Origin of the sequence: Streptomyces sp. NPDC051569, from assembly GCF_044454085.1 — a bacterium.
GTDB lineage: Bacteria > Actinomycetota > Actinomycetes > Streptomycetales > Streptomycetaceae > Streptomyces.
Genome location: NZ_JBITDJ010000007.1, coordinates 1 through 55,821 on the forward strand (window position 1 = coordinate 1; position 55,821 = coordinate 55,821).

At 70.6% G+C, this 55,821-nt stretch carries 55 protein-coding genes, 1 pseudogene and 1 CRISPR repeat array (1 of these 57 only partly in view); of the genes and pseudogenes, 24 read left to right on the plus strand and 32 right to left on the minus strand.

The annotated features are described in order from the left end of the window. On the plus strand, positions 1–171 hold a 171-nt coding region (locus tag ACIBAE_RS13530), incomplete at its 5' end, for an integrase core domain-containing protein (protein WP_399285028.1). Between the two features lie 5 nt (positions 172–176). On the opposite strand, the gene ACIBAE_RS13535 is transcribed toward ACIBAE_RS13530, so the two are convergent. The 13 genes from ACIBAE_RS13535 to ACIBAE_RS13595 form a co-directional block, all read right to left on the minus strand. Beyond that, positions 177–1,043, minus strand: coding sequence for an NAD-dependent epimerase/dehydratase family protein (locus ACIBAE_RS13535; RefSeq protein WP_399284694.1), 867 nt, complete (start codon positions 1,041–1,043; stop codon positions 177–179). Between the two features lie 82 nt (positions 1,044–1,125). Next, complete coding sequence (locus ACIBAE_RS13540) at positions 1,126–1,875, minus strand: phosphotransferase (RefSeq protein ID WP_399284695.1); 750 nt, start codon at positions 1,873–1,875, stop codon at positions 1,126–1,128. Continuing rightward, the gene (locus ACIBAE_RS13545; protein ID WP_399284696.1) at positions 1,872–2,717 is read right to left on the minus strand and encodes a class I SAM-dependent methyltransferase; all 846 of its coding nucleotides are present in this window, start codon (positions 2,715–2,717) and stop codon (positions 1,872–1,874) included. The genes ACIBAE_RS13540 and ACIBAE_RS13545 overlap by 4 nt, the downstream gene beginning before the upstream one ends. A 31-nt stretch (positions 2,718–2,748) precedes the next feature. Next, the gene (locus ACIBAE_RS13550; RefSeq protein ID WP_399284698.1) at positions 2,749–3,258 is read right to left on the minus strand and encodes a topology modulation protein; all 510 of its coding nucleotides are present in this window, start codon (positions 3,256–3,258) and stop codon (positions 2,749–2,751) included. A 96-nt stretch (positions 3,259–3,354) separates the two neighbouring features. Beyond that, positions 3,355–4,407: a hypothetical protein gene (locus tag ACIBAE_RS13555; RefSeq protein WP_399284699.1), complete on the minus strand. Its 1,053-nt coding sequence runs from the start codon at positions 4,405–4,407 to the stop codon at positions 3,355–3,357. Further along, entirely contained in the window at positions 4,404–6,131 is a 1,728-nt protein-coding gene (locus ACIBAE_RS13560) for a carbamoyltransferase (RefSeq protein ID WP_399284700.1), read from the minus strand. The genes ACIBAE_RS13555 and ACIBAE_RS13560 overlap by 4 nt, the downstream gene beginning before the upstream one ends. Beyond that, positions 6,131–7,099 (minus strand): thymidylate synthase, encoded by a 969-nt coding sequence (locus ACIBAE_RS13565; protein WP_399284701.1) that lies wholly within the window; start codon positions 7,097–7,099, stop codon positions 6,131–6,133. Before ACIBAE_RS13565 ends, ACIBAE_RS13560 begins: the two co-directional genes overlap by 1 nt. Continuing rightward, positions 7,096–8,949, minus strand: a complete 1,854-nt coding sequence (locus tag ACIBAE_RS13570; protein ID WP_399284702.1) for a hypothetical protein — start codon at positions 8,947–8,949, stop codon at positions 7,096–7,098. The genes ACIBAE_RS13565 and ACIBAE_RS13570 overlap by 4 nt, the downstream gene beginning before the upstream one ends. A gap of 217 nt (positions 8,950–9,166) precedes the next feature. After that, a complete protein-coding gene (locus tag ACIBAE_RS13575) occupies positions 9,167–9,706 on the minus strand; it encodes a hypothetical protein (protein ID WP_399284703.1) in 540 nt (179 codons plus the stop codon). Positions 9,707–9,886: 180 nt separating this feature from the next. Continuing rightward, the gene (locus tag ACIBAE_RS13580) at positions 9,887–10,087 is read right to left on the minus strand and encodes a DUF5999 family protein (RefSeq protein ID WP_399284704.1); all 201 of its coding nucleotides are present in this window, start codon (positions 10,085–10,087) and stop codon (positions 9,887–9,889) included. Then, the gene (locus ACIBAE_RS13585; protein WP_399284706.1) at positions 10,053–10,604 is read right to left on the minus strand and encodes a DUF6302 family protein; all 552 of its coding nucleotides are present in this window, start codon (positions 10,602–10,604) and stop codon (positions 10,053–10,055) included. The genes ACIBAE_RS13580 and ACIBAE_RS13585 overlap by 35 nt, the downstream gene beginning before the upstream one ends. Then, positions 10,601–11,044, minus strand: coding sequence for a DUF6415 family natural product biosynthesis protein (locus ACIBAE_RS13590; RefSeq protein WP_399284707.1), 444 nt, complete (start codon positions 11,042–11,044; stop codon positions 10,601–10,603). The genes ACIBAE_RS13585 and ACIBAE_RS13590 overlap by 4 nt, the downstream gene beginning before the upstream one ends. Beyond that, positions 11,041–11,481 (minus strand): ATP-binding protein, encoded by a 441-nt coding sequence (locus ACIBAE_RS13595; protein WP_399284708.1) that lies wholly within the window; start codon positions 11,479–11,481, stop codon positions 11,041–11,043. The genes ACIBAE_RS13590 and ACIBAE_RS13595 overlap by 4 nt, the downstream gene beginning before the upstream one ends. A 541-nt stretch (positions 11,482–12,022) precedes the next feature. Between ACIBAE_RS13595 and ACIBAE_RS13600 the strand changes: the two genes are divergently transcribed. Then, positions 12,023–13,372 (plus strand): hypothetical protein, encoded by a 1,350-nt coding sequence (locus ACIBAE_RS13600; protein ID WP_399284710.1) that lies wholly within the window; start codon positions 12,023–12,025, stop codon positions 13,370–13,372. 25 nt (positions 13,373–13,397) lie between these two features. Continuing rightward, positions 13,398–13,955 (plus strand): GNAT family N-acetyltransferase, encoded by a 558-nt coding sequence (locus tag ACIBAE_RS13605; protein WP_399284711.1) that lies wholly within the window; start codon positions 13,398–13,400, stop codon positions 13,953–13,955. Positions 13,956–14,326: 371 nt separating this feature from the next. Beyond that, a CRISPR array of direct repeats spans positions 14,327–15,514; the repeat unit is 29 nt; unit sequence GTCCTCCCCGCCCGCGCGGGGGTGTTCCG. A 299-nt stretch (positions 15,515–15,813) separates the two neighbouring features. On the opposite strand, the gene ACIBAE_RS13610 is transcribed toward ACIBAE_RS13605, so the two are convergent. Further along, positions 15,814–16,779: a pirin family protein gene (locus ACIBAE_RS13610; RefSeq protein WP_399284713.1), complete on the minus strand. Its 966-nt coding sequence runs from the start codon at positions 16,777–16,779 to the stop codon at positions 15,814–15,816. A gap of 139 nt (positions 16,780–16,918) precedes the next feature. On the opposite strand from ACIBAE_RS13610, the gene ACIBAE_RS13615 reads away from it, so the two are divergent. Further along, positions 16,919–17,290: a tetratricopeptide repeat protein gene (locus ACIBAE_RS13615; protein WP_399284714.1), complete on the plus strand. Its 372-nt coding sequence runs from the start codon at positions 16,919–16,921 to the stop codon at positions 17,288–17,290. Between the two features lie 172 nt (positions 17,291–17,462). Here ACIBAE_RS13615 and ACIBAE_RS13620 read toward each other — a convergent pair whose 3' ends face one another. From ACIBAE_RS13620 to ACIBAE_RS13640, 5 genes are all read right to left on the minus strand, one after another. Beyond that, a complete protein-coding gene (locus ACIBAE_RS13620; protein WP_399284716.1) occupies positions 17,463–18,854 on the minus strand; it encodes an NADP-dependent succinic semialdehyde dehydrogenase in 1,392 nt (463 codons plus the stop codon). 112 nt (positions 18,855–18,966) lie between these two features. Next, entirely contained in the window at positions 18,967–19,293 is a 327-nt protein-coding gene (locus ACIBAE_RS13625; protein WP_399285030.1) for a WhiB family transcriptional regulator, read from the minus strand. Positions 19,294–19,327: 34 nt separating this feature from the next. Next, positions 19,328–19,507, minus strand: coding sequence for a hypothetical protein (locus ACIBAE_RS13630; RefSeq protein WP_399284718.1), 180 nt, complete (start codon positions 19,505–19,507; stop codon positions 19,328–19,330). A 180-nt stretch (positions 19,508–19,687) separates the two neighbouring features. Further along, entirely contained in the window at positions 19,688–21,583 is a 1,896-nt protein-coding gene (locus ACIBAE_RS13635; protein ID WP_399284719.1) for a transketolase, read from the minus strand. A 1-nt stretch (position 21,584) separates the two neighbouring features. Further along, entirely contained in the window at positions 21,585–22,943 is a 1,359-nt protein-coding gene (locus tag ACIBAE_RS13640) for an NAD(P)/FAD-dependent oxidoreductase (RefSeq protein ID WP_399284721.1), read from the minus strand. Between the two features lie 350 nt (positions 22,944–23,293). Here ACIBAE_RS13640 and ACIBAE_RS13645 point away from each other — a divergent pair, with 350 nt between their 5' ends. Continuing rightward, on the plus strand, positions 23,294–24,439 hold the full coding sequence (locus tag ACIBAE_RS13645; RefSeq protein WP_399284722.1) for a glutathione-independent formaldehyde dehydrogenase: 1,146 nt from the start codon (positions 23,294–23,296) through the stop codon (positions 24,437–24,439). Between the two features lie 57 nt (positions 24,440–24,496). After that, positions 24,497–24,970, plus strand: a complete 474-nt coding sequence (locus ACIBAE_RS13650; protein ID WP_399285032.1) for a DUF5709 domain-containing protein — start codon at positions 24,497–24,499, stop codon at positions 24,968–24,970. A gap of 127 nt (positions 24,971–25,097) precedes the next feature. Here the strand turns inward: ACIBAE_RS13650 and ACIBAE_RS13655 are convergent, their stop codons facing one another. The 3 genes from ACIBAE_RS13655 to ACIBAE_RS13665 form a co-directional block, all read right to left on the minus strand. Further along, a complete protein-coding gene (locus tag ACIBAE_RS13655; RefSeq protein WP_399284724.1) occupies positions 25,098–25,589 on the minus strand; it encodes an ATP-binding protein in 492 nt (163 codons plus the stop codon). 227 nt (positions 25,590–25,816) lie between these two features. Beyond that, positions 25,817–26,152: a hypothetical protein gene (locus ACIBAE_RS13660; RefSeq protein ID WP_399285034.1), complete on the minus strand. Its 336-nt coding sequence runs from the start codon at positions 26,150–26,152 to the stop codon at positions 25,817–25,819. Between the two features lie 160 nt (positions 26,153–26,312). Continuing rightward, on the minus strand, positions 26,313–26,606 hold the full coding sequence (locus ACIBAE_RS13665; RefSeq protein ID WP_399284725.1) for a hypothetical protein: 294 nt from the start codon (positions 26,604–26,606) through the stop codon (positions 26,313–26,315). A gap of 244 nt (positions 26,607–26,850) precedes the next feature. On the opposite strand from ACIBAE_RS13665, the gene ACIBAE_RS13670 reads away from it, so the two are divergent. Next, on the plus strand, positions 26,851–27,231 hold the full coding sequence (locus ACIBAE_RS13670; protein WP_399284727.1) for a VOC family protein: 381 nt from the start codon (positions 26,851–26,853) through the stop codon (positions 27,229–27,231). 53 nt (positions 27,232–27,284) lie between these two features. Here ACIBAE_RS13670 and ACIBAE_RS13675 read toward each other — a convergent pair whose 3' ends face one another. Beyond that, positions 27,285–27,818, minus strand: coding sequence for a type 1 glutamine amidotransferase domain-containing protein (locus ACIBAE_RS13675; RefSeq protein WP_399285036.1), 534 nt, complete (start codon positions 27,816–27,818; stop codon positions 27,285–27,287). 356 nt (positions 27,819–28,174) lie between these two features. Here ACIBAE_RS13675 and ACIBAE_RS13680 point away from each other — a divergent pair, with 356 nt between their 5' ends. The 5 genes from ACIBAE_RS13680 (at position 28,175) to ACIBAE_RS13700 (ending at position 33,602) form a co-directional block, all read left to right on the plus strand. Then, positions 28,175–30,421 carry an APC family permease gene (locus tag ACIBAE_RS13680; RefSeq protein ID WP_399285038.1) on the plus strand — a complete coding sequence of 749 codons (2,247 nt, stop codon included), beginning with the start codon at positions 28,175–28,177 and terminating at the stop codon, positions 30,419–30,421. A 128-nt stretch (positions 30,422–30,549) separates the two neighbouring features. After that, entirely contained in the window at positions 30,550–30,735 is a 186-nt protein-coding gene (locus tag ACIBAE_RS13685) for a hypothetical protein (RefSeq protein WP_399284728.1), read from the plus strand. A 92-nt stretch (positions 30,736–30,827) separates the two neighbouring features. Next, the gene (locus ACIBAE_RS13690; protein WP_399284730.1) at positions 30,828–31,472 is read left to right on the plus strand and encodes a hypothetical protein; all 645 of its coding nucleotides are present in this window, start codon (positions 30,828–30,830) and stop codon (positions 31,470–31,472) included. A 76-nt stretch (positions 31,473–31,548) separates the two neighbouring features. Next, entirely contained in the window at positions 31,549–32,472 is a 924-nt protein-coding gene (locus ACIBAE_RS13695) for a DUF6895 family protein (RefSeq protein ID WP_399284731.1), read from the plus strand. After that, entirely contained in the window at positions 32,469–33,602 is a 1,134-nt protein-coding gene (locus tag ACIBAE_RS13700; protein ID WP_399284732.1) for a serine hydrolase domain-containing protein, read from the plus strand. The genes ACIBAE_RS13695 and ACIBAE_RS13700 overlap by 4 nt, the downstream gene beginning before the upstream one ends. Here ACIBAE_RS13700 and ACIBAE_RS13705 read toward each other — a convergent pair. Continuing rightward, on the minus strand, positions 33,592–35,028 hold the full coding sequence (locus ACIBAE_RS13705; protein WP_399285040.1) for an LCP family protein: 1,437 nt from the start codon (positions 35,026–35,028) through the stop codon (positions 33,592–33,594). The genes ACIBAE_RS13700 and ACIBAE_RS13705 overlap by 11 nt on opposite strands. 213 nt (positions 35,029–35,241) lie before the next feature. Between ACIBAE_RS13705 and ACIBAE_RS13710 the strand changes: the two genes are divergently transcribed. Next, positions 35,242–36,090, plus strand: a complete 849-nt coding sequence (locus ACIBAE_RS13710) for a cupredoxin domain-containing protein (protein ID WP_399284734.1) — start codon at positions 35,242–35,244, stop codon at positions 36,088–36,090. A gap of 30 nt (positions 36,091–36,120) precedes the next feature. After that, positions 36,121–36,594, plus strand: a complete 474-nt coding sequence (locus ACIBAE_RS13715) for a hypothetical protein (protein WP_399284736.1) — start codon at positions 36,121–36,123, stop codon at positions 36,592–36,594. Positions 36,595–36,637: 43 nt separating this feature from the next. Here the strand turns inward: ACIBAE_RS13715 and ACIBAE_RS13720 are convergent, their stop codons facing one another. The 4 genes from ACIBAE_RS13720 to ACIBAE_RS13735 form a co-directional block, all read right to left on the minus strand. After that, entirely contained in the window at positions 36,638–37,429 is a 792-nt protein-coding gene (locus tag ACIBAE_RS13720) for an SDR family NAD(P)-dependent oxidoreductase (RefSeq protein ID WP_399284738.1), read from the minus strand. Between the two features lie 257 nt (positions 37,430–37,686). Further along, positions 37,687–37,839: a hypothetical protein gene (locus ACIBAE_RS13725; RefSeq protein WP_399284740.1), complete on the minus strand. Its 153-nt coding sequence runs from the start codon at positions 37,837–37,839 to the stop codon at positions 37,687–37,689. Between the two features lie 24 nt (positions 37,840–37,863). Next, on the minus strand, positions 37,864–38,103 hold the full coding sequence (locus ACIBAE_RS13730; protein ID WP_399284741.1) for a DUF5133 domain-containing protein: 240 nt from the start codon (positions 38,101–38,103) through the stop codon (positions 37,864–37,866). A gap of 127 nt (positions 38,104–38,230) precedes the next feature. After that, a complete protein-coding gene (locus ACIBAE_RS13735; protein ID WP_399284742.1) occupies positions 38,231–38,641 on the minus strand; it encodes an arsenate reductase ArsC in 411 nt (136 codons plus the stop codon). Positions 38,642–38,717: 76 nt separating this feature from the next. On the opposite strand from ACIBAE_RS13735, the gene ACIBAE_RS13740 reads away from it, so the two are divergent. Then, entirely contained in the window at positions 38,718–39,029 is a 312-nt protein-coding gene (locus ACIBAE_RS13740) for an ArsR/SmtB family transcription factor (RefSeq protein ID WP_399284744.1), read from the plus strand. Next, on the plus strand, positions 39,029–40,141 hold the full coding sequence (gene arsB / locus ACIBAE_RS13745) for an ACR3 family arsenite efflux transporter (RefSeq protein WP_399284746.1): 1,113 nt from the start codon (positions 39,029–39,031) through the stop codon (positions 40,139–40,141). The genes ACIBAE_RS13740 and arsB overlap by 1 nt, the downstream gene beginning before the upstream one ends. A 7-nt stretch (positions 40,142–40,148) precedes the next feature. Here arsB and ACIBAE_RS13750 read toward each other — a convergent pair whose 3' ends face one another. After that, a complete protein-coding gene (locus ACIBAE_RS13750) occupies positions 40,149–42,443 on the minus strand; it encodes an AbfB domain-containing protein (protein ID WP_399285042.1) in 2,295 nt (764 codons plus the stop codon). Positions 42,444–42,912: 469 nt separating this feature from the next. Between ACIBAE_RS13750 and ACIBAE_RS13755 the strand changes: the two genes are divergently transcribed. The 5 genes from ACIBAE_RS13755 to ACIBAE_RS13775 all read left to right on the plus strand — a co-directional run bounded on the left by ACIBAE_RS13755 (position 42,913) and on the right by ACIBAE_RS13775 (position 49,005). Then, entirely contained in the window at positions 42,913–43,323 is a 411-nt protein-coding gene (locus ACIBAE_RS13755; RefSeq protein ID WP_399284748.1) for an ester cyclase, read from the plus strand. 291 nt (positions 43,324–43,614) lie between these two features. Beyond that, positions 43,615–44,514: an alkaline phosphatase family protein gene (locus ACIBAE_RS13760; protein ID WP_399284749.1), complete on the plus strand. Its 900-nt coding sequence runs from the start codon at positions 43,615–43,617 to the stop codon at positions 44,512–44,514. A gap of 1 nt (position 44,515) precedes the next feature. Then, positions 44,516–45,802 carry an MFS transporter gene (locus tag ACIBAE_RS13765; protein ID WP_399284751.1) on the plus strand — a complete coding sequence of 429 codons (1,287 nt, stop codon included), beginning with the start codon at positions 44,516–44,518 and terminating at the stop codon, positions 45,800–45,802. 31 nt (positions 45,803–45,833) lie between these two features. Beyond that, positions 45,834–46,871, plus strand: a complete 1,038-nt coding sequence (locus ACIBAE_RS13770; RefSeq protein ID WP_399284752.1) for a TolB family protein — start codon at positions 45,834–45,836, stop codon at positions 46,869–46,871. Positions 46,872–47,484: 613 nt separating this feature from the next. Further along, positions 47,485–49,005 carry an MFS transporter gene (locus ACIBAE_RS13775; protein ID WP_399284754.1) on the plus strand — a complete coding sequence of 507 codons (1,521 nt, stop codon included), beginning with the start codon at positions 47,485–47,487 and terminating at the stop codon, positions 49,003–49,005. A gap of 112 nt (positions 49,006–49,117) precedes the next feature. Here the strand turns inward: ACIBAE_RS13775 and rph are convergent, their stop codons facing one another. Further along, entirely contained in the window at positions 49,118–51,715 is a 2,598-nt protein-coding gene (rph, locus tag ACIBAE_RS13780; protein ID WP_399285044.1) for a rifamycin-inactivating phosphotransferase, read from the minus strand. 296 nt (positions 51,716–52,011) lie between these two features. Here rph and ACIBAE_RS13785 point away from each other — a divergent pair, with 296 nt between their 5' ends. Together ACIBAE_RS13785 and ACIBAE_RS13790 are read left to right on the plus strand one after the other, a co-directional pair. Next, on the plus strand, positions 52,012–52,866 hold the full coding sequence (locus tag ACIBAE_RS13785) for a hypothetical protein (RefSeq protein WP_399284756.1): 855 nt from the start codon (positions 52,012–52,014) through the stop codon (positions 52,864–52,866). A 266-nt stretch (positions 52,867–53,132) separates the two neighbouring features. After that, positions 53,133–53,555, plus strand: a pseudogene (locus ACIBAE_RS13790) (hypothetical protein); the annotation flags it as partial. Positions 53,556–53,732: 177 nt separating this feature from the next. Here ACIBAE_RS13790 and ACIBAE_RS13795 read toward each other — a convergent pair. Together ACIBAE_RS13795 and ACIBAE_RS13800 are read right to left on the minus strand one after the other, a co-directional pair. Continuing rightward, positions 53,733–54,362 carry an SMI1/KNR4 family protein gene (locus ACIBAE_RS13795; protein WP_399284757.1) on the minus strand — a complete coding sequence of 210 codons (630 nt, stop codon included), beginning with the start codon at positions 54,360–54,362 and terminating at the stop codon, positions 53,733–53,735. Between the two features lie 167 nt (positions 54,363–54,529). Next, positions 54,530–54,946 carry a hypothetical protein gene (locus tag ACIBAE_RS13800; protein ID WP_399284759.1) on the minus strand — a complete coding sequence of 139 codons (417 nt, stop codon included), beginning with the start codon at positions 54,944–54,946 and terminating at the stop codon, positions 54,530–54,532. A gap of 548 nt (positions 54,947–55,494) precedes the next feature. On the opposite strand from ACIBAE_RS13800, the gene ACIBAE_RS13805 reads away from it, so the two are divergent. Further along, a protein-coding gene (locus tag ACIBAE_RS13805) for an MFS transporter (protein WP_399284761.1) crosses the window boundary here: on the plus strand, positions 55,495–55,821 show its 5' portion. Its footprint extends 1,134 nt past the window's final position; 327 of the gene's 1,461 nt are visible here — the first part of the coding sequence; its start codon is at positions 55,495–55,497; the stop codon falls past the right edge of the window.

Genomic DNA, 55,821 nt, shown 5'->3' on the forward strand with positions numbered 1-55,821 from the left:
CCGGGGCGGCCCTGGAGGACTCTCTCCCAGGTCGAGCTGGCCACCGCGGAGTGGGTGGACTGGTACTGCCACCGTCGGCTCCACGGTGAAATAGGACACATCCCGCCCGTCGAATACGAGACCAACTACTACCTCACGACCAAGAAACCCCAGGTCACAACCACAATCTGAGGTCTCTACCGAACCCGGAACGGTTCACCCCCGCGCGCGTGGTCGTGTTCGATGTGGATGTCGCGGCCGACGATGGTGGTGGCGATGTCGATCACTTCCAGCAGCGATGCGTTCGACCCGCCGCCCACGTTGATCACGCCGCACGCCGTCGGTACGACCGCGGCGGCGATCGTGGCAGCGACCGCGTCGCCGATATAGGTGAAGTCGCGTCGCTGCTGCCCGTCGCCGTACAGGCGGAGCGGTTGGCCGCTCAGCGCGGTTTGCAGGGCGCGGTGGGTGAACATGTCCGCCCGTTGCCGGGGGCCGTAGACGGTGAAGTACCGCAGGGCCACGACGCGGGGACTCCTGGGGCGGGCAGCCCAGGCGAGGCAGAGCTGTTCCTGGGCCAGCTTGGTCACCGCGTACGGGGACGCCGGTCGCGGCAGGTCCGATTCGAGGCTCGCGCCGCCGTCGGTCGGACCGTAGACGCTGGAGGAGGAGGCGACGACAAGTCGCGGGATACCGATGCGGGTGCAGGCTTCCAGTAGCCGGTGGGTGGCCAGCACGTTGGACGCGAGGTAGTCGCTGAACTGCCGCCCCCAGGAGGTCCGTACGCCGGGAACGCCCGCGAGGTGGAAGACCACGTCCGCGTCGATCAGGAGGGGGTCGATCGCGCAGGTGACGAGATCGGCGACCACGTGGTGGTATCCCGACAGCCCGTGCAGGACGGCGAGGTTGGCGGCGGCGGTGGCATCGGTGGACGGGTCGCGGCGGTCCACTCCGACGACGGTGGTGCCGGCTTGGCCGAGAGTATGTGCGAGGTGGGAGCCGATGAAGCCGGCGGAGCCGGTCACGACCGCCCGGCGGGGGGCGGCTGTCGGGCGCTGCTGCACGGGCAACTCCTGGAAGGCGTGGTCGACAGAGCGAAGGTCGGATGCGCCGGGGCAGGGCTGTTCGGTGTGATCACGACACCCCTCAGGGTCGGGGGTACGGCGGCAGGCCGTAGTCGTAGCCGTTCCGCCCGATGTAGGGGGCGGTCAGGACAGCGTGCAGGGTCAGGTAGTCGTCGAGGCGTGCGCGGTCCGTGGCGCCGAGCCCGGCGTCGTACCGTCCGGCCGCCGTGTTGTACGCGAACAGGGCTGCTTTGACGGCCTGTTCGGTGAGCGGGCCGTACGTCAGGTGCAGTGTCGCGATGAGCTTGGCGAGGTCGTAGCCCATCGGGGCGAGGGACAGGTCGTCGGTGTCGACGGTGACGATGTCCCCGGCCGGGGTGATGATGAAGTTCCGGGGGTTGCTGTCCTTGTAGAAGGCGAACGGCCCCCGCGCGGTCCCGTTGAGCAGGCAGAGCATGGCGTGCAGGGATGCCTTGTCCGGCAGGTGTCCCTGCTCGTGGCGTCGGCGGAGCGCGGTCTGCCGGGGGCCGAGGTAGTCGTCGAACCTCGTGCCGTCGTGAAAGTGGTGCGCGGTGCCCTGCGATGCCGACCGCAGGTCGCTGCGCCAGGCGACGCCGTGGGCGTGGCCGAGCAATTCCGCGATGCGCGGGAGGTCCTCGGGGCGTGCCGGGCGGCCCTCGATCCGCTCGAAGGTCAGGCTGTACGGTCCGGCGAGGTGAAGGGTCGGCTGCCGTAACGGTTTCGCGTGCTGATGGAGCCACCGGTAGTGGCGTGCGGCTGCAGCCGCGCGCTCCGGAGTGTCGTAGCGCTTGGTGAACTGCGCGAAGGTCATCCCGCCTCCTCCCACGTGCGGGCGACGACGAAGGTGATGCGGGACGACGTGGCAAGCGGCTGGTCGGGGAGAGCTTCGTGCAGGGCCGCTGCCAGTGCCGACGGGTTGCCGTACAGGCCGGGCGCAAGGTGGTACTTGGGGTTCGTGGCCAGGTATCGCGCGAGGTGGTCATGGCCGTCGAAGGTGAAGGTGTGCTCCTCGTGCAGGACGGCGATCACGTCGAGCGAGGAGGCGGCCAGGTCGGGGAGGTTGTCGCTGTGCGCGGCGGTGTAGAGGCTTTCGTGGCATTCGGCCCACCTGTCAAGGCCGGAACCGGCGACCAGTTGGTCCACTTCCCGGTAGCTGTCGAGGCCCTTGGTGACGAGTACGGCCACGCCCCCGGGAGCCAGGACCCGGGCGATCTGCGCGATGACTTCGTCGGGCCGCGGCGAGTGGTAGAGGCAGAACGCCGCGACGGCGGCGTCGCACGACCGGGCGGGCAGCGGGAGGTAATGGAAGTCCCCCCGTACGAAGTCGATTGCGAGGTAAGGGAGTTCCTGCGCGCGTGCGCGGGCCTGTTCGAGCAGGGCGGGGGCGGCGTCCAGGCCGACGACGCGCCGGGGTCTCAACCGGTCGGCGATGACCAGGCTGCTCGTGCCGCGACCGCAGCCGATGTCGAGCACCACGCGGAGGTGGTCCGGCTGCGCGTGGTGGGTCTGCACCAGGCTGACGATCGTCTCGGGCACAGGGTGGCCGGAGGTCTTCGCACGCATCAGGGCGCTGGTCCGCCCTGCCAGCCGCGAGGCGCGTCCGTACAGTTCGTGCTGGCGGGCTGGGTCCAGGAACGGGTTGGGCTCGTTCATGTCGCACCCCCTGCCCGGGGGCGCGGTCGGTTCAGGACTGCTCGGCGGCGGCTTTCCGCAGCCAGCGGCGCGTCTGGCGCCGGTTGGCCAACAGCACCACGTCGGCTCCCGCGCCGAACTCCTCGATCTTCGCCAGAACACGGGGCCGCATCTTGCGGCGGTACGTGGCGACGTACTTGATCACGCCCCAGTGGATGCGGTTGTGCACCCCGTTGCCCTTGTGTCCCGCGCCGTGCCGGATCTGCCGGGAGAAGATCCCGTACAGCGCCGCCACGGTCGACACGTCCATCAGAACCACCGTGTCGCAGGCTTCTAGCCGCACCTGCAACGTCGAGTTGTAGTTGCCGTCGATCACCCACCGCGGCTTGGAGACCAGCTCGCGCTGCACGTAGGTGAACTTGTCCTTGGGGAGCGCGTTCCACTCGTCGTCGTAGAACGCGGCGTCCAGGTGTGTCACCGGGGCGTCGAGGATCCGGCCCAGTTCGCGGGCCACGTGGGATTTGCCGCTGCCTCCGCAGCCGACGATGGCGACCTTCTTCATGGTGCTCCAGCGTAGTGAGGTTCGGGAATCGGGTGCGGCCCGCCCCCGGCAGACGTTCAAATGATCCAGGCACGCTTGCCGGTGGGGTGGTCCGCATCAGGCGGCTCCTCGTCCGGTCGCGGGGGTTCGGACAAGCGTGTGGAGTACGTCCTCCAGCGTGTTGACCTGCCTGTTGAGGCTGAATAGGCGCAGGCGGTCCACGCATGCGGCGATCAGGTCGGCGTGTTGCCGGGTACCGGCGATGTCGCGAAGGTAGGCGAGCCGTTCGATCACGTCGCGGCCGGAGCGCACGATCAGCTCGTTCGGTACGAACCGGTCGACGTGCTTGATGTCCGCCGGAGCGAGGGGCAGACACCCGGCGAGCACGGCCTCGAAGATCCGCTGTGTCATCTGCCCGACGGCGGCGTACCGGGCGGGCAGCATGAGGACAGTGGTCAGAGACCGGGCGTGGACGCCGACGGCGGCCTCGAACGGGATCCGGCCGACGAAGCGGACGTGCGGCCAGCGGTGGGTCTTGGTCCACTTCCCGGCGACCAGGTGCTCGACCCCGGCGGCGGCCGGGGCGAAGAAGCGGTCGAAGGGTTCATCGCGGTCGTACTGGTTGCCCACGTAGGCGAGCGCGAGGTCCCGCCGTTGCGCCGCGAGAACGACGGGGTCCGCCTGGGCGAGGAGATCGTCGGTGACGGGGAAGAGCAGGGAGCGTGCGCCGAGGCTGGGAGTGAGGGCGGCCTCCAGGATGCTGGTGTGCTTGGTGCGGCGCCATACGCTTTCGGCTCGCAGGGTGCGGTCTTTGTCCCAGATCACGGTGGGTGTCCGGCGGCGGGCGGTGTAGTGGGTGAGGAGCTGGGCCTGGCAGTGCAGGTCGCAGGTGTGCTCCTCGGTCCCGCACGTGGTGGTGTTGCGGCCGGTGATCGCCCAGCGCCACTCCAGGAACAGGGCGTCGATGTCCGGAAGGCCGTTGTCGAAGGTGTACGCGCCGCCGAGGTCGTTGCCGGCTTCGAGGCGGTCGCGGTCGGCCTGGAGGAAGACGATGTCGTGACCGCGGTCGAGGAGGGCGTCGATGAAGGGGCGGCGGTGGCTGCGGCCTCCGTCCGGGGTGTCTGTGACCCCGTTGCCGAGGAAGCCCCAGAAGCTGTATCCGATCTTCACTTGGTGATCCACCGCCCTTCGAGGAGCAGGGCGTCGAGCCCGGAGTTGGCCAGGCAGTCCAGGGCCATCTCGGGTGTCCCGCAGATCGGTTTGCCCTTGACGTTGAGGGACGTGTTGATCAGTACGGGCACACCGGTACGGCGGCCGAAGGCGGTCAGGACCGCGTGCATGAACGGGTTCTGCGCCTTGGTGACGGTCTGGAGGCGGGAGGTGCCGTTGGCGTGCACGATGGCCGGTACGTGCTCGCGTGCCATGTTCGTGACGCCGGACGCCATGGACATGTAAGGCGCCTGCTGGCCGAGGGTGAAGAACTCGCCGGCGCGCTCGGCCGGGATCATGGGGGCGAAGGGCCGGAACGGCTCGCGGAACTTCACGGTGGCGTTCAGCCGCTCGACGACCCCGGGCTCCAGCGGGGAGGCGAGGATCGAGCGGTTGCCCAGGGCGCGTGGCCCGGCTTCGATGGCCCCCTGGAACAGGCCGACGATCGTGCCGTGAGCCAGTTGGTCGGCGAGGAACTCGGCGGTGTCGATGCCCGGGGGCTTCTGGTGAAGGCCGGGCCAGGGTGTGAGGTCGAGAGACTGGTCCTCGTAGGACGGACCGAGATAGCAGGTGCGGGCGACGCCGGCCACCGTGCGGGGGCTGCGTCCGTCGACGTGCACGGCGAGGGCGGCGCCGATCGCGGTACCGGCGTCACCGGGCGCGGGCGGTACGAACACCTCGTCGAAGATGCCGGCCTCGATGATCCGTCCGATGCCGACGCAGTTCGTGGCGACGCCGCCGCCCACGCACAGACGCCGGGAACCGGTCAGCACGCGGGTGCGGCGGGCCAGATGCAGCAGGACCTGCTCGGTTCGCTCCTGGAGGGCAGCCGCCACGTCCCGGTGGAGATCCGTGAGCGGTTCATCCGGATGCCGTGCGGGGCAGGTCTCGGCGATGAAGCGTCGAGTAGTCCGCGGGCTTCGCGGCAGAAGGGTGCGTGGAGGAAAATAGGCGGGGTCGATACGGAATCCCGTTGCCGTCGTACGGACAGCGTGGGCGAACAGGTGGCGAAAGCGGGCCGGGTCGCCGAGGGCCGCCAGCGCCATTACGGTGCCTTCCTCGTCGCCCCGGCGCCAGCCCAGGTGTTCGGTGACGGCGCCGTACACGTACCCGAGGGAGGCTGGGTCGTTGACCGCCTCCAGAGTGCGCGTGCGGGGACGGAGCGTGTCGTGGCCGCGAGCGATGGTGGTGGTCTGCCGCTCGCCGAGGCTGTCGATCACGAGCACGGCGGCCTCGTTCCAGCCCGATGCGGCGAAGGCCGTGAGCTGATGGGCGCGGTGGTGCAGGACCGGTGCGACGCGGGCGGTGGGAAATTGACGGCCAATCAGGCGAATACGCCGCTGGGTCCGCGCGGCCACCAAGGCGAACCCACGTGCTCGGGGGAGAGCCCGGTCACGCGTCCTCGGGGAGAGTGCCAGTCGCAGAGCTGCGGGCGACTCGGCGAGATAGTGGGTGGGCCGGAAGTTGTAGGCGACGGCGTCCACGTCGGCGGCCGTGAGCCCGGACCGGCCCAGCAGCCATGCGACCGCGCGGGCCGGGTACGCCTTGGTGTGCTTCTGCCCGGAGAGGCGCTCCTCCTCCACGAAGCCGACCAGCTCACCGCCCACCAGGAGGGCCGCCGACGAGTCGTGGGTGTACGAGCACAGACCGAGGATCACCGAAGGGGCACGCGTCACTGGGGCCATCACATCGCCCCGGCCGTCGCGCCGGGCTTCGACGAGCGCCGCTTCAGCTCCTCGTACCAGGCGGCGAGGGCGTGGCAGAGGGGGCCGTCGATCCTGTCGGCCTGCTCTCTCGCCTGGTCGCGCTGTCCCTCCTTCCACAGCCGGTAGCTGCGGAGCGTCCCGGCCATGGTGTCCCAGCCGGGGTGACCGGTCACCTCGCCGACGCGGACCTCGCCGAGCAGGCCGTCGAAGCCCTTCCACGGCGTTCTCAGGTCGGGCATGACCCGGCTCGCCGTGAGCGAAGTCAGCAGGTCGGCCTGCTCGACGTGCTCGTCGTAGATGTGCAGCGAGCCAACGTGCAGGTGGAACTCGCCCAGCTCCGCGTCGAGCCACCCGGCGACCAGCTCGTGCAGCACGGTGTACTCGTGCAGCACGGTGTAGAAGAAGACGTCGTACGGCATGCCGATCCACACGTCCTGGCCGCGCATCATGGCCGCCATGTGCAGACGGCCGGCGCGCAGGAGGAAGCGGAAGCCGAGGGTGCAGGGCACGTCCTTGTGCCCTGCGGCGTCCTGGGCCGGGTCGTAGAGCTGGATCAGGGCCCGCCGCGAGTCGGGATCCTCCTTGAGGATCTCCACGACACGGGCCAACTGGTCCACCCTGCCGCCCCAGTTGCGCATTCTGGGCCCGTACGCGCCGCGCAGCACACCGTCGTCGGCGTACTGCCGCAGCCGCGCGTTGTAGTCGAAGATCCAAGGGGCGTCGGAGCCGGACAGGTGCCAGACGGTCTCGGCGACCGCGAAGGCCGGGTTCAGGATTCTCACCGGCTGCGCGTGGAGCAGGCGGGCGCGCGGGCTGGTGAGCAGGAGGTGGACGTCGCGGATCTCCCGGGTGGGCATGGACCGAGGGCTGACCCGCTCACCGGCCTTGGCCAGCGAGACGGCGCCGGCGAACAGCTCGGCCATGTTGTCGGCGGTGAGGTGTGTCATGGGGTAGGTGCTCCTTCGCCCTGGGTCGGCCCCGAGGTCGTCCCAGCGGGATCGTGGTGGGTGTGGTCGGAGGGTGCTGCGGGTGTTTCGGAGCGACGGGCGATGAGGCGAGCGACCTGCGAGGCGCTGTCACCGCGCCACCGGCACACGGCGTCCATGGCCCGTTCCGGGACAGGCGGGCGAGGATCACGCAGTGCGGTGAGTGCCTCCGCGACCTCGTCAGCGCTGTGGCATCGCAACGCGAGGCCGTAACCGGCCAGGTCGAGGGTGCGCTCGCCCGGGGTGCCGATCTCAAGGACGGGAATCCCAAGGAGCGCGGCCTCGATCCCGCACGTCGAGTACGCGCTCGCCAGGGCGTCGGCACCGGCGAGGCAGCCCCGCGCGCCGATGCGTGAGTCGGCCACCGCCACAGGTGGTCCCCCGTGCCGCCGCACCAGTCGGGTGAGGAAATCGGTGCTCTGCGCGGGGTGCGGTGCGATCACGAGCGCCCAGTCGCCGTCCGTCGCGCGCAGTCCGTCCAGGAGAAGGTCGGCCTGGGCCTTCAGACGATCGGTTCCGACCGGTTGGCAGGCCCACACCGCGATCCGGGCGGGAGCGCTTCGGCTACCCGGCGCCAGCAACTTCTCCAAGTACCTTCGCTGAGCATCACGGCCGAGGTCGGCGAGCGCGTCGAAACGGGGCTGTCCCAGCACGTGCACCTCGGCGGCCGGGTGGCGTGCCCACGCAGCCGCCAGCGGACGGTCGCGCTCTCCCATGACGACGATGTCCCGGCTGTGCAAAGCCGGCCACGCCACCGAGTCGGTCGTCCACGCCCCATGCTGCACGTGGACGGTACGCGCACCGTGGCGTTCGGCCGTGTGCGCGGCCAGCGCGCCCAGCGGGCTGGTGTCGTTGCTGAGCAGCACGGTGTGCGGTCGAGCGGCGACGAGGACGCTGTCGAGCAGGCTCTCGGCTCGTACCAGGGTCCGCCATGACGGCTGGGTGCACCCGCCGCTCGTTTCGACAAGTACGGACAAGAGCCTCACGAGACGGGCGAGTTGGAGGTGATGGACCTTGACGCGGACGACGTGTCCGTCGTCGGACAGGTGAAGCCCCCGGGCCGTACCGGAGAGGGCGAAGAGTCCACTCGGTGCGGCGCGCAGGTCGATGCCCGGGGAGGTCGGTAAGGGGCAGCGCTCCCACGGGTCGGTGGCAAGGTCGAGCAGGAGGCTCTTCCGTCCGTCACGCTCCAGCTCGACGAGCACCGGCATCAGGGTCTCCGCATGGCGGGAGGACCAGGACAGCGCGACAACCTCTCGCTGCCGCAGGTCCGAGAGGGACGGGCTCGGCTCCGAGCACGCCGTGCCGGCGCGGGAGCAGCTGCGCAACTGGGCGGAGCGGGTCGGGTTGTGAGGGGCAGCCGCTCCGAGCAGATAGGCGATGCCGGACCAGGTGACGGTATAGGCGAGGTACTCGCGCGAGCTGCTCGTACGAAGCCCGACGAGCCCTTCGTACGGGGCAACGGCCAGTGGACCGGGGGCCGATGCGTACGGCTCCCAGGCGTCCAGGACGAGCAGTTTGCGCAGGATCTCGGCCACGAGGCGGCGAACAGGCACCTGCTGCACGTGCAGCCAACCAGCACCGCCTGGGGTGGGCGCGAGCGACGAGCCGTACCGCTCCAGGGCACTCATGACGCCGCCGACGAGAGCGCGCAGTTCCTGGCGGTCGACGGGGAGATCCTCAAGTTCCCCGGTCCGGATGCAGTCGGTCCGTACGTGATCCAAGGCGCGACTGCCGACGAGGGCCCACTGGGGCCGGCCGGTGGCGTCGGAACGGACCAGGCCCAGCCCTCCGGTCGAAGGGGCGCTCATACCAACTCCCTTCGCCGACCGGCTCGGGGAAGCTGAAGAGCGACAACTCTTCCTCCAGCGAGGCGGCGATCTCGCCTGCGACTGACGTGAGCGGCGTCCGCGGTCCTCTTCGGACCGGACGGGCCCGACTCACGTCGCGCGGAGGGCCCCTCGGCGGTGAGCCGGCGTAAGAGCCAGCCGTTCGCTGTGGTGGGGCGTTCCGATTCGATGCCGGCGCTCAACTCAGGGTCCCGAACTGGAGGGACATCAGCAGATGACGGGCCGTGTTCACGTCGATCGCCTTCATCAGCAAGGCCGTCTTGCCGCCCGATTGAACGGCCTCGGTGCGGAGGACTCCGCCGGTCTCGGTCTTGAAGGCAGCACAGAGACGGCCGGTGACGTGCTCCGCGTCGGTTGCCAACCCCCTTTCGCCGTGTGCGCCCAGCAGCGTGGCGAGTTGGTCGGCCGTCGACAGGCTGAGCGACCCGAGAAGGACCTTGTCGTTCTCCACGTGCACGTCCGGCACGTCGAGACCCAGCCCCTCGAACGTATCGCGCAGCGCGTCGGCGACCCGGTGCGTACGGGTAAGGGCGTTACGGAGCAAGCGGGCGAGTTGGAGCGCGGTCTCGGGTCCGACGGTGCTCAGGGTGATGTTCGCGGTCTCGCCCCCGTCCACGGGTGTCGGCAGGACGGTCAGCTCACGCAGGCAGGCGGCGCGAAAGACGCGGGTCAGCTCCGTCGCGGCGTCGGCAGGTGCTCCGAGGGTCGTGTTGCTCATGAGGTCTCCAGTAGGTGAATCGGGTCAGGAGTGGCGAGCCTTGTACGGCGGCGGGGCGCAGCACGGGCACGAGATGCCGCGCGGTAGGCATGCCTATGGACTCAAGCGGCAGGGGGCGGGGGCTTCGCAGCGCAGGCAGTCGGGGAGGGGACGGCTGAAAGGCCACAGCCGTACGTAAGGTCATGAGGCGGCTGCCCGGGTGGGCGTCGGCCGGTGCGGGGCAATGGCCCGCCCGTCCGGCAGGAGTTCGCCAGTGTCCTCAAAGATCACCACGCCGTTGCACAGCAGGCTCCAGCCCTGCTCGGGGTGAGGGGCCTTGGGCCGCGCGGCTTCCCGGTCGGGAGCCTCAGCAGGCGGACACGGCGGGGTGTGCGCGCACATGGTGCTTGTCCTCTCGTGTCGGCGCGGGGATTGGACCCTTTCCGGCGAACCACGAGGTCGTGAGGGAGCCCGCTACGGCGGCAACCGGTGAGGGAGTCGGTGGGTGTTCGAGGAGAAACGCACCGATGGCGTCCTCGCTGTAGCCGTAGAAGCGACCGAAAGCCGCGTCGCTTGTCCACCAGGGGGGAAGGGGTTCGCCCCATTCGACCGTGTGGCAAGTGTCGTCGTGCCACGACCACCGGACACGCAGGTTCGGGAAGCCGGGCCGCCCTGACAGAAGGTCGCGAGCCGCCACTGCCAGCGTCAGCAGGTCGTACGACAGGAAACCGCCGCGACGCTTCCCGCTGGCCGGTACGGCAAGCGCGGGCGGCCGAAAGCCGCAAACAGGGACTGCAACCGCGCTGGTCAGGAGTTCGGGATCAGCGATCCGGTCCCGGAAGAACGCGAAGTCGTACGCCTCCTCGGCAGGGCGTAGAGACAGGGTGTGGGCGTACGCAGATGGCGGCAGCTCTGTCATGACCGCTCCCCGCGTGGGACGGCCGACAATGCCCCGAAGTCCGGTGTCGAGGTCTCCTCGTCGTCACTGACCAGGTCGAGTACGTCCACCACGGCCACGGCCAGGAGCCGCAACCGTCCCCGTGCCCGCTCGAACCCGCAGGGACCTGCGTGGTCCTGCACAACTCGCACCAGGTCGGCCAACTCGGTCGCCAAAGGCGGGGAGTTGCGTTGAGCGGCGATCTCCACCAGTCGTACGAGGATCTTCCGCAGCCGGGGCGCCAACTCCGTGATGTCCTGCTCGGACAGCGTGGAGTCCGGATCGAGAATCGCGTTCAGGATGTCGTCAAGTTCACCGTCCTCGATGAACGAGCGGTGCAGCCGTTCAAGCACCCGGCCGATGGACCACGAGTCGTCCGAGAAAGAAGCCCGAGCGACGATGGGGGCGGAAAACGCGCTCACTCCCCCACCTCCTTCGGAGTCGTACGGAACGCGGCCCACACACGCTTCCCGCTTCCGTCCGAGGCCGGCTCGCTCCCCCAGCGGTCGGCGACAGCGGCAACCAACTCCAACCCCCGGCCGGACTCCTCCCGCTCGTCGGCGAATCTGCGGCGTGGCTCTGCCGGGGACGGGTCGCTCACCCCGATCCACAGTTCCTCGGCTGTTGACCATGCGGAAACGGTGACCGTCTCCTCCTGGCTCGCACAGCCGTGCCGGATGGCATTCGCCACCAACTCACCAGCCGCCAGTAGCGCAATATCCACGAGGCTCTCCAGCCCCCAGGCGCCGAGCCGTTCGCGGACGGCTCGCCTCACCGGAGGCACATGGGCGACGTCGGCAGCAAAAGCGACCTGGAGAAACCGTGCCCCTGCACCGACGGGAGCTTCAGAGAAGGTCATTGACCAGTACCTCCAACTGGCTCAGTGATCCCCGCGATCCGCGCGTTGCCAAGGGACGGACGCCCTCCAACGCGGGAGGAGAATCCTGCTCGTAGTCCTGCAAACGTCCTCGCAGCAGCAGCCGTGCGGTGGTGGCCCGCACGAGGAGGTCGGCCGGCTCAGGCAGAGCCGACGGTTCCGCGCGGTGCGCCGCAGACCCCAGCGCGAGGAAGGCCCGAACGCCAGCGTGGGCAAGGCTCGGGGCCACGCGCTCAGGCTTCACGGTCGGTCCCCCCTCATGGGCGAAAAGCAAGGTGAATCGGCAGGAGTGTCCAAACGGGCACTCTCAGCAAGGAGTGGATTAAGAGCGTGGCAACGGCGGAAGGCGCGGCTCTAGCCCCATTCCTTCCTCGGAGTTCGGCACGCAAGTGAGGAGGGTTCTCTGCTCTTCCTCGGTACTACCTCGACCCCGTAAGTAGCCTCGCGAATGGGCATGTTGAGAGGAGCCACGATCTACCGTCGGTCGTTGTGTCGTGCTGGACGGACGGGACAGGGAGGCACCATGCGCACGCTATTCCGGCATCTGCTGGATGAGAGGGAGTGGCAGGGCTACCGAGCCTTCTTGCCACGCTTCAAGCAGGCCGCCGCGGAGTTGGCACGCCTGGAGGAGGACCCCTCGCTTGCGACCCTGGAGCCAGCGCCGAAGACGTTTCAGGCTTGGTACTACGGGATGCGTCAACCGCAGGTTGATCCACGCCGAGTGCTGGTCCACATGTTCGGCCTCAGCATCGAGCAGCTCTGGACCCGCGTTTCGGACGGACAGGACTCTGGACTCGCGCTGCTGGACGGCACTTCACACACTGAATCCCGTGCCGATGTCGGCGCGGGTCATCACGAGATGAGAAGGATGGGTGCAATGGCCGCACGCCGCGCGATGGAATTCGCCATGGGGTCGGAACGAGACCAGGTCGGCGATGAGACTCTCGGCTTCCTCGGTGACGAGGTGAAACGAATCGCCGAGGCGTACCCGCGGGTCCCACTGGCGGAAATCTGGGCCGACCTGGCCCAAGCACAGGACGAAGCGTTTCGGCTGATGGAGAGCGGTCGCGCTCGCCCGTCGCAGACACGCGACCTGCACTTCATGGCCACCGTGTTGTCGTTCCTCATGGCCAAGGGCTCGCACGACATGGGTGATTCGCGCACCGCCATGATGCAGGCGCGAGCAGCCGGCTTCTGCGCCCGCCAGTCCGAGCACCCGGGGCTCATCGCCCTGGTCGACGGACTCCAGTCGTTCATCTCCTACTGGGCGAACAGGCCGGAGGACGCGCTCCACTACGCAAGGAAGGGTATGCAGGAAAGCTCCGGACTGCGGGGGACGGTGTCCGTCTGGCTCCCGGGCCTGGAGGCCAGAGCGGCGGCCCTGCTCGGTGACGAGAGCACAGTCCGCGCAGCCAACGAGCGGGCGGAGACTCTGCGGGAACGGGTCGTGCACGACGACCTCGACGCCCTGGGCGGCTTGTTCACATATCCGGAAGCCAAGCAGAGTTACTACACGGTCGAGTCGGCCGTACTGCTCGGCCGTGGAGACGCGGAGATCGCGGCCGAGGCCGAGGAGACGGTGAGGCAATTCAGCAACCCCGAAGACCCTGGCTGGGCATTCGGGGACCTGGCCGGCTCTCAGTGCAACCTCGCTCTGGTCCGCCTCTTCGCCGACGACCTGGACGGAGCTGCGGAAGCCATTCGGCCCGTTCTCGACCTCTCCCCCAGCCACCGGAACAACGGCATCGTTGTCTCGGCCGAACGCGTTCGGGACGCCCTCGTCGGCGGTGCCATGCGCGACGCCGCCGTGGCCCGGGACCTGAGCACGGAGATCTCCATGTTCCAGCCCGTACGTCCGGCACTTCTGCGCTAGAAAACTGCGGGTACAGTCCGATGGCATGTACCCGGTCAGCCGCACAGCCCCGCGCCTGGAACTCCGCGAGTTCACCACCGAGGACGCTGACGCCGTCTTCGCGATCTACGGAAGCGGCGAAGCGACGGAGCACCTGTCGTTCGAGCCGCGCTCCCGCGACGAGGTCGGGCAGATCCTCGAACGCTCCGTCGCTTCGGCTTCCGTCGTGCCGCGCGTCGAGTTCGCCCTTGCGGTGGTGGAGCGCGACGGGGGTGAACTGATCGGGTTCGCGCGCCTCGCGACAGATCCGCACCAACAGCGCGCCGCCACGATCGGCTTCGCGCTGCGCCCGGACCGGTGGGGCATCGGCTACGGCGTCGAGACCGTGCGCCTCCTTCTCGGGCTCGGGTTCAACGAGTTGGATCTCCACCGGATCTGGGGCGCACGCTCTCCGCTCAATACGGCATCGGCCAAGACCATGGCCAACGCCGGGATGAAAGAGGAGTACACCATCCGCGAGCACATCCGGAAGAACGGCATGTGGCGCGACTCGGTCGTGCACGCCATCCTCGACCGCGAATGGTCCACACTTTCCTCCCTCTGAAACCAAGCACATCAGGTTCGCCCTGATCAACCGACAGAACCTCCAGCACGGACTTCCCGCAGACTGGGGGGGTCGTCTCGCTTCCCAGGTCTTGGTTGGCAAGGCTGGCTGTACCAACGCCCCTCGGATAATGCATCTCGTTCGGCGAACACTCGTCGACCGGCATGCGAGGAACCGACTGTCAACATGCCTGATAGCGCGCAACAGACACCACTCCTCGCAGCCAGCATTGACGACGGCGCGAAGATCATCGAGCTCGTCAGAAATCCAGCCGAACACCACTCGCGATACGCTCACACGGTGACAAGATGCGATCCCGCCGCGAGGGCAAAGAAACTACAAAGCCCCTACTGAGCCGCAGGTCGGGAAGGGTCCTCCCCGCCCGCGCGGGGGTGTTCCGGAACGCCTGCGCGTCCAGCTGGGCCTGCCGGCGTCCTCCCCGCCCGCGCGGGGGTGTTCCGCTCGCCGTCGCCTTCCACCACGCAGTCCGCGAGTCCTCCCCGCCCGCGCGGGGGTGTTCCGCGATCCGCAACGGCCGGCTGCGCCTGGAGCACGTCCTCCCCGCCCGCGCGGGGGTGTTCCGGCCGCGCAGAGCGGCGACACCGAAAGGACGGCGTCCTCCCCGCCCGCGCGGGGGTGTTCCGCCCAGAGTTGATCTGGACACGGAACCGCCGGGGTCCTCCCCGCCCGCGCGGGGGTGTTCCGAGGACAGTCAGGGCAAACGTAATCCGTTGGCAGTCCTCCCCGCCCGCGCGGGGGTGTTCCGCGAACTTCCCCCACGCCAGCCACTACCGCGGCGTCCTCCCCGCCCGCGCGGGGGTGTTCCGACGCGCCCTCGAAGAGGGCGAGGTCGCGAGGGGTCCTCCCCGCCCGCGCGGGGGTGTTCCGGATCAAGGGGGTGTGGTGGTGGCAGTGAGCAGGTCCTCCCCGCCCGCGCGGGGGTGTTCCGAGTCCATCGACGCTGGCCACTACTGCCACCCCGTCCTCCCCGCCCGCGCGGGGGTGTTCCGTCGACCGGTCCCGCTTCGTCGCCGCGGCGGCCGTCCTCCCCGCCCGCGCGGGGGTGTTCCGTAGAACCCGGGGTCGGTGACGCGGAGGGTGACGTCCTCCCCGCCCGCGCGGGGGTGTTCCGTCGTTCCCCGCCTTCCAGGCGTGGCTTCGCGAGTCCTCCCCGCCCGCGCGGGGGTGTTCCGGAGATTCAGCGGCTGACGTTGCAGGGGACGCCGTCCTCCCCGCCCGCGCGGGGGTGTTCCGATGCCACGGGCCACCCGGAGTAAGGGGCCGTCGTCCTCCCCGCCCGCGCGGGGGTGTTCCCTCGGCGCCGTTGATGATGCCGCCGGTGATGGTGTCCTCCCCGCCCGCGCGGGGGTGTTCCGATCGGTCAACTGTGCTTCTTCCACCTGTCGGCGTCCTCCCCGCCCGCGCGGGGGTGTTCCGCCTTTGCCGACCTGATCGGAATGCGTCTTCACGTCCTCCCCGCCCGCGCGGGGGTGTTCCGCGCGACGGTGAGCGCCGCGCGGAGATCGGCGAGTCCTCCCCGCCCGCGCGGGGAGTGACCAGGGTCAGCATCGGTCACTCCATGAAGCGTTCTCCGCCAACCAGCGCGATGGTTCATTCCGAGGTCAGAGTCCCGTGGTACGGGCGAAAGGACAGATGACGACCCGTCAGGAAAGTCAGCATTGGGTCAGCATTGATCCTGGCAAACCCTGTTTCGGGCTGTCACACATGGGATTTCACGCCTCCGCCCGGGGACCCTCGGCAGCCGGTTCTCCGGGTCCCCGCAGGCAGCGTTCGGCAGGTGCGGATGCTGAGCCCGACGGGGAGTTGCTGCCCCTCTCGCGCAGGACAACAGGCCAGGTCAGCGCACCCGTCCCCGGGGTTTCAGCGGGCTTGTGGGGAGCGTAGGGGCGGAGAGGCGGGGGCCGTCGAAGCCGTGGACATCGCCGAAGCGATCGCCCTTGATCCACGCCTCGCGGGCCTCTACGATCTCGGTATCTGATCTGCCGATGAAGTTCCACCACATGACCAGCTCCTCCTCGAACGGCTCGCCGCCGAGGAGCATCAGCCCGGCGTCGGAGGCGGCGCGCAGGGGGAGTTCCGAGCGGCCGCAGCCGAGGTAGAGCATGGAGCCGGGCAGGAGTGGCACGCCGTCGGCCTCGGCCTCGCCGGACATGGTCAGCACGGCGTACTCGAAGTCGGGGTCGAGCGGCAGCCGCGTCCCGGTGCCGGCGGTCAGTGCCAGGTCGGCGCCGACGAGGGGGCTGTAGGTCGTGCCGGGCGAGCGGGCGCCGTCGAGCGAGCCGAGGATGACGGTGGCGGTCAGGCCGGGAGCGGTGACGACGGGCAGTTCGGCGTGGTGCTGGAAGTGCGGCTCGACGTGCCGGTGGGCTTCCGGGAGCGCTACCCAGAGCTGAGCGCCGTGGAGAAAGCGGGCGTGCGGGCGGGGGCTTTCCTCGGAGTGGGAGATCGCCCTGCCCGCGGTCATCAGCCCCAGCTCGCGCGGGCGGATGGTCTGGAGGCTGCCGAGGCTGTCGCGGTGCAGGACCTCGCCCTCGTGCAGCCAGCTGACGGTCTGGAGTCCGATGTGCGGGTGCGGCGGTACCTGCATCCCGGGTTCGTCGGCGATGTCGTCGGGGCCGTAATGATCGACGAAGGCCCAGGCTCCGACCATACGGCGGCCCAGGTTGGGCAGCAGTCGGCGGACCTCGGTGGACTCGCCCAGCTGGACCCGGCGCGGGCTCAGCAGCTCGCGCACCGGCTCGGCGACGACGAAGCCGCGTCCACCGCCGACGGCGAGGGACGCCTGACGATCGAGATTGCTCATGGCGGCCAATGTAGACCGCCCTGCGGGGAAGCACGGCCCATAGATAGTGGAATATTCAACCATGTTGTTCTGTTGAGACGGTACGCGGGGATCGGCCCGCGGGATGATCAGCCAGGCTGATCAGGCACAAGGAGGGCACGTGGAGAGCGCGTACTACGAGTTCGGGACGGCCGCTGAGCGGTGGAACCGCGCGCAGCTGTTCTTCGATGCCAAGGAGTACGTCACGGCCGCCCGCATTCTGGGCGGGCTGGTGGACGAGGCCCCGGAGCAGACCGACGCGCGGCTGCTGCTCGCCCGTGCCTACTACCACTCGGCGCGGCTGGGGAAGGCGGAGGCCGAGCTGCGTGCCGTCCTGGAACGCCACCCGGTGGAGCATTACGCCCGGCTGATGCTGGGCCGCACGCTGGAGCGCCAGGGCCGGAGCGAGGAGGCCGCGACCGAGCTGCGGATGGCCGCGGCGCTGTCCGGGGACTTTCCGCCGGACAGGCCCGACGATCCGGGCACGGGGTAACCGAACGGGCACCGCGCCTCGTCACCGTCCCGGATGGTGGCGGGGCGCCCGGGGAAATGTGGGCGGCGGAGCGCCCGGCGGGATGTGGCGGCGGGGCGCCCCGGCGGACCCCGGCGGACCTCGACGGTCCTGTGCTCCGCCGCCCGCGCCGTGCCCGTCACCCGGTCGCTGCCTACGCGCCGTGCCACACCGTGGTGATGTTGCAGAACTCGCGGATACCGTGGCCCGACAGCTCACGCCCGTATCCCGAGCGCTTGACACCGCCGAACGGGAGCGCGGGGTGGGAGGCCGTCATCCCGTTGAAGAAGACACCGCCCGCCTCCAGGTCGCGTACGAAGCGGTCGACCTCGTCCTCGTCGCGTGTCCACACATTGGAACTGAGCCCGAAGGGGGTGTCGTTGGCGAGCGCCACCGCTTCGTCGAGGCTCGCGACCCGGTAGAGCGTGGCGACGGGACCGAACGTCTCCTCACGGTGGATGCGCATCGCGTCGGTGATGTCGGCGAGCACGGTGGGGGCGTAGAACCAGCCCTGTTCGTGCTCCTGCGGGCGCCGGCCGCCGCACAGCGCGGTCGCTCCCCGGCTCAGCGCGTCGTCGACCAGTTCCTCCAGGTCGGCTCGGCCCTGCTCGCTGGCGAGCGGACCGATGTCGGTGGACTCGTCGAGCGGGTCGCCGACCATCAGATCGCGCATGCCGGCGGTGAAGCGGGCGGCGAACGCGTCGTAGACGTCCTCATGCACGATGAAGCGCTTGGCGGCGATGCAGGACTGGCCGTTGTTCTGCACCCGGGCCGTGACCGCCGTCGCCGCCGCCCGCTCGACGTCCGCCGACGGCATGACCACGTACGGGTCGCTGCCGCCCAGCTCCAGGACGGTCTTCTTGACCTCGTCGGCGGCGATCGCCGCGACCGACCGGCCGGCCGGCTCGCTGCCGGTGAGCGTCGCGGCGGCGACCCGGGGGTCGCGCAGGATGTCCTCGACGGCCCCGGAGCCCACCAGCAGGGTCTGGAAGCAGCCCGCCGGGAATCCGGCCCGGCGGAACAGGTCCTCCAGATAGAGCGCGGTCTGCGGGACGTTCGAGGCGTGCTTGAGCAGGCCGACGTTCCCCGCCATCAGGGCCGGGGCCGCGAAGCGTACGACCTGCCAGAGGGGGAAGTTCCACGGCATCACGGCGAGGACCACGCCCAGCGGCCGGTAGTGGACGCTCGCCCGTACGGCGCCGGAGTCCTTCACGTCGGCGTCCGAGGGGTGTTCGTCGGCCAGGAGTTCCCCGGCGTGCTCCGCGTACCAGCGCATCGCCTTCGCACACTTCGCGGCCTCCGCGCGGGCGGCCGCGACCGGCTTGCCCATCTCGGTGGTCATGGTGCGGGCGATCTCCGCCTCGTCCCGCTCCAGCAGGCCGGCGGCGCGGATCAGCAGCCGCGCCCGCTCGTCGAAACCGGTGGTGCGGTACTGCCTGAACGTGGCGTCGGCCGTGGCGATACGGTGCTCGATCTCGTCGGCCCCCAGCGCGTCGAAGGTCTTGAGCGTCTCCCCGCTGGCGGGGTTCACCGTCGCGATGGGCATGGGCGATTCCTCCTCGATTCGACAGTCCGACCCTTCCGCGACCTGCCCGGCCGCGCAACACGTGACGGCGGCACCCGGCCGCGCGACACGGGGACGGTGTCGTCCGGCCGCGTCAAGGGCGCCGGCGCGACCGGCCGGGGGCGGGCTGCTGGGGGCCGCGTGCCGGGGCGTTCCCCGGGGTCCGGCGGCGGTCGATCCGGCGCCGCAGCCGGCGGCGCTCCTCCTCGTCCGTACCGCCCCACACCCCGGAGGTACGGCCGGTACTCAGCGCCCATTCGAGGCACTGCTTCTCCACCGGGCAGCCGTGACAGATCCGCTTGGCGCGCTCCGCCTGCTCGGCGGCGGGCCCGGATTCCCCCACGGGGAAGAACAGTTCGGGGTCCGCGTCCACGCAGGCCGCTTGCCGGAGCCACTCCCAGGTCTCCGCGTCGTGGCCCATGTCCGGTTGAGCAGTGGTCAGCCGCACAGTCATGTCAATCCTCTCCCCGCACCACATTCCCGTCCTGGTCCGCCTCCTGCCGCTCCCGGCCGTCTCTCGCCCGCTGTTCCCGCCGGGTGGCGCGGGCCGGGACGCGGGTGCGTATCAGCCCTTCGCGCTCGGCGGGCCGGTCCGCCGGCGCCCCTACGGGCCGGGGACCGATCTCGGTGCTCATGCCGGACGTCCTCTCTGCCGCGTGTCTGCTGGATGTCTCCCGCACGGCCCGCGACCGCGGGCCTCTTTTTCCGGGTACCCGATGGCCCGCTCCGAAACGTGGCGCCGCGAAAAACGTCGGGCGCGATGCGTGGGACGAGAGCGGGTGGCGGGGCATCCCGTGCCCCGCCACGTCCCGCGCTCAGTTGATGATCTGTTCCACCAGCAGACGCAGCCCCGCCGCGATCGAGTCCGCGTCGATGCCCGCCGCCCGCAGCTGCTCCTGCGGGGTCGCGGAGCCCGGCATGTTCCCCACCGCCAGGCGTACGAGCCGCTTCGGCGCGGGACGGCCGTCGGAGAAGACCTCGGCGACCGCGTCCCCGATACCGCCCTGCGGGTGGTGGTCCTCCACGGTGACCAGGCAGCCGGTGTCGACCGCCGCGGCCTGGAGGGTGCGTTCGTCGACCGGCTTGACGGAGTAAAGGTCGATGACCCGGACGGGGATGCCCTCCCGGCCCAGCAGGTCCGCCGCCTTGAGACACTCATGGACCGTCGTGCCGGCCGCGATCAGCGTCACCTGGTCCGCGTCCGAGTGCCGCAGCACCTTGCTGCCGCCGACCGGGAAGCGCTCGTCGGGGCCGTAGATGACCGGGGTCTTCCCCCGCAGCGTGCGCAGGTAGCGCACGCCGGACAGCCCGTGCATGGTCGCCACGAGCTGCGCCGTCTGGTTGGCGTCGCAGGGGTGGAGCACCGTACTGCCGTGGAGGGAACGGAACATGGCGAGGTCTTCCAGGCCCATCTGGGACGGGCCGTCCTGGCCGATCGCGACGCCCGCGTGCGAGCCCACGACATTGAGCGAGGCACGGCTGACGGCCGCCATGCGCAGGAAGTCGTGCGCGCGGGTCAGGAAGGCCGCGAAGGTCGAGGCGTACGGGACGTGGCCCATCGCCTGCATGCCGACGGCGGCCGCCACCAGCTGCTGTTCCGCGATGTAGCACTCGAAGAACCGCTCCGGGTGCTCCTTCGCGAAGAATTCGGCGCGGGTGGAGTCGCTGACCTCGCCGTCCAGGGCGACGACATCGCCGCGCGCCGTGCCGAGGGCGGCGAGCGCCTTGCCGTACGCGTCCCGGGTGGCGACCTCCTCGCCCAGGTCGTAGCGCGGCAGTTCGACGGCGGCGCCCCGCCCGGCGCGGTCGCCGGCACGGGAGGTCCCGTGGGAGGTCCCGTCTCCGTCCGGCTTCGCCACCCGCACGCGGATGTCGCGCCGCCCGCCGAGTTCCTCGATGGCTTCCCGCTCGTCGGGCAGCGGCTTGCCGTGCATGCCCTCGCGGTCCTCGACGGCGGCGACGCCCCGGCCCTTGCGGGTGCCCGCGATGATCGCGGTGGGCCTGCGCGTCGTGGACCGCGCCTCGCCGAAGGCGGCGTCGACGGCGTCCATGTCGTGGCCGTCGATCTCGATGGTGTGCCAGCCGAAGGCCCGCAGCCTGCGCCCGTACGCCTCCAGGTCCCGCTGGTGACGGGTGGGGCCGCGCTGGCCGAGCCGGTTGACGTCGATGACGAGGGTCAGCGAGTCGAGGTGCTGGTCACCGGCGTGCTCGATCGCCTCCCACACCGAGCCCTCGGCCATCTCGCTGTCGCCGGAGAGCACCCAGACGCGGTACGGGGAGCTGCCGAGGCGCTGGCCGGCGAGCGCCATGCCGACGCCGACGGGCAGGCCCTGGCCGAGCGAGCCGGTGGCGGTGTCGACCCAGGGGAGCCGGGGTGTCGGATGGCCTTCGAGGCGGCTGCCGAGAGTGCGGTAGGTGCGGAACTCCTCCTCGTCGATCGCGCCCGCCGCCAGATACATCGAGTACAGCAGCGGCGAGGCGTGCCCCTTGGAGAAGATCAGCCGGTCGTTGCCCGGATGCCCGGGCCGGTCGAAGTCGTAGCGCAGATGGTTGGCGAGCAGGGCCGCCATGAGGTCGGCGGCGGACATGGAGGAGGTCGGGTGGCCCGACCCGGCCGTGTCGGCGACGCGTACGGCGTCGACCCTCAACTGCTGTGCCAGTTCGGTCAGTTCGGCGCTGCTCAGAGCGGTACCGGCGGTCTTGGTGGTCATGTCACTCCTTGTCAGGTGCGTCAGGTGCGTCAGGTGCGCCGGGTGCGTCAGGTGCGCCGGGGACCCTCGCCAGTTCGGGGGACGACGATTCGAGCGGTACCGTCCACGAGCGGACGAGGCCGAGTTGTACGGCCTGCCTCGGCAGAATCGCGTCGAGCATCCAGTCGGCCGCGACGCGCACCCGGTTTCCGGGCATGGCCGCCAGGTGGTAGCCGCGCGTGACGGCCCCCGCGAGCGGTCCGGACAGCGGCACCCCGAGGGGATTCGCCGCGGCCTTGACACCGCCGAGGTCCACGACGAATCCCAGGTCGTTGTGCTTGTAGGTCTGCCGCTCCCCGTACCCCAGGGAGGCGGCCACATTGCGGCCCGCGACCTTGCCCTGCCGTCCGGCGTGCTGGGCGGTCATCGGGGTGTACTCCCCCGGCCGGGTCAGATCCGGTACGGCGGCGGCGTCGCCGCAGGCGAACACCTCCGGGTGGCCCGGCACATTGAGCTGCGGGTCGACGATCAGCCGGCCGCGCTCGACGGGCAGCCCCAGGGTGGAGACCAGCGGGTCGGGCCGTACGCCCACGCACCACACGAGGGTGCGTGTCTCGATGTACTCGTCGTCGTCGAGCGTGATCCCGTCCGGTTCCGCCTTCTTGACGGACATGCGGGTGCGTACGTCCACGCCCCGGGCGCGCAGCACGCGGTCCGCGGTCTCGGAGAGCCTGCGGTCCAGTTCGGGCAGGACGCGCGGGGCGAGGTCGAGGAGCAGCCAGCGCGGCTTGCTCGCGTGCTTCCACACGCGCTGCTTGCGGACCAGGGCGTCGGTGAAGAGCTTGCCCTGAGCGGCGACCTCGGTGCCGGTGTAGCCGGCGCCGACCACGACGAAGGTGCAGCGCGACGCGCACTCCCGGGGGTCCTCGGTGGTGGCGGCGAGTTCGATCTGGCGGGTCACGTGGTCCCGCAGGTAGAGCGCCTCCGGCAGCCCCCGGAAGCCGTGCGCGTACTCGGCGACCCCGGGGACCGGCAGCAGTTTGTTGACGCTGCCGACGGCGAGGACCAGCCTGTCGTACGCCAACTCACCCCGCTCGCCCTCGGGTCCGGTGTAGGCGATGCGCCGCGACTCCAGGTCGATGTGATCCGCCTCGCCCAGGACGAGACGTACCCGGGGCAGGGTGCCGAGGAGGGAGACCGTCACCCGGCGGGGCTCCAGGATGCCCACCGCGACCTGGGGCAGCAACGGGAGGTAGAGGAAGTAGTCGGTCGGGTTCAGCAGGACGATTTCGGCCTTGTCGCGTACGCGCTGGGAGAGCGTACGGGCGGCCTGGTAGCCGGCGAATCCGGCTCCCACGATGACGATGCGTTCTCGGCTCACGTTCGACTCCGGACGGTGACATATCGGGTCGTACGGATGGACTGACCACGTGCCCCCCGCGTGCGGGGACAAACACCAGGGGTGCCCGGCGGCGGGCTCCGCCCTGTCGGGTGGGGCCGTTCGCCTGCCCGTTGACCTGCCGGTCGACCTGTCGGCTGACACGGCGGTTGACACGGCGGTGATTGATGGGAGTCTGGACAAAGGGGATAAAGGAAATAAAGGGGATCAGAGGGGTGAGCCGCCCTCGGGCAGACACGTCGAGCAGCACTGACCCGACCGACCACACGCGCGTTCCTGGCGACCTGGACGGCTGTGCTGCCGGAGCGCGCCGAGAGGCAGGGGAACACGCCATGAAGGCTCTTGTGTACGAAGGCACCCGCGACGTCGTCGTCAAGGATGTCCCCGACGCCCGGATCGAGCGTCCCACCGATGTCCTGGTGAAGATCACCACCACGAACATCTGCGGGTCGGACCTGCATATGTACGAAGGCCGGACCGAGATGGAGACCGGGCGGACACTCGGCCACGAGAACATGGGCGAAGTGATCGCCATCGGGGAGGGCATCGACCGGGTGCGCGTCGGCGACCTGGTCTGTCTCCCGTTCAACATCTCCTGCGGGTTCTGCCGCAACTGCGAGGCGGGAAAGACCGCCTACTGCCTCACCACCAACCCGGACCCGACGATGGCGGGCGCCGCGTACGGCTTCGCCGGGATGGGACCGCACAGCGGAGGCCAGGCGGAGCTGCTGCGGGTTCCGTACGGCGACCACAACTGTCTGGTGCTGCCGGAGGAGGCCAGGGAGAGGCAGAGCGACTACGTGATGCTCTCCGACGTCTTCCCCACCGGCTGGCATGCCACGGAACTCGCGGGCCTGCGGGCGGGCGAATCGGTGGTCATCTACGGAGCGGGGCCGGTGGGCCTCATGGCCGCGCTCTCGGCGACGCTGAAGGGCGCGGGCCAGGTCATGGTCGTCGACCGCCATCCGGACCGGCTGGCCCTGGCCGAGCGGATCGGCGCCATCCCCGTCGACGACACGAAGGGGTCGGCGGTCGACCGGATCAACGAGATCACCAACGGCGCCGGCGCGGACCGTGGTTGTGAATGCGTGGGCTATCAGGCCCATGACGCCCAGGGCCAGGAACATCCCAACGCCACCCTCAACAACCTCGTCCACTCGGTCAAGTTCACCGGCGGCATCGGGGTCGTGGGGGTCTTCGTGCCGCAGGACCCGAACAGCCCGGACAGCCTCTACCAGGACGGCGAGGTCGCCTTCGACTACGGCCTGCACTGGTTCAAGGGCCAGACCATGGGCACCGGCCAGTGCAACGTCAAGGCGTACAACCGCCAGCTGTGCGGACTCATCCAGCAGGGCAGGGCCCGACCGTCCTGGATCGTCTCCCACGAACTCCCGCTTGCCGAGGCCGCCGAGGGGTACCGGCACTTCGACGCCCGCGACGACGGCTGGACGAAGGTACTCCTTCACCCGGCCGCCTGAGCCGTCGCGGGAGAGGAACGAAGCGAGGAGTACGACGTGAGCGGCGACAGCAGCGAGATGGGCGACGAGGTCTACCAGCCGGATCACTCCGAGGTCACCGAGGACGAAGGCATCCTCGACCCGGAGGACACGCTCATCGACCGGGGCTCGGACCCCTTCGACGAGGGCTGGTCCCCTCCGGAGCGCCCGCTGGGCGTCGAGCACACGGGGACGACGGCCGCCGAGCAGCGGGCGGGCGAATCGCTCGACCAGCGACTCGCGGAGGAGATCCCCGACCAGACCGTCCCCGACGGGGACGGCATCGGCGACCTGCCGTTCGGCGAGGGCGAGACGCTGGACGGTGAGGTCGGGGAGTACCGCTCCGGACGGCTGGTCGCCCCCGACGAGGGAGCCCACGAGGACGCCGAGAAGGACATGATCGCGAGCGACGTCGGCATCGACGGCGCCGCCGCGTCGGCCGAGGAGGCCGCCGTCCATCTCGTCCCGGACCCGATATACCCCGAGAACCCCGAGAATCCCGAGACCCCCTAGGAAACCGCGAACCCCGACCACGCGTAGGCGGCGGTGCGGGTCCCCCGGGACCCCCGCGAGCGCCGTCGTCGTGAGCGCCGCGCGCCCGGAGCGGACGTGAGTCCGCCCGGTGCGCGGCGCTTCGGCGTCACACAAGGGACAGGACAGGGGCGGGCACCGGCCCCGGCACGGACGCCGGCTGCCGCTGCGCGGCGTCGAGCCCGGCGAGGGGGGCCCACGGCACCCGGGGGATGTTCTGCGGCGTCCGCACACTGCGGGTGAACCAGATGACTTTGCCGTCGGCGGTGGCGCAGGTCCCCCAGCTGTCGCTCAGAGCGGCGACGCGGGCGAGTCCGCCGCCGCCGGCCGTGACCAGGCGTGGCATGGGCGGGCCGTTGTCCGCCACGGAGGCGGTGAGATGACGGCCCCGCCAACGGAGTTCGAGCACGCACCTGTTGTCGTCGCCGGCGTGGCGCAGCACGTTGGTCAGCAGTTCGTCGAGGCCCGCGCAGACGGGCCCGACGTGCGGGTCGAGTTTCCAGAACCGGAGGTGCGCGGCGACGATGCGCCGTATCTGCGCGACGCGCTCCGGGGAGGCGTGCAGTTCGACCAGGTAGTGACGGTCGAGCGGAACGGTCATGTTCGAGGCTCCTCAGCGAGAGGCCCGCATGCTTCACCACGTCGAGACCAACGACCCCCGAATACGAAGCGTGAGCGGGTGACACTTCTGGGTCACTCATAGCGTGCGCCCGCCCGGCCGGGCCCGCAACACGGGTGCGGGAACGGCGACCGCGTACGCCGAGGGAGCCGGCGTACGCGGTTCTGTGTACCGGGTGCCGCGCGCAGCGCGCGGCACGAGTTCAACGGTCAGTGGCTCTCCAGCCGCAGCTGGACCTCCTCCTCCTGGTCACCGGAGGCCGTGCCGACGACCCGGACCGCGAACGCGGAGGTGAGGGCCTTGCGCAGGCTGTCCACCGCCTGGTAGCCGCCGTGCAGGGTGACCGTGACGGGCTGCGTCAGGTTGGCCGGTCCGGGCTTCGTGTGAGCGTCCGACACGTCGAACGTCGCCGTCCACACGGTCGGACGGTTCCCCGCCACGTCCTGCGGGATGTCGTCGGCCGCGCGATCGGAGGCGAAGGCCGTACCGAGCGCACCGAACACCGCGCGCGCGTCCTCCTTCACCCGGCCGCTGAGTGCCACCATGACCTGTGCCTCGGGATGCTCCGCTGTGTTCACGTGGATCTTTCCTTTCTGTACCGCCGTACCGCTGTACCGCCGTTCCGCCCCACCGCCGCGAGGTGCCCGGCGATGACGTGATCGCTTCCAGGCTCTCTCCGGCGGACCGAGTGTGCGACCGGAGCCGTCAGCCGGTCGCTTCGTCCGGTACGGGCTGTTCCGGGTGCACGCCGCCCCGCCGCGGGCTGCCCCGGCGGCCCGCTCCGGACTCGTCCGGGTCGGGAATCCGCTGGTCGGATCCGCCGTCCTCCGTGCCGACGGTCTCTTCCGTGGTGTCGGTGTCTTCCGTGGCGTCCGTGGCGTCCCGCCCGGCGGGCCGGATGTCCAGGGGATCGTCTCCCGGCTGGACCTGTTGGTCGGGCATGTCCCTGGGTATGACGGGGCCGTGTTCCCCGGGACCTTCCATCCGTCGATCGCTCACCGTTCTCCTTCCGTCGCGGGGGGGGGGGGGCCCCCCCCCCCCCCCGCCCCCCCCCCCCCCCCCCCGGGGGGGGGGGGGGGGGGGGGGGGCGGGGGGGGGGGGGGGGGGGGCCCCCCGGGCCCCCCCCCCCGGGCCCCCCCCCCCCCCCCGGGCGCGGGGGGGGGGGGGGGCCCCCCCCCCCCCGCGACGGCAACCGGACCTGACGCACGGTGTGCGGGTGAGCACGCGGGGCAGACGCAGGGGCATGACTGTCGCGAAGACCAGTGTTCTCGTCCTCGACTGCGCCGAACCCGTGGAGCTCGCGGAGTTCTACTCGACGTTCCTCGACGCGGAGATCCGGATCGGCGGGGATCCGGACTTCGTGGAGATCGTCGGCGACGGCGGAGTCCATCTCGCGATCCGCAGGGATCACGGATACGCGCCGGCGAGCTGGCCGCGCCCGGAGAGCTCCCAGCAGGCGCACCTGCGGATCCTGGTGTCGCGGGGCGACATCGACGAGGCGGAGCGCGAGGCGATCAGTCTGGGGGCCAGGCCCCTGGACACCAAGGACAACGGCGGTCCGCGTGACGTACGCGTCTACGCGGACCCCGCCGGGCACTCCTTCACGCTGACCGTTCTTCCCTGACCCTGCGGGCGGGATCCGGCCCCGGCCCCGTTCCCGGCCGCCGCGTCCCGGCCTCAGCCGCCGAAAGCCTGGAGAAACGCCGCGCAGAAGGCGTCGAGGTCGTCGGGCTTCCGGCTGGTGATCAGGGTGCTCGGCGCGGACGTGCAGACCTTGACCTGTTCGTCGACCCAGGTGGCGCCCGCGTTGCGCAGGTCCGTGCGCAGGCTCGGCCAGGAGGTCAGGGTCCTGCCGCGCACCACGTCGGCCTCGATGAGCGTCCACGGGGCGTGACAGATCGCCGCCACCGGCTTTCCCGCGTCGAAGAAGGCCCGTACGAACGCCACGGCGTCCGCGTCCGTCCGCAGTGCGTCCGGGTTGGCGACACCCCCGGGCAGTACCAGGGCGTCGTACTCCGCGGCGGTCGTCCCGGAGACCGTCCGGTCGACGGGGAAGGTGTCCCCCTTGTCGAGGTGGTTGAACGCCCGCACCGTCCCCGGTTCCGTGGAGACCAGCGTCCGCTCGCCTCCGGCGTCGCCCACGGCCTGCCACGGCCGCGTCAGTTCGACCTGCTCGATGCCCTCGGTCGCTACGAGAAACGCCACTCGCATGTGCCGCACGTCCTTTCCTTCTCGCTTGCGCAACGCTGCGCGTCTGCCCGCCGGCGTGCCTCTCACACCGTGGCGGCGCCGGGGCCGACGTGCGCGATTCTCGTCGACAGGGGCCGGACGGGCGCGCCGGGCGCGCCGGCCGGCGGAGGAGGCGCGGTCCGGGGCGTGAACGGCCGGGCGGGGCGCACTCGTACACCCGAACGGGTGGTCGGTGTGGCCGCCCGTGTGTCGTCCGGGGCAGGAGGGACCGGCGGCCCGGTCCGCCGAAGAGACTCGCGGGTGTGACGGATACCCAGGGAGCAGGCGGGCGGGGCGGCGGCCGGACCACGAGCGACAGCGGCGGCGGCCCGGTCATCATGCCGAAGCTGGACGCGGAGCAGTCGGCGCTGCTGCGCCAGGTGGGGCACGAGTGGGGGCGGGTCTCCGCCGCCCCCGAGGCATGGCGCCGCGCGCTGCCGGTGGATCCCGAGGTCGGCAGCTATCCCGAACCGGCGCAGATCGTACCGGCCCGCTTCGGCCGTTTCGTGCGGGTCCCGGCGCTCCGTGAGCCGCCGTCACAGGCGGCCGGTACCGGAGAGGGCGGGCCCGGAGGGGGCGGACCGGAGGAGCCTGGCACCGAGGAGGCGGGCACCGAGGGCGCGGCCGTGACCGGCGGATTCGGCCTGCGTCTGCGGCGCGCGGTGCTCGGGGCGCCGCTGAAGAGCACCGCGATCGCGCGGGAACGGATGCGCAAGATCGTGGCGCTGCCGGTCCTCTCGGCGGACGCGCTGTCGTCGGTGGCGTACGGCCCCGAGGCGCTGCTCGCGGTCCTGGTGCTCGCCGGTACGGCGGGGCTGCGTTACTCGGTGCCGGTGTCCCTGGCGATCGTCTTCCTGATGCTGGCCGTCGGGGCGTCGTACCGTCAGACCATCCGCGCGTATCCGCACGGCGGTGGCTCGTACATCGTCGCGACGGACAATCTGGGGCGGGTACCGGGGCTGGTGGCCGCCGCCGGGCTGATGACGGATTACATCCTGACGGTCGCCGTCTCGGTCTCGTCGGGAATGGCGGCGGTCACCTCGGCGATCCCGCGACTCGCCGACGACGTCGTGCTGATCGGGGTACTGGTCATCGCCGTTCTGCTGGCGGGGAATCTGCGCGGCGTCCGGCAGGCGGGGGCGCTGTTCGCGGCGCCCACGTACGCCTTCATCATCGCCATCCTGTCGCTGGTCGGCGTCGCGCTCTACCACGCGTCCGGGCGTGACTTCCATACCGTCGCGACGCCGCCGCTGCACGCGACCGAGGGTGTCGGTGTCCTGCTGGTGGCCAAGGCGTTCGCCTCCGGTGCGACGGCGATGACCGGTATCGAGGCGATCTCCAACGCGGTCCCCGCCTTCCAGCCGGTCGCCTGGCGCAACGCGCGCACGACACTGACCTGGATGATCGGGCTGCTCGTGGTGCTCTTCGCCGGCACGGTCGCCATCGTTCATTTCGAGGGGCTCGTCCCGGAGTCCCAGGAGACGATCCTGTCCCAACTGGCCCACCGCAGTTACGGTTCCGGAGGCATGTACGTCTTCACGCAGGTGGCGACGGCGCTGGTGCTGCTGCTCGCCGCGAACACCGCGTACAACGACTTCCCCCGGGTGCTGTTCCTGCTGGCGCGCGACGATCACGCGCCCCGCATCTTCCTGCGGCTGGGCGACCGGCTGGCCTTCAGCAACGGGATCATCGTGCTCTCGGTGGCGGCGGCGGTGGTCTACGTGGCGTTCGACGGCAGGACCGCGTCGCTGATTCCGCTGTACGCGGTCGGGGTCTTCCTCGCTTTCACCCTGTCGCAGAGCGGCATGGTGGTGCACTGGTGGCGCGGGCGCGACCGGCACTGGCGCAAGAGTCTGTGTTTCAACGCCACCGGCGCCCTGCTCTCGGCGGTCGTCTTCATCACGGCCGGTGTCACCAAGTTCACGGCCGGGGCGTGGCTGGCCATTCTCACCGTCGCCCTGTTCCTGCTGGTGACGACGCGGATCCGGAGCCACTACGACAAGGTGCGCGAGGCGCTGAGGCTGCACCCGCAGATGATCGAGATCCCCAGCCGTACGATCGCTCCCCTCCCCGGCACCGAGGAGCCACCGCCGCCACCGCCTCCGCCGGGGCCCTGGGTGCCTTCGGTGTCGACGGGGGCGCCGGGGAAGGAGCGGGACGCGGAGACCGAGGACACCCCGGAGGAGATCCGTCATCTCTCCGTCGTACCGCTCGAAGGGCTGCACCAGGCCAGCATGCGCGCGCTGGCCTACGCCGCTTCCCTCCAGCAGCCCGTCCTCGCCGTGCATGTGAGCCCCAGTGACGAGGACGCCGAGCGCTTCCACGACGCCTGGCTCCTGTGGGGCGATCATCTTCCGCTGCGCGTCGTCATCTCCCCGTACCGGGCGATCGTCGCGCCGCTGGTGAGCTATATCGAGTCGCTGCACCACCAGCGTCCGGACCTGACGGTCACCGTCATCCTGCCGGAGATCGTCGTACGGCACTGGTGGCACCGGATTCTGCACAGCTATCTGGCGGGGCGGCTGCGGAGGGCGCTGCGGCCGCTTCCGAAGATCGTCGTGACGACCGTTCCCTTCCATGTATAGGCGGGAGCCCGGATCGACCCGGGGTTTGAATGGTGAACTATCGTCCCAATTGGTTGATTTGCCCGATTCACCCTACAGTTGAGTGTGGCATTGCCCAGACAGGGCGACACCGTCTATACGAGGAGCCGATGATGCTTTCCCGGACCATCAGCCCGGCAGAAATCACCCTCGACGAGCACGCGTTGGGTACGGCGATGACCGAACCCGAAGCGCCGATGAGCGACGCCCCGGTGTACGCACCGGAGGGCGCCGGCGTCCTGCTGCTGCTCCTTCTCCTTTCACCGAAGGAGCCCGCGGAGCCGAAGACCCGGTGAGTCCCGACCGGTCGCGGACGGCCTATCACGCATCAGCGGCCGGCCTGGCACGACGTGCCCTCGGTGCCCTTCACGGCACCGGGGGCACGGCCATGGTCGCCGACCACGTCGAGAACGCGCGGGACCCCGGCGCGGCGCTCGCCGCCATCCGCATCCTGGGCGCCGACACCTTCGCCCCCGCCCTGCTGACCGGGGCCGCCTTCCCTCCGCAGGACGCGGAGGCGGTGGCCCTGGCCTTCACATCCGCGCCGCCCTCGCGGGAGATGCCCGAGCCGCCGCCCACCGGGGCCGAGGGGCCCTGGGTGATGGCCTGGCGCGACTGGGCCACCGTCACCCTGCTGACCCTGCTCACCGAGGGGGCGAATGGCGAGCTGACGGCGCCTCGGCTGCCGGAGCCGCCCCCGGGCGCCGGGCACCGCGACGGCGGGACCGGCTGGGCCGCGTGGTCGGTCATGATGGGTCAGCTGTCCACCCTGGCGCTGCCCGGACTGGACGGCCCGGTGCACGACGCCGCGCGCGCCGCGCCGCTGGGACTGGCCCGTGGGGCGAGCCGCGCCGTACTGCGCGGCGACTACCCCACGGCCGCGCGCATCACGCGCTGGCTGGCCTGGCTGCACGCGGACGGGGTGCGGCTGCGGCTCGACCCGGCGCCGCTGGTGGAGCACCTCGGCCTGATGGCCGAGGGCGACCGGCTCGCGCTGGACACCGCGATCGCCCGTCATCTGATCACCGCGTGACCCCGCCCGCGCTCCCCCGAACCCGCTGCCCCTCGCGGTCACCCCGCTGATCGCCGCCCGATCGGACCGAGACCTGATGGCCATGTCCGTCACACCAGCCGCCCACCGGATCGCCGGCCGCGCTCTGGCCTGGCTGTACGACCACCGTGAGCGCGGCGCGCTGCCCGCCGGGACCACCGTCGAACTCGCCGACCCCGACAGCGTCTACAAGCCGCTGGGCGAAACCGCGCTCGCCGCGTCCCTCGTGCTGCGCGAGGCGGTCGCCGGCAGCACCGAACTGCGGCTCGCCCGCGAGCTGCTGGACTTCTCCTGGAAGCAGCTCGGCGGGGGCGCGATGCTCCACGAGCGGCTGCTGCGCTATCCGATGATGAGTGACCCGCTGGAGACGTACGGCCACTTCACCCGCTGCGGCTACCGTCACGAGGCGCTCGACCGGCTGCTCACGCACACCACCTCGCTGCGCTCGGTCCGTGCCACGGAGATGCTGCCGAACCGGCGCCTCGCCGTCGCCAACGCGGCCCGGCTCGGCGGGTTCGACGGGGGCGCCCGCGCCGTCGACCGGGACGCGCTGATCCGCGCCTGCTGGCTGGGCGCGGTCCCGGAGCCGTGGCTCGTCGACTGGATGACCGGGTACAACATGACGCACACGGTCTTCCACGCCACGGACTGGGGCCGCATCCCCTCGGCGCTGCCCGCCGACATCTCCGCGTATCTCGCCGACTGGCTGCCGGTGTGGACCGACATCTGGGCGGAGATCGGACAGTGGGACCTGATGGGCGAGCTGATGATCGTCGGCTGTTCCCTCCCCGATCCCCTCTGCGACCCGGCGGACTGGGAGCGGCTGGCCGCCCTGCAGCACGACGACGGCCTGATGCCCCGGGACGCGGAGCCCGTCAGCACCGATCCCGCCGAACGGTTCGCCGCGCACCACCACACCACCGTGGTCGCGGCGGTCGCCGGCACGCTCGCCGTCTCCCGTACGCTCGGCGCCCACACGTGACCGAGCGGACGGCGTACGCGGCGAACACCCGTGGCCGGCCGCCGTGCCCGGACTGGGCCCACGGGCCGGCCGCCGCCGTCGCGGCCTCGGCGCACGGCGCGAGCGGCGTGGCCGTCGCCCTGCGCCAGGGCGACCGGCGGGCCGTCGTGACCCACGGCGGCACCGCGCACGCCGGCTCCGTCCCGGTCACGGACTCCACCCGGTTCGAGGTCGGCTCGCTCACCAAGTGCTTCACCGCGCTGCTGCTCGCCGAGCAGGCCGCCCGGGGCGAGGTCAGCCACCACGACCCGCTCAGCCGCTTCCTGCCGCCCCGGGGTCTGCCCCGGCCGCACGGCGGGCCCATCACCCTGCTGCATCTGGCCACCCACACCTCCGGGCTGCCCCGGCTGCCCCCCGGTCTGCTCCGGGGCGCGGCGCCCCGTCTGTTCAGCAATCCGTACGCCGCCTTCTCGACCGACGACCTGTTGAGCGCCCTCGCCAGGACGCGCCCGCACTCCCGCCCCGGCGACCGGCTGCGGTACTCCAACTTCGGTGCCGGTCTCCTCGGCCACCTCCTCACCCGGGCCGCCGCGCCCGGCGGCCCGGCGTACGGAGAGCCGCCTCAGGACCCGGACGGGCGGCTCTACGGGGAGCTTCTCGCGGCCCGGGTGCTGGACCCCCTCGGTCTGGACGACACCACCTGCGCGCCCGGGCCCTCGGGAGCGACGGGTTACCGGCACGGCCGGGCCCTGCCGCCCTGGCGGATCCCCGGTCTCGCGGGGGCGGGGGCGGTCCGTTCCAGCGCGCGCGATCTGCTGGCCCTGCTCGACGCCCTGCTGGACGCGCCGGGCGGTTCCGGCGTGCCGCCGGCCGCCCTGCGTACGGCCCTGGTGGACGTGGCCCGCCCCCGGCTCGCCCTGCCCGGCGGTGACCGGCGGCTGGCACTCATCTGGAACATCCGGGTCCGGCGGGACGGCGATGTCTACCACCACTCGGGAGGCACGCTCGGCTTCACCGCCTTCGCCGGATTCAGTCCCCGGCACCGCACCGCGCTGGTCGCCGTGGCGAACACCGGTCCGCCCGCCGGGCGGGCGTTCATCCAGAGCGCCTACACCGCGCTGCTGTCACTGGCACGGCCGGTCAGCCGGTGAGTGCGGGCAGATCGGGGCCGACCGTGAGCGTCACGCTCGGTCCCGTGCCCTCCTCGGCGGAGGAGACCGGACCGCCGGCGGAGACCGGGTCCGCCGCGGAGACCGGGGCGGGACCGGGGAGCGGGTCCAGACCGGGAAGTCTCGCCGCCAGCGACCGGGCCTCGGCCGCCAGTCCCTCGGGATAGCGGAGACTGCTCCGTCCGGCCGGGGCGGGGGAATTCCCGGTGCCGGCGATCCGGAAGCCCAGTGCCGTCAACTGGTCCGCCACCTCACGGGCCTTGCCGGGGACCGCGGTCCCGTTGAGGACGGTCACCCGCACGGCGTTCGCCGGCAGCGGCAGCCGGCCGGCCACCCGGGCGAGCCGGTCCTTGGTCATCTCCCGGTCATGGGTGAGGGCCGTGAAGAGCAGTCGCGCGGCGGGCGGGTTCCAGACGACATTGGCCTTGTCCGTGGGGACGTCGCGCTCCCGGGGGTAGTTGGGAACGGTCAGGAACGCGATCCGCTCGGTGGGCAGGCCCTTGACGTCGGAGGCCAGGTCGTAGAGGCGCGCGAGGCCGGCCAGCTCGGGGTCGGTGGTCAGCGAACGGGTGGCCGAGTTGAGGAATCCGTACAGCGCCCTGGGGTTGTACAGCTGGGTCTTGGCCTTGGCCGCGAGGGCCGCCATGAACTCCTGCTGGCGGCCGATGCGGCCGATGTCCGTGCCGTCCCCGAGGCTGTAGCGGGCGCGTACGTACCCGAGGGCCTGGTCGTCCTTGACGGTCCGGCAGCCGGCCGGGAGGTCCAGATGGGCCTTGGCGTCGTGGATGGGACGCCGGGGGCAGACCTCCACTCCGCCGAGGGCGTTGACCATCCCGGTGAACCCCCGGAAGTCCACGATCATGAAGTGGTCGATCCGGACGCGGGTGTTCCGCTCGACGGTCTTGATGGCGCAGGCGGCGGCCTTGGCGGTGTCGCCCGAGGAGCCGCCGATCGCGAACGCCTCGTTGATCTTGAAGTGGTGCGGGACCGAGGTGGCGCCATCGCCCTGGACGCAGGCGGGGATCGGCACCCAGGAGTCGCGGGGGAAGGACACCACGGTGGCCCACTTGCCGCTGCCGCCGATGTGCAGCAGCATCAGCGTGTCCGACTGCATGGTCGTCAGGCCCCTGCCGTAGGTGCCTCCCAGCCCGCTGCGGCTGTCGGAGCCGATGACCAGGATGTTCTCACCGCCCTGGGTGGCCCGGGGCCGGTTGTCGCCGAGCGCGCCGGCCACTCCGGCGCCGCGGATGTTGCCGCTGAGCCGGCTGTAGAGCCAGCCGCCCGCCGCGCCCGTGGCGAGCACCAGGACGGCGGCCGCGAGGGCGAACCACCGCCCGGTCCGGCGGCGCGGGGGTTTCCCGCGCCCACGTCCGTGCGACGGACGGGACGGTCGGCCCGCCGGGCCCATGTCTGCTGCTTTCACTCGAACCTCCGCGAGGTAAACAGCGGACCGGGCCCCTGGGGCACGGCCGCCCGGACGATCACCACGTTCGCCGGGGCGCTGTACGTCGGACGGCTCTGTCCGGTGGCTCGGCGGCGGGTCCTCCCGTGTAGTGGTGACACGGCCCTGATCGGCCGGTCGGTGTGCTGCCCGTGGGGCGGCCGGATCTGAGGAGCCTCGATGAAGAGCAACACCAGGGCAGTCACGGCGGTCGCCGCGGCCATGCTGTGCGTGGCGGCCGTCGCCGGATGTTCCGGCAGCGGGGGTGAATCGTCCGCGCGGGTGGCTGACTCGGCCGTGGAGGAGGCGAGCGTTCCGGAGGCCCCGGCGGCGAGTGTCTCCGCCGGTACGTCCTCGACCCCGTCCGCCCCGTCCGCGGTGAAGGTGTCCCTCACATCGAGCCCGATCGGGAAGATCCTGGTCAACGAGAAGGGCCACACCCTTTATCTCTTCGAGAAGGACAAGACCAACAAGTCGAGCTGTGAAGGGGAGTGCGCGGACGACTGGCCGCCGCTGATCGTCACCGGCACGGCCGTCGCGGGCAAGGGGGTCAACCCCAGCCTGCTGTCCACCAGCGTGCGCACCGACGGCAGCCAGCAGGTGACCTACCACGGCCACCCGCTGTACCTGTTCGAGGGGGACAAGAAGGCCGGCGAGACCAAGGGCCAGGCCAGCACCGCCTTCGGCGCCAAGTGGTTCGTCCTCGACGCCGCCGGAAACAGGAACACGGTCCCGGTCGCGTCCGCGTCACCGTCCGCGTCGTCCTCCAGCAGCGGTCAGACGAAGATCACCATCAACAACTTCAAATTCATGCCCGCCAGCATCACCGTGTCCCCCGGCGCGAAGATCACCGTGACCAACAAGGACACCACCACCCACACCCTGACGGCCATCACCGGCAAGGCGTTCAACACCGGTGACATCGGCGTGGGCAAGACGGTCACCTTCACCGCGCCCAAGAAGGCCGGCACCTACAAGTACATGTGCACCATCCATCCCTTCATGAAGGGGACGCTCATCGTCAAGTGATCCACCGCCACCGGCGCACGAGGAGAAGCGATGTCATCGGACACCTCCGCCCCACCCGCTCTTCCCGGCCGGACACGCCGCCTCCTGCGGGGCGTGGCCCGGGTGCTGGCCGCCGCCGGGCTCGCGGTGGACTCGTACCTGCACGCCCATCTCGCCGACCGGTACGACGCGATCTCGGCGGACATCAGCCAGGGCACGCTCTTCCGCATCGAGGCCGCCTTCGCCGGGCTCGCGGCGCTGCTCGTCCTGGTCTGGCGGCGGCTGCCGGTCGACTTGTTCGCCTGGTCCGTGGCCACGGGAGGACTCGCGCTGCTGCTGATCTACCGTTACGCCGACGTGGGCGCGTGGGGCCCGTTCCCGAACATGTACGAACCGCTCTGGTACGGGCAGAAGGTCCTCACCGTCGTCGCCCAGGCGGTCGCCATTCTCGCCACGGTCTTCCTGATCCTCACGTATCAGCGCAGACGACGCGGCGCTCACGCGAGTTCACGCCGGAGCCGCTGACCGGGCTCCCGCTGGAGAGCCGTCCGCCCGGGCAGCGGTCTCCTCAGACAGCCGTCCGTCCTCCGTCGACGGCCAGGGTGGCGCCGGCGACATAGCTCGCGCGCGACGAGGCGAGGAAGGCGGCGGCTTCCGCGATCTCGGCGGCGTCCGCCGCCCGGCCCAGCGGGGTGGTCGCACCCAGTGCCGTGGTCTGTTCGGCCAGTGCCGTGGTCCGGTCGGAGGGGGCGCCGCCGGCATAGGTGGGCCCGGCGGCGATCGTGTTCACCCGGACGCCGCTGGGGCCGAATTCGGCGGTCCACGCCCGGGTGAGCGCCGACAGGGCCGCCTTGGTCGCACCGTAGGCCGACCCCGCGGCCAGGCCGATGGTGCCGGCCATGCTGCCGATGTTGATGATGCTGCCGTCGCCCCGGGCGGCCATGCCCGGCGCGACGGCGGCGACCAGGAGGAACGGCGCGCGTACGTTGGCGGCGAACAGCGCGTCGTACGTCTCGACGTCCAGGTCCGCGGTCGGACCGAACCACGAGAATCCGGCGTTGTTGACCAGGACGCCGAGGTCACCGGCGTGTTCGGCCAGTCGCCGGACAGCCTCCGGGTCGGTCAGGTCCGCCGCGAAGAATCCCGCCCGGCCGCCGCTCGCGGTGATCTCCTCGACCGTCGCGGCCCCGCGGGCGGCGTCACGGCCGTGCACGACCACCTCGAATCCCTCGGCGGCGAGCCGCAGCGCGACGGCCCGCCCGATGCCGGACGTCGCGCCGGTCACCAGCGCCTTCGGGATCCGCCGGGGGCCCGGATTCCGGTTCCGGTCGGCGGAGGACTGATCTGCGGGGAAGGACATGGCTGCTCCCGGGCGCCGGCGGATGTCCCGGGAAATGAGACAGGACGGCCCGCCCGGATCGACGTGGACACGCCGTCGGGCACGGGACGCGTCCGGGAGGCGCCGTGGAAGTACGGGGAGCGGCGTCCGGCACCCCCGGCCGCGGCATCGGTGATCGTGAGGCGCGTCGGCGTCTCACGGAGGCTCCACCGTGTACGGGGCGTGCGTCCGGCACCTCCGCGCTCGCCGTGGCGCTCGTACCGTACGGCCGGGTTTTCTCAGCGCGACCAGGGGTCGTAGGGGCGGGGCCTCAGCGTGCTCCAGTCCAGAGCGCTCTCCGCCTGCCTGCGCGTTTCGTCCGCCGCTTTGCGGGCTTCGCTGACGACATCGCCGTGCTCGCGAATCAGCTGGTCGTAGATGGGCGGGTTCATTCCCACGTTCTCGTCTCCCCGATCTCAGGCGCTGAGGCGCACGTCGGTGTCCGCCGGGTGCGCCCCGGGGGCGGCGGCCACGTGGCGCTCGGCGACGGTCAGGGCGGCTTCGACGGTCCGGGTGCCGGTGGAGACGCACAGCGTGTACGTGACGTCCTCCAGCCCCCGGAGCGTCTCGAAGGAGTCCTCCTCCGCGTGGCGGACCTGGAGCGCCTCGTACCGCTGGACGAGGTTGCGCAATATCGCGGGGTGAGCCATCAGCACAGGTTTCTCTCCATCACGAAGGGGCGGCGAAGCCGACGTGCACCAGTCCCTGGCTCGCCTGCCCGTGCCGGGGCTTTCCATTCGCAACCGTTGCGTCAGGCCGCTGTGAGCCGGGTCACTCCCGGGTTCACCGCCGGTCCGGCGCGATCTCGGCGATCAGGTCCTCGACGCGCTTCCTGATCTCGTCGCGGATCGGGCGTACGGCTTCGACGCCCTGGCCGGCCGGGTCGTCCAGGGCCCAGTCGAGGTACCGCTTGCCCGGGAAGACCGGGCAGGTGTCGCCGCAGCCCATCGTGACGCAGACGTCGGACTTCTCGACCGCGTCCACGGTGAGGATCTTCGGGATCCGCGCCGAGATGTCGATGCCGACCTCGCGCATCGCCTCGACGGCGGCGGGGTTGACGGCGGCGCCGGGACGGGAGCCGGCGGAGCGGACCTCGACGCGGTCCCCCGCCAGGTGGGCCAGCCACGCGGCGGCCATCTGGGACCGGCCGGCGTTGTGGACACAGACGAAGAGCACGGAGGGCTTGCCGGTCATCGGGGTCTCTCTTGTCTCGCGGGGCGATATGCCGTGGGGGTGACATCGGTTGCTGCCGGTGTGAAAGTATCAGCGCATGATGACGTCAGTCGACACTGATCTGATGCGGGTGCTGGCCGACCCGCTCAGGCTGCGGATCGTGACCCTCCTCGCCCAGGAGATCCTCTGCACGACGCACCTGGTCGAGGAGACCGGCGCCCGGCAGACGAATCTCTCCAACCACCTGCGCGTGCTGCGCGAGGCGGGGCTCGTGGACACCGAGCCGTGCGGCCGCTTCACCTACTACCGGCTGCGGCCCGAGGCGCTGGAGACCCTCGCGGGCACCTTCGGGGAACTGGCCGCGGCCGCCCGTACGACAGCCGGAACCCCTCGCAAGCGGGCCTGCTGATGGCGGCCACCGGTCCCGGCACCGCCTCGGCCGTCGCCGGGCTGTCGACACTCGACCGCTTCCTCGCCGCGTGGATCCTCATCGCCATGGGACTCGGCCTCGGTCTGGGCCGCCTCGTCCCGGGTCTCGACGACGCTCTGGCCTCGGTGGAGATCGGCGGCGTCTCGCTGCCCATCGCCGTCGGGCTGCTGGTCATGATGTATCCGGTGCTGGCGAAGGTCCGCTACGACCGGCTCGACGCGGTCACGGGCGACCGCAGGCTGCTGGTGTCCTCGCTGGCCGTCAACTGGATCGCCGGGCCGGCCGTGATGTTCGCGCTGGCCTGGATCTTCCTGCCGGACCTGCCCGAGTACCGCACCGGCCTGATCATCGTCGGCCTGGCCCGCTGCATCGCCATGGTGATCATCTGGAACGACCTGGCGCGCGGCGACCGCGAAGCCGCCGCGGTCCTCGTCGCCGTCAACTCCGTCTTCCAGGTCGTCGCCTTCGGCCTGCTCGGCTGGTTCTATCTCGACCTGCTGCCGCGCCTGCTCGGTCTCGGCGACGGACAGAATCTGGACATCTCCCCGGGGAAGATCGCCCTGAACGTGGCCGTCTTCCTCGGCGTCCCCCTGCTGGCCGGCTTCCTCACCCGCCACCGCGGCGAGAAGCGGATGGGCCGGGACGCGTACGAGTCGGCGTTCCTGCCGAAGATCGGGCCCTGGGCGCTGTACGGCCTGCTGTTCACGATCGTGATCCTCTTCGCGCTCCAGGGGAGGACCATCACCTCCCGGCCGCTGGACGTCGTCCGGATCGCACTGCCGCTGCTGGCCTACTTCGCGGTGATGTGGTTCGGCACGTTCCTGCTCGGCAAGGCCCTCGGCCTCGGTTACGAGCGTACGGCGACCCTCGCCTTCACCGCCGCGGGCAACAACTTCGAGCTGGCGATCGCGGTCGCCATCGCCTCCTTCGGCGTCACCTCCGGCCAGGCGCTGTCCGGGGTCGTCGGGCCGCTCATCGAAGTGCCGGTGCTGGTCGCCCTCGTCCGCGTGTCGCTGGCCTGGCGGGAGAAGTTCCCGGGGACGGGCGGTCCGGCGACAGCGCGGTACGCCGCTGCCGGACCGCCGGGGTGAGAACGGGTCACGGCGCCCAGGGGGCCTCCACCGACCAGGTGGAATCGGCGGTGAAGGACGTCGCGTCGTCCCAGGCGTGCCCACCGCCCGGAGTGGCCAGCCACACCTCCGAGTTGATGTGGCGGAGGTAGCTCTCGGGGAAGTTCGAGGCGGAGAAGCGCACCCCGCCGGAGCCGGCGACCGCGCACCAGGTGGCGTCCGCCCTGAAGACCGCCGAGCCGTCGTTCGGGTCCCGGCGGACCCGGAAATTCTGGTGGCGCAGGTACTCACCGGGGTAGTTCCGGGATTCGAGGGAATAGCAGCTCGCTCCACCCGCCAGCCCCGGGACGATCTTCCAGGTGGCGTCGCTCTTCAGCAGCGCGGCGCTCGCGCTGTCGACCACTTCGGTCGAGGCGAGGCCGTCGTAGTGGCGCAGGTACTTGTTCGTGAAGCCGGGGGTGGTGACGCGCAGCGACCGGTACGCGTTCGTGGGGAGCGTGACCGGTGCCGGCGGGTTCTGGGACGCCTGGATGAGTGCCTGGTTCGCGGCCTTCACCCGGGCCGTATCGACCTTGACGACCTGCCGGTCGTAGGTGAGGAGGCCGTTCACCTCGTTCTCGACGTCGGTGATCTCGGTGTAGACGGACGCGGAGAGACCGGCGGGCAGCCTGCTGAGCCGGAGGGCGTCGAGCAGGCCGGTGAAACGGTCGTTGAGGGTGGCGGTGTTCGGCTGGTCCTCGTAGCTGAAGCCGCCGCCCGGGAACCACTCGTGGCCCGCGACCCGGAAGCCGAGACCGCCGAACTCGCCGAGGACGGCGGCCCGGGTGCCGGTCGGGACGGTGGTGCCGGGGCCGACGTAGACGTGCTCGTCGACCACGTCGCCGTTGCCGCCGTCGACCGAGCCGCAGCAGTTGACGCCGCTCATGTTGTCGACCAGCCGGGAGGGGTCGTACGCCTTCACATCGTTGGCGATCCGGGCCTGGTCGTACTGGCCCCAGCCCTCGTTCTCGTTCACCCATTGGATCAGCGCGGGCGAGCTGCGGTGCTGGTCGATGATCGCGTGGTACTCGGCCTCCCACTGCGTGCGGGCCGCGCTGTCGGGGGACTTGCCGGTGTCCATGGCGGGCATGTCCTGCCAGACGAGCAGGCCGAGCTTGTCGGCCCAGTAGAACCAGCGCTGCGGCTCGACCTTGATGTGCTTGCGGACCATGTTGAAACCGAGGTCCTTGTGGGCCTGGAGATCGGACTTGAGCGCCGCGTCGGTCGGCGCGGTGTAGATGCCGTCGGGCCAGTAGCCCTGGTCGAGGGTGCCGCTCTGGAAGACGAACTTGCCGTTGAGGACGGGCCGCAGGACGTTGTTCACCCGGGCGATCGCGATGGAGCGCATACCCGCGTAGCCGCCGACGGAGTCCACGGTGGACGATCCGGCGGTGAGGTCGGCGCGTACGTCGTAGAGGAACGGGTCGTCGGGGGTCCACAGGTGCGGGCCCGGTACGGGGACGGCGAGCTCGGCCCCGACCGCCCCGGTGGCGGTCCCGACCACGGCGCCGCCGGCGGAGACGGTGACCCGGGCGCTCCGGCCGCTGACCCCGGTGCCCTGGACCTTCACCCGGAGGGTGCTGTTCGCCAGGTCGGGGGTCATGTCGAGACGCGTGATGTGCGCCGCGGCGACCGGCTCCAGCCAGACGGTCTGCCAGATTCCGGAGGCCGCCGTGTAGAAGATGCCGCCCCCTGTGTGCGGCAGCACGTCGTTGACGCGCTGCTTGCCCACGGCCTGGCCGCCGGTCTGGGTCGGGTCGTAGACCGACACGACAACGGTGTTGGTGCCGCCGTTCAGCTGCGGGGTGATGTCGTAGCCGAAGGAGTCGTAACCACCCTTGTGCACCCCGAGCTGCTGATCGTTCACCCAGACCGTGGTCTGCCAGTCGGAGGCGCCGAAGTTGAGCTGGACCCGGCGCCCGTCCCAGTTCGACGGGACGGTGAAGGTGCGCTTGTACCAGAGCTTGTCGTTCTCCGTGATCTTCCGCTGGATTCCGGAGAGGGCGGACTCCGCGACGAACGGAACGCGTATCTGCTCGGTGAAGGAGGCCGGCCGGCCCGCGTCGCGGCCCGTCACCGCGAAGTCCCAGATGCCGTTGAGATTGGCCCAGTCGGGCCGGGTGAGCTGCGGCCGGGGGTACTCGGGCAGCGGCTGGTCCACCGGCACCTGGCTGGTCCACGGCGTGGTCATGGGGGAAGGCTTGGGCGACCACGCCGCGGCCCGGGCGGGCGCCGAGCCGATGCCGACGAGCGTGGCCGCCAGGAGTGCCAGTACCCCCGTCATCAGCGTCAGCCATCTCCATGACGGCCGACGGCCGACTGTGCGCACGGTGCTGATCGATGTGCTCATCAGTGCTTCTCCCTCGCGGTCCGACAACGCTGCGGCACGGGTCTTCCAACGTTGGAAAATTGGGCTGTCGACATGACAGCACTCCGTCAAGCGACTGTCCAGAGTCGCTGCGGCATGTGGGTGGTGTTCACGCCCCGACAGGAGCGACGGGTACGTGCCGCGTACGTGCCGCGCACTTCCTCGGACTGCGAACGGACATCCGCAGGTATAGCGTTGAAGGCGGCCTCAACCCGGGGCGGTGAGGTGTCACGCCGAGGCACGGGCCGCCGAATCCGCCGCCTCCCACACGTCGACTTCGCCCCACGCACCTCGACGTCATCCGGGGGTGGCCGAGCGCCCGGCCGAGTGCGGCTCACCGGATCACGGCGACGCGCCTCGGGGCTCATCGGAAGCGAGGAGTGACATGTCCCAGGAGAGCAATATCGCCGCCCAGGCAGCGTTCGGTTCCGCCGTGACCGGCGGAGATCTGGACGCCTTCCAGGAGATCGTCGCCCCCCGGTCGGTGGACCACGACCCCGCTCCCGGGCAGGTCCCGGGCCCGCAGGGGTACCGGGACATGTTCGCCGAGATCCGGAGCGCCTTCCCCGATCTGCACGTCGAGGTGGAGCACCTGGTCGCGACCGACGACGAGTTGGCCTTCGCGTACACCATCAAGGGAACCAACCTCGGTGTGCTGATGGGGCATTCGCCGACGGGCAGGGAAGTGAGCTACCGGGGTATGCAGATCAGCCGGTTCGAGGACGGCAAACTCGTCGAACGATGGGGCAGCAGCGACGAACTGGGCATGCTGCGCCAACTCGGCTTCATGCGGTGACCCATGCCGGTCGGGCCTGGTGACCCCTCGCGGCCACCGGGCCCGACCGGCATGGCGGAACGGCCCGAGCGGCGGCGGACAGCCGCATCGGTGGCCACGGGGAAGCACGCGCGCGACGTCCGTCTCGGCTCGCCACCGGGGCACCTCCCGGCCGGGCGGTACCGGGGAAGAGCTCCGCGCACCCGGAAGTACCGTGCGTTCCAAGGAACTTCATCTGATGAGATCTTTCCGGGCGCGGCCGGCGTCCCTAACCTCAGCGTGATCTTCTCGTCACTCCACCGGAGGCACACCATGCCCGGCCGCTCCCCCCGATGGTCACTTCCTCGCCGCGCCCGCACCGCGGTCGCCTCGCTCGCCGGCCTCGCCACCGTCGGCACCTGCCTGTGGGCCGGTCTGAGCGGTGCTCCCGCCGCACAGGCCGCGGGCGCCGTTCCGACGCCCGACCACGTGGTCGTGGTGGTTCTGGAGAACCACGCCTACAGCCAGATCATCGGCAGTTCCGACGCCCCGTACATCAACTCGCTGAAGACCGGCGGCGCCGGTCTCACGGCGTCGTACGGCATCACCCATCCCAGCCAGCCCAACTACTTCGCGCTGTTCTCCGGCTCCACCCAGGGGATCACGGACGACGCCTGTTACACGCCCGGCTTCTCGTCGGCGGCCAACCTCGCCACCGAGGTGACCGCGGTGGGCAGGACGTGGGCGAGCTACAACGAGACGCTGCCCAGCCAGGGTTCGACCACCTGCAGCAGCGGCAAGTACGCCCGCAAGCACAACCCGTGGTTCGGCTTCAAGAACGTCCCGACGTCGTCGGCGTACACGATGAGCCAGTTCCCCACGGACTACACGAAGCTGCCCACCGTCTCCTTCGTGACACCGAACCTCTGCAGCGACATGCACGACTGCTCGGTGGGCACGGGTGACACCTGGGTGAAGAACAACCTGGGCGCGTACGCGACATGGGCGAAGACGCACAAGAGCCTTCTCGTCGTCACCTTCGACGAGGACAACTCCCTCTCCGGCAACAAGATCGCGACGGTGCTGTACGGGCAGCAGGTGAAGGCGGGTTCGTCGTCGGCGACGACGTACAACCACTACAACCTGCTGCGCACCATCGAGGACATGTACGGCACCACGCACGCCGGTCAGGCCGCCAACGCCGCTGACATCACGGGCATCTGGGCTTCCTGACGTGTACGTAGCAGACAGCCGCGGCGCGCCCGCGGTCCCCGCCGCCCAGGCAGTTCCTGGGCGGCGGTCCGCCGTCGCCCCCACCGTGCTGGCCCTGGGCACCGTCAGTCTCATCACCGACGTCTCCTCCGAGATGGTCACGGCCGTGCTGCCGCTCTACCTGGTGGCCGGGCTGGGTCTCTCGCCGCTCGGCTTCGGGCTCCTCGACGGCGTCTACAACGGCTTCAGCGCGCTGGTGCGGCTGGTGGGCGGGCATCTGGCCGACCGGGGTGGCCGGTACAAGTCGGTCGCGGTGCTCGGCTACGGCCTGTCGGCGCTGTGCAAACCCCTTCTGCTGATGGTGAGTTCGCTGCCGCTGATCGGCGCGGTGCTCGCCGCCGACCGTACGGGAAAGGGCCTGCGTACGGCCCCGCGCGACGCCCTGATCTCCCTCGCGTCCGAACCGGCCTCCCGGGGCCGGGCCTTCGGCGTGCACCGCGCGATGGACACGGCGGGTGCGCTGCTCGGGCCGCTGGTGGCGTTCCTGATCCTGCGGGTCGCGGTGGACGGCTACGACGCGGTGTTCACCGTCAGTTCGTGCGTGGCGGCGGTGGGCGTACTGGTCCTCGTCCTGTTCGTGCCGGGCGCGGCCACCGGGACGGGCTCCGGTGGTGGCGCCAAAGCTGCGGAAACCGGAAAGGCCGCCGGCGCCGCGTCGTTGCGCGCGGCGCTCGGGCTGCTGCGACGGCGGGATGTGCGACGGCTCGCGGTGTGCGCGCTGCTGCTCGGCCTGGCGACCGTCAGCGACTCCTTCGTCTATCTGCTGCTGCAGCGGCGGCTGGAGGTACCGGACCGCTGGTTCGCGCTGCTTCCGCTGGGCACCGCCGCGGCCTTCCTGCTGTTCGCGATCCCCCTGGGGCGGCTGGCCGACCGGCTGGGCAGCTGGCAGGTCTTCCTCGGCGGGCACGTGGCGCTGCTCGCCGCGTACGGACTGATCCTCTCCTCCTGGCGGGGGGCCGCTCTGCCGTATCTGGTCCTCGCCCTGCACGGCTGTTTCTACGCCGCCACCGACGGCGTCCTGATGGCCGCCGCGGCGGGCTGCGTTCCGCCCGAACTGCGCTCCAGCGGGCTGGCGTTGGTGCAGACCGGCCAGGCGGCGGCCCGCTTCGCCTGCTCGATCGCCTTCGGTGCCGCGTGGAGCGTGTGGGGTGACCGTACGGCGCTCACCACGGCCGCCGTGGCACTGGCGGTCTGCGCGGCGGCCTCGGCCTGGCTGCGACCGACCCGCACGACGGGCATCCCCGCATGACGCGCATGACGCACCCCGGAAAGGCCCGTCCATGACGTTCCGCAACAAGCTGTTCGTTCTCCTCGCCGCCGTCGCGGTGCTCGCGGTGGTGGCCGCCGCGGCCGTGCTGCGCGCGAACGACCGCGCGGCGGTCAGGGACCAGGCGCGGGCGGGCGGCCCGCCGGTCGGCGCGGGCCGGGTCTCCCTCACGCCCGCCGGGCCGGACCGGATCGTCTTCCGGAACATGGCCTGGGGCCCGCACCGCGACGAACTCAGCACCGTCCCCGCCGGACGTCCCGGCGCGCCGCGTACCGCGTCGGGGGTGAAGTGTCTGCGGTTCCACTCCGCCGCCGGCACCGGTGTCTGCCTGCAGGCCGAACACGGCGCCCTGCAGGACAGCTACCGTGCCGTGGTCCTCGACACGGCCCTCAGGGAGCAGGCCCACTACGCCCTGGCCGGCATCCCCACCCGGGCCCGGGTCTCGCCGAGCGGGCACCTCGTCGCCTGGACCGTCTTCGTCGGCGGCGACTCCTACGCCGGCACCGACTTCTCCACCCGGGCGTCCGTCCTCGACACCCGCACCGGCCGCCTGGAGTCGTCGCTGGAGGACTTCCGGGCCGTACGGGACGGCCGGACGGTCCACGCGAAGGACATCAACTACTGGGGCGTCACCTTCGCCGGTGACGACCGGCACTTCTACGCGACGATGGCGACCGGTGGCACGACCTACCTGGTACGGGGTGACCTGGCGGCCCGCACGGTCACCACCCTGCGGACGAACGTCGAGTGCCCTTCCCTCTCCCCGGACGGGACGCGCGTCGCCTTCAAGAAGCGGGTGCCGGGGCTGCCCGCCGACGCACCGTGGCGACTGTACGTACTCGACCTGCGCTCGATGCGGGAAACCCCGCTCGCGGAGGCGCGCAGCGTCGACGACCAGCTGGTCTGGGCGGACGCGAGGACGGTGGTCTACTCCCTGCCCGGCGACTTCGGCGCCGACCTGTACACCCTGCCGTCCGACGGATCGGGCTCCCCTCGCCGGCTGATGGAGGCCGCGCTCGCCCCCGCGTACCTCGGGGCACCCGCGGCCTGAGAGTGACGCCATGATGCCCGCCGACCCGTCACGGCGAGTCCGCCGAGGCCCGGCGCCGCGAGGGGCGCCGGGCCGGTGGATCGATCGCCGACGGGCGGTGGACGCGGGTGTCCGGCCCGCTTCCGGTGCGACTTCCACGATCCGGTTCTCCGGCTCTCCGGCTGCCGACGGCGCTCGTCATCGTCCGCGAGGTCAGCGGTGCCTCACGCGCCGGACGCGGCACCTCGCGCGTCACTGAGTGCGGGACTTCGACCCGCCTCCCCTGAGGGACGCCGGCGCCCGCACCGCGCCACGGCCAGGCCGAGGCCGCGCGGCCCCTCCGCCTGACGCGCCACAGCCTCCTGCGCGCCACGACCTCCCGCTCGGCACGATCTCCCGCTCGGCGCGTCCGAGGCGAAAGCTCAGCTCAGCCTCCGCCGACCTCAAGGGCGGCCCGGCGTGGCGGCTCGTCCCGTCCATCGCGTCATCAGGTCTCAGCTATCCCGCGACGGCCCCGTCACCGCGCCGCCCCCGGCTTCCATGATCCATGGAGTTGTATTAGGGTCCTGGCACTGTGAAGCAATCGAAGTCATTGAAGAAATCTTCATCCTCTGCTGGGCAGAGCCCCGCCTGGGTGACGCTGCTCCTGATCAGCCTGTCCGTGACACTCGTCCCGTTGTCGCTGACCGGGCCGGCCGTGGCGATCCCCGACATCTCCGGCGACCTGCACCCCGGGGTGCAGTCATTGCAGTGGGTGATCAACGGCTACAACGTCATGTTCGCCTCACTCATGCTCGCCTTCGGCGCCCTCGCCGACCGCGTCGGCCGCCGACGCGTCTTCCGGGCCGGCGTCGGGCTGTTCGGCCTGGCGGCCCTGGTCTGCGCCCTGGCCCCGTCGATCGTTTTCCTCGACATCGCGCGGGCGGCGGCCGGCATCGGCGCCGCCGCGACACTGACCAGCGGATCGACGCTCCTCGCCGCCCGGTTCGAGGGTGCCGAGCGGGCGCGTGCCTTCGGTCTCTTCGGCACGGCCCTCGGCGCGGGCCTCGCCTTCGGCCCTCTTCTCTCCGGCGCGATGCTCTCCGTCATGGGCTGGCGCGGTGTGTTCGCCATCCCCGCCGTGCTCGGGCTGATAGTGGCACTGGCCTCACGATCGCTTCAGGAGTCGAAAAACCCCGAGGCGCGTCCGCTCGACCGGCCCGGCACCCTCACCTTCACCGGCGGTCTCTTCCTGCTCATCTTCGCCCTCGTCGAAGCGCCGGCCCTGGGCTGGGGCTCCGGTCTCGTGATCGGCTCCCTGATCGGCTGTGTCCTGCTGCTCGTCGGCTTCGTGGTCGTCGAACACCGCCAGAGCGCACCGATGTTCGACCTCTCGCTGCTGCGCTACCCCGGCTTCGTGGGGGTCAACGTGGCGGTCATCGTGCTCGCCTTCAGCCTTCTTCCCCTGCTGGTCCTGCTGCCGACCTACTTCAGTGCCGTCGAGGGCTTCAGCGCTGTGCGCGGCGGGGCCGTCCTGCTGCTCTTCACCGGGCCGGCCGTGATCGTCTCGATGCTCGCCGCCCGGCTCGCGCTGGTGATCTCCCTGCGCGCCCAGCTGTCCTCCGCGATGGTGATCATGGCCGCCGGCATGGCCTGGCTGACCGTCATCGAACCGCATGTGGGGCTCGGCACGCTGGCCTCTCCGCTCATCGTCATCGGCATCGGGTACGGCCTGACCCTGGCCGTCCTCGACGGCGCCGCCGTGTCCACCGTCGAACTGGCCCGCGCCGGTATGGCCTCCGGCATGTTCAACGCCATGCGCCTGACCGCCGACACGGCCGCGGCGGCCGTCGGCGGATCCCTGATGATCAGCATGACCGCCGCCGGTCTGACCGGCCGGGTCGCCGACCCCCGCGCCGTCGCCGACGCTCTCAACGCCGGCCTGCACACGACCTCGCTCGAAGCCGCCACGGTCTTCAGTGACGCCTTCCACGTCATCCTCTGGATCGGGGCCGTCACCGCCGTGCTGACCGTGCCCGTCCTGCTGTTCACCCTGCGCCCGGAGAAGAGCCCGGAGAAGCCGGAAATGAGCCTGGCGCCGCACCGCGCCGGACAGGAGAACGCCCTGCCGGAGCGGGGGAACGTGCGGGAGGATGTGCCGGCCGGGGGCTCCTGACCTTCCGGGTCGGGTGCGCGAGTCCGCGTGCGGGCCGCGGTCGCGGGGTGGTCATCGACTGCTCGGCCTCGTTCGGTCGGCAGCTACGGATGGGGCTTCCCGGTGTGGTCCGTCAGGGCAGGATCTCGACGTACCCGTCGGACCCGTGCACGCGGATCCGCTGCCCGTCCCGGATCAGCCGGGTGGCCCGCGCCACGCCCACGACGGCCGGCAAGCCGTACTCCCGGGCGATCACCGCGCCATGGGTCATCAGGCCGCCCACCTCCGTCACCAGGCCCGCGACTCCGACGAACAGCGGCGACCAGCTGGGGTCCGTGAAGGTCGTGACCAGGATGTCTCCCGCTTCGAGATCGGCCTCCGCCATGTCCAGGATGACGCGGGCCCTTCCCTCGACGGTCCCGGCGGAAACCGGCAGGCCGATCAGGGCGCCGGCCGGCACGTCGTCGCGCCGGTACGCCCCGGTGACGGCCTCACCGTCCGAGGTGAGCACCCGGGGCGGCGTGAGCGCGTGGTACGACCGGAACGCGTCCTCGCGCCGCTGGATGAGCTGGTCATCCACCTGGTGCGAGCGCACGACGCCGTGCAGTTCCTGGAACGTGAGGTAGAAGATGTCCTCCTTCTCAGGAAGCACGCCGGCCCGCACGAGGCGCTCGGCCTCCCGCAGCAGGGCCCGCTTGTAGACGAAGTAGCGGCTGACGATGCCGTACTTCGGGTACTCCCGGTACCCGATGAAGGTTCTGACCCGGTCGATCATCCGCTTGGCCTCGTCGGCTTTCCGGTCCCCGTCCGGCAGGGCCCGCAAGCGGGACAGCACGTCCTGTTCCTTCCTCCGCGCCTTCTGCCGCCCTTGCTCGAAGCGCCGCTCGGCGGCGCCCGGCCCGAAATTCCTGACGTTGTCGAGGATCACGGGCACGAGCGTGGTGGGGCGCTCGCGCCAACGTGGCCTCGTGATGTCGATCTCGCCGACGCAGCGCATGCCGTACCGGTCGAGGTAGGCCTCGATGGCGTCCCGCGCTTCGGTCCCGCCCGGGAGCTTCGCCAGCTCGTCCAGGAAGCCCTCGTCCTCGACGCCCCGCAGGAACGCCACCACCTCCGCATGGGGGCGGATCACGTCCGCGACGCCAAGCAGCGCCAGTCCCATCTCCGACGTGACGTTGCCGGGGGCGGACAGTGTCAGCGTGTCAGCCGCGTTCTTCTCACCCAGCCACTCCCGCAGCTTGTCGTTGAGCCACCACGTGGCCTCCATCCCCGCCATGATCGCCTGAAAGTTCAGCGGATCACCGAGGACTCGTTTGTGCTCCTCGAAGGACTCCAGCAGGAAGTCGAACAGCGCCGGTCCGGTCTTCGTCCGGATGTCGCGCTCCAAGGTGGCGATGGACACCTCGCTGCGCTCGATCAGCCCGGTGACGATGGCCGGATCGGTCTCGATCGGGGTGGACGCACCGCCGGCCGGTGGCCCGCCGGGACCCGCGTCCGGGAGCGACGGGACGAAATCGCCGCGGTCGAGGACGGTCTCCAGAGCGTCCCTGATCAGCGGATCGCCTCTCCCCATGACGTCCAGGAGGCCGGCGCGGCTCGCGGGCGAGGCCAGGCGCCGGGTGACGTCCACGAACAGCCTCCCGCCGGCCGTGTGCATCGGCGCCATGGCCGTCAGCTGCCACACGGAGAGCCCCAGGGGCTTCATGGGGTCGGTCATCATCTGACCGTGGCCGACGGAGACGTAGACGTGGTTCTCCTGGTCGCCGCTCTCGGGGATGGGGAACAGCGTCGTGATCGGCCGGCTCTGAACGATCTGAAAGCCGTCATCGGCCAGGCACCATTCGATGTCCTGCGGGCGGCCGAAGTGCGCTTCGATCCGACGCCCGAGCCGCACGAGCCGCACGACCTGCGCATCCGTCAGCGCCGGCTGCTCCTGCCGCCGCGAGTCGATCGCCACTTCCCGCGTACCACCGGCAGGCAGGGCCTGAACGGCACGCTGTTTGGCGGCGATCGCCTTGGCGACGACCTCGCCGTGTCGCACCGTGAAGACGTCCGGGTTCACCAGGCCGGAGACCACGGCCTCGCCGAGGCCGAAGCCGGCGTCCACGGTGGCGACCTTCCGGTTGCCCGTGACGGGGTCGGCCGTGAACAGGATGCCGGCCGCATGCGGGAAGACCATCCGCTGCACGACCACGGCCATGTGGACCGTACGGTGGTCGATGCCGTTCCGTCGGCGGTAGGTCACAGCCCGCTCGGTGAACAGCGAGGCCCAGCACCGGCTGACGTGCTGGAGGATCGCCGTCGGCCCCACGACGTTCAGGTACGTGTCCTGCTGGCCGGCGAAGGAGGCCGTCGGCAGGTCCTCCGCCGTCGCGCTGGATCGGACGGCGCAGGCGGCCTGCTCGCCGAGCTGGGCGAGCGCGCGGGTGATCGCCGCGGCGAGATCGCCCGGGATGGCGATCCCTTCGATGGTCCGACGAATCCGCGCGCTGAGCGTGCGGATCGCCTCCCGGTCGTCCGGGTTCACACGCGACAACTGATCGAGGTGATCGTCGATCGACGGCGCTTCCGCCATGATCCGCCGGAAGGCGTCCGTCGTCACGCAGAAGCCACCCGGCACGCGGATGCCTTCGATCCGCGACAGCCCGCCCAGGTGCGCGCCCTTGCCGCCGACGACCGCGACCTGCGTCTCGTCAACCTCTCGGAGATCCCGCACGTACCGCCCGGTCATCGCGATACCTCCGGGACAGCCGTGCTCCGTCGTCCCGCGGTGGCCGATCGATTCACCGGCACCTCCCACTCTGTCGAACATCTTGTCGAGCACGTCCTCATCCCTGACTGCCTTCCCTCTGACGAGCCGGCCGGCGGCTCCGACCGGTCGGGCGGCGCGCACCCCCAGCACCTCCAGGCCGAGGGCTCGCGACCGCACCGCCGGTCCCACCACTCGTTCGACACCACTGGGTCGATGTCACCGCGGGTCCCCCATACGTCGACAGCACGCACGTCGTGCCCCCATTTCCGCAGGCTGTGGCCTCGACCGACGATTTTGCGCCACCACCCGGGTCTTGCCGCAAGCCCCCCGGTGCGCTATACGTTAGGAGTGGCGAGGAGAGTGCTCTCCTTGCCACTGCCTTTCGCCACGCGTGTGCTGGGCCAAGCTCGCCGAACGGACGCTTGACGGTCGCCGTAGCTCAAATCAGCCGGCACCCAAGCGAACGGCCCCACACCACCCCGCCCAGATCGTGGCCTCGCTGTTCCGCCGGCAATCACCGATCCTCGGCGGTCCCATTCCGCCTGACGTGGACCGACGAGGGACAACTTGCCGCCCGTACCGACCCGGGTGGCGGTACGGAACGCTGGACGTACGACGGAATACGACACCGCGCCGGCCGCCGGCCGACCCATCGCCACCGGGATTGTCGAAGGGGGCGGCCGCCGCCAGGCCCCTTACCGGAGCACCCTCATCCCCGCGGCCTGATCAAACCGGCACCCTCAGCAGATCCGCGCCCAACCCTGATGGACCCGCAGAGCGCCTGGAGTACGCCGAGATTCCTCTCGCGATTCCGGGGTCGGCGGCGGAGCGATACTGGCCGCCGCGAGCAGATATACCGAGGTCATCGTGTTGGCGCGGGCGCCGAGGAGGTGATGGAGTCGTTTACCCAGCCGGACGGGAATCGGGAGTGGCACCGGTGCTCTACGCGTGTGGGCGACAACGTGGATGTTCTACGGCGGCCGGCTGGTGAGCGTTCCACTTGGGGTTACGTCCGGGTCTCGCGTTGCCCACCGGGGAGAAAGCGAGCTGGGCAGGGCAATGCGGTGGCCGGGTCTCCCTGGGTGCGATCCACAGTTCGACTGCTTTGGCGATCGTTCCCGGGTGAGTAGAGTTGCTGACCGGCCTGGCTCCGGACATCTCGGCCGCGACCCGGCCCGGACCCGAGTACGACCCGGCCTGCCGCTCGCCGGCCGAGCGCGAGCGGGTCAAAGCCGCCGAGTTGGCCGCGCTGGGCGAGGAGATCACTGCGCGGACCGTGAAGAGCCAGCGTCAGCGTTACGAGGGCGGAGGGATCGCGACGGTCGTGGACGGCCGACCAGCGCCGCACGCTTCGCTGATGGGCCGATCCGATCCGCGTGTGGTGGCTGCGATCCGCCAGGCGATCGACCGCCCGGCGGGTGCGCCCGCCATCACTTCGGATCTTGCCTGGGACGTGGCGGGTGACCCGGACATGGTGCGCGCCTGGGCGCTCGCCTGAGCCGGCGGGGACGGCAGCGCGGACCTTTTCCGGCCCGAGCTGCTCGACGACCCGGCCACCTTCGTGCTCGCCGGACAGTCACCTGACGGCCGGGTGACTGCCGGAGCGGTGGCGAGCCGCAGCGACCATGTGGTCGGAATCTCCGGTGTCTTCGCCCTGGACGGCGGCCCTGACGCGGCCTGGCCCGTCGTCTTGGACGCGGTACACCGACTGTTTCCCGGCCTGCCCGTGGTCGGCTATGAGCACGGGCAGGATCTGGCGGTCGCCGTCCGCCACGGCTTCCAGCCGGTCGCTCCGCTGCGGATCTGGCTGCAGGGCTGAACCGGGCCCAGGGCCGCCGCCCTTCCGCTGGACACGCTTTGACACGCTTGCCGCGCGGCCCAGACGGTGGTGGGCCGACCGGAGTTGTCCCGTGTCACGGTCCGGGTGGTGCCGCCGGGGTAGCGGCCGGCCCCGGGGATGCCCCGAGCGCGGCCGCTCAACTGCTCACCGGAATCGTCACTGCCCGTACGGTTCGCCCCCGGGAGTGCGCTCGGGCCCGAACCGTACGACCTCGGATTCCCCCGGGTCCATGGGCAGACTCGTGAATTTGACGGGGCCCGGATAGAAAATGGCGCTGTTCGGACCATTCACATCCTCTCCCGACAGGTACCGGCAAAGCCATTCGGCAAAGGACATGGAATAGCCGTAGAACTCCCCATCACCATTCTCAACGAAGATCAAACTGTAACCGTCCCGGACCCTGTACGACAGGAAAACAGTCTCACCTCGGTCACTCACCAGGAGCGGAGTAAGACCTTCCCGGACTCCGAATCGGATCTCACCAACGCCCAGGATCGTTCGGGGGTCTTCCTCCAGCTCGTCCACGTCCCAGTCAATTTCCGACCACGCCTGAACCGTCTCCCGCATCCAACGGGCAAGGTTCCACACCTCACTTGCCGGATGGTGCAGGTAGAGATGCTCGTTGAGCCGCACAGGCGCGTACCCCTCGATGACGGCCTTGTAGTCCGCAGGCAGTTCGAAGCCGAGTTCACGTTCCATCTCGCTCCACAGCCCGGCGGGCACAGGGTCACCCGCAGGCTCCCCCAGCATGTCGACCACAGCATCAAGGTAGGGATTCGACTCCACGTTCATCCTCTTCTGGGGCAATTCGCCGACCCCGTCACGGTTCCGCCGGTCGGACTCCGCCGTGCGAACATCACGACCCCGAGCAGGCTCACCGCGTCGCCGCCGTGCGCCCAGGCGTGACCCCGGCATTCACTCCTCCCGCCGGCACCCGCCGTACAGGAGCCGGCTCACACAACTGGCGAACCTTCGATGGATCGCCACAACGCCTGCCGCGCAGGCCAGCCTCGGGGCATTCTCCCCTCACCGAGCAACCGTTCCAGGAAAAGGGTCACACCACCCGGAAATATCTGGAACTCCGGACAATGCCGGTACGCGATCGCCACGGTCCGGTCCTCGTCCTGGGCAACAGCCGTCCCCTCCTCCAGGGGAGGCAGAAGAAAACACAGATCACCATTTCCATCGTGATAGGCCCAGGGGACCATCCGAGCCCACACGTCGTTCGGTACGTCCGAACTGCCGCGCAGCTCATCCGATTCGACGGAGAAGTCTCGCCGCTCCTCCTGAATGAACTTCAGCAGCGGGTCCGAGCCGGAAGGGTGGGGGACGAGTGGGGTGAAGGCGGCCACTGCCACCAGATCCAGCATCGCCTGTGCCGTAACCGTTGCCGTGGTCGCGTGGCCCGCGGCCCAGACTCCTGAAGCCCGGACTGCCCTGGGGACGGTCCGGCGCCGGAACGGGGTGCTTGCGCAACTGGCAGTTGTGCCACTGTCCCTCCAGCCTGTCCCGCGACAGGTAGCCGGCCACGTCGATGCCATCCCCGTGGGAGTCGCCCGACCGGTCCTCACGACTGATCGCCCCCGCTCGGATCGCTCCCGGCTCCGAGGCGGTCCGCGGCCGGTGAACCGCGGCAGCTGGCGTCCGGCGCCGCGGCGGATCTTGGTGCGTACGCCTGCCGGGCGTACGGGGATTATGACCCAGATAGCAGTAAAAGTGTCGAGCATTGGTCATAAACGACTCATAGACGCCTGCTTGAGCGACCCCTAGGGTCCCAAATGGCCGCCGATCAAGGTGCTGCCAAACACGCTGTCGGTCCATCCGATCCCATTCTCCTCATCGAGCGGATCGGTGCGCAGGGTGCTGTGCGGAAATGAAATCCACGCTGTGGCGAAAGAGGCAAGATCTGATGTCCCTCGTGTCATCCCCGAAACTCGCGCTGAACAAGTCCTACATATTTCTGCTTCTCGCCTTCATTCTGATCGAGGCGACCGGAGCGTTCGAGCAGGTCATGATCTATGCGGCCATCCCGTTCCTGATGGGCCATTTCCACATGGACGCCAGCGCGCTCTCGTGGACCGTTACGCTCTTCCTGCTCGTCGGCGCCGGCACGGCAGCGATCTCCAGCCGCCTCGCCGACTTGTACGGGCGCAAGCGTGTGCTGCTGGTCCTCATGGCGCTCTCGGCGCTGGGTTCGTTCATCAGTTTCGCCTTCGCGAACTACGAAGCGATCCTTGTCGGCCGC

Coding starts and splice junctions, on each gene's coding strand:
- ACIBAE_RS13540 (WP_399284695.1), bottom strand. CDS start 1,875: ATGACCTTCGCGCAGTTCACCAAGCGCTACGACACTCCGGAGCGCGCG.
- ACIBAE_RS13545 (WP_399284696.1), bottom strand. CDS start 2,717: ATGAACGAGCCCAACCCGTTCCTGGACCCAGCCCGCCAGCACGAACTG.
- ACIBAE_RS13550 (WP_399284698.1), bottom strand. CDS start 3,258: ATGAAGAAGGTCGCCATCGTCGGCTGCGGAGGCAGCGGCAAATCCCAC.
- ACIBAE_RS13560 (WP_399284700.1), bottom strand. CDS start 6,131: ATGGCCCCAGTGACGCGTGCCCCTTCGGTGATCCTCGGTCTGTGCTCG.
- ACIBAE_RS13565 (WP_399284701.1), bottom strand. CDS start 7,099: ATGACACACCTCACCGCCGACAACATGGCCGAGCTGTTCGCCGGCGCC.
- ACIBAE_RS13570 (WP_399284702.1), bottom strand. CDS start 8,949: ATGAGCGCCCCTTCGACCGGAGGGCTGGGCCTGGTCCGTTCCGACGCC.
- ACIBAE_RS13575 (WP_399284703.1), bottom strand. CDS start 9,706: ATGAGCAACACGACCCTCGGAGCACCTGCCGACGCCGCGACGGAGCTG.
- ACIBAE_RS13580 (WP_399284704.1), bottom strand. CDS start 10,087: ATGTGCGCGCACACCCCGCCGTGTCCGCCTGCTGAGGCTCCCGACCGG.
- ACIBAE_RS13585 (WP_399284706.1), bottom strand. CDS start 10,604: ATGACAGAGCTGCCGCCATCTGCGTACGCCCACACCCTGTCTCTACGC.
- ACIBAE_RS13595 (WP_399284708.1), bottom strand. CDS start 11,481: ATGACCTTCTCTGAAGCTCCCGTCGGTGCAGGGGCACGGTTTCTCCAG.
- ACIBAE_RS13600 (WP_399284710.1), top strand. CDS start 12,023: ATGCGCACGCTATTCCGGCATCTGCTGGATGAGAGGGAGTGGCAGGGC.
- ACIBAE_RS13605 (WP_399284711.1), top strand. CDS start 13,398: ATGTACCCGGTCAGCCGCACAGCCCCGCGCCTGGAACTCCGCGAGTTC.
- ACIBAE_RS13610 (WP_399284713.1), bottom strand. CDS start 16,779: ATGAGCAATCTCGATCGTCAGGCGTCCCTCGCCGTCGGCGGTGGACGC.
- ACIBAE_RS13620 (WP_399284716.1), bottom strand. CDS start 18,854: ATGCCCATCGCGACGGTGAACCCCGCCAGCGGGGAGACGCTCAAGACC.
- ACIBAE_RS13625 (WP_399285030.1), bottom strand. CDS start 19,293: ATGGGCCACGACGCGGAGACCTGGGAGTGGCTCCGGCAAGCGGCCTGC.
- ACIBAE_RS13630 (WP_399284718.1), bottom strand. CDS start 19,507: ATGAGCACCGAGATCGGTCCCCGGCCCGTAGGGGCGCCGGCGGACCGG.
- ACIBAE_RS13635 (WP_399284719.1), bottom strand. CDS start 21,583: ATGACCACCAAGACCGCCGGTACCGCTCTGAGCAGCGCCGAACTGACC.
- ACIBAE_RS13645 (WP_399284722.1), top strand. CDS start 23,294: ATGAAGGCTCTTGTGTACGAAGGCACCCGCGACGTCGTCGTCAAGGAT.
- ACIBAE_RS13650 (WP_399285032.1), top strand. CDS start 24,497: ATGGGCGACGAGGTCTACCAGCCGGATCACTCCGAGGTCACCGAGGAC.
- ACIBAE_RS13655 (WP_399284724.1), bottom strand. CDS start 25,589: ATGACCGTTCCGCTCGACCGTCACTACCTGGTCGAACTGCACGCCTCC.
- ACIBAE_RS13660 (WP_399285034.1), bottom strand. CDS start 26,152: ATGGTGGCACTCAGCGGCCGGGTGAAGGAGGACGCGCGCGCGGTGTTC.
- ACIBAE_RS13670 (WP_399284727.1), top strand. CDS start 26,851: ATGACTGTCGCGAAGACCAGTGTTCTCGTCCTCGACTGCGCCGAACCC.
- ACIBAE_RS13675 (WP_399285036.1), bottom strand. CDS start 27,818: ATGCGAGTGGCGTTTCTCGTAGCGACCGAGGGCATCGAGCAGGTCGAA.
- ACIBAE_RS13680 (WP_399285038.1), top strand. CDS start 28,175: ATGCCGAAGCTGGACGCGGAGCAGTCGGCGCTGCTGCGCCAGGTGGGG.
- ACIBAE_RS13685 (WP_399284728.1), top strand. CDS start 30,550: ATGATGCTTTCCCGGACCATCAGCCCGGCAGAAATCACCCTCGACGAG.
- ACIBAE_RS13690 (WP_399284730.1), top strand. CDS start 30,828: ATGGTCGCCGACCACGTCGAGAACGCGCGGGACCCCGGCGCGGCGCTC.
- ACIBAE_RS13695 (WP_399284731.1), top strand. CDS start 31,549: ATGGCCATGTCCGTCACACCAGCCGCCCACCGGATCGCCGGCCGCGCT.
- ACIBAE_RS13705 (WP_399285040.1), bottom strand. CDS start 35,028: ATGGGCCCGGCGGGCCGACCGTCCCGTCCGTCGCACGGACGTGGGCGC.
- ACIBAE_RS13710 (WP_399284734.1), top strand. CDS start 35,242: ATGAAGAGCAACACCAGGGCAGTCACGGCGGTCGCCGCGGCCATGCTG.
- ACIBAE_RS13715 (WP_399284736.1), top strand. CDS start 36,121: ATGTCATCGGACACCTCCGCCCCACCCGCTCTTCCCGGCCGGACACGC.
- ACIBAE_RS13720 (WP_399284738.1), bottom strand. CDS start 37,429: ATGTCCTTCCCCGCAGATCAGTCCTCCGCCGACCGGAACCGGAATCCG.
- ACIBAE_RS13725 (WP_399284740.1), bottom strand. CDS start 37,839: ATGAACCCGCCCATCTACGACCAGCTGATTCGCGAGCACGGCGATGTC.
- ACIBAE_RS13735 (WP_399284742.1), bottom strand. CDS start 38,641: ATGACCGGCAAGCCCTCCGTGCTCTTCGTCTGTGTCCACAACGCCGGC.
- ACIBAE_RS13740 (WP_399284744.1), top strand. CDS start 38,718: ATGATGACGTCAGTCGACACTGATCTGATGCGGGTGCTGGCCGACCCG.
- arsB (WP_399284746.1), top strand. CDS start 39,029: ATGGCGGCCACCGGTCCCGGCACCGCCTCGGCCGTCGCCGGGCTGTCG.
- ACIBAE_RS13750 (WP_399285042.1), bottom strand. CDS start 42,443: ATGACGGGGGTACTGGCACTCCTGGCGGCCACGCTCGTCGGCATCGGC.
- ACIBAE_RS13755 (WP_399284748.1), top strand. CDS start 42,913: ATGTCCCAGGAGAGCAATATCGCCGCCCAGGCAGCGTTCGGTTCCGCC.
- ACIBAE_RS13760 (WP_399284749.1), top strand. CDS start 43,615: ATGCCCGGCCGCTCCCCCCGATGGTCACTTCCTCGCCGCGCCCGCACC.
- ACIBAE_RS13770 (WP_399284752.1), top strand. CDS start 45,834: ATGACGTTCCGCAACAAGCTGTTCGTTCTCCTCGCCGCCGTCGCGGTG.
- rph (WP_399285044.1), bottom strand. CDS start 51,715: ATGACCGGGCGGTACGTGCGGGATCTCCGAGAGGTTGACGAGACGCAG.
- ACIBAE_RS13800 (WP_399284759.1), bottom strand. CDS start 54,946: ATGCTGGATCTGGTGGCAGTGGCCGCCTTCACCCCACTCGTCCCCCAC.